This window comes from Cellulosimicrobium cellulans (genome assembly GCF_007679345.1).
In the GTDB taxonomy this organism is placed as follows: Bacteria; Actinomycetota; Actinomycetes; order Actinomycetales; family Cellulomonadaceae; genus Cellulomonas; species Cellulomonas cellulans_A.
Genome location: NZ_VEGH01000010.1, coordinates 1 through 56,481, shown reverse-complemented (window position 1 = coordinate 56,481; position 56,481 = coordinate 1). Strand labels below are relative to the sequence as shown.

54 protein-coding genes and 2 tRNA genes (1 of these 56 only partly in view) are annotated in these 56,481 nt (G+C 75.8%); 30 read left to right on the top strand and 26 right to left on the bottom strand.

Going from position 1 to position 56,481, the window contains the following annotated elements; translation table 11 throughout:
- The 4 genes from FS882_RS14140 to FS882_RS21400 all read right to left on the bottom strand — a co-directional run.
- On the bottom strand, positions 1-663 hold the 5' portion of the coding sequence (locus tag FS882_RS14140) for an SCO1664 family protein (protein WP_158373782.1). Its footprint begins 111 nt before the window's first position; 663 of the gene's 774 nt are visible here — the first part of the coding sequence; the start codon lies at positions 661-663; the stop codon falls past the left edge of the window.
- 66 nt (positions 664-729) lie between these two features.
- On the bottom strand, positions 730-1,128 hold the full coding sequence (locus FS882_RS14135; protein ID WP_147796193.1) for a hypothetical protein: 399 nt from the start codon (positions 1,126-1,128) through the stop codon (positions 730-732).
- Between the two features lie 125 nt (positions 1,129-1,253).
- A complete protein-coding gene (locus FS882_RS14130) occupies positions 1,254-1,814 on the bottom strand; it encodes a DUF3090 domain-containing protein (protein WP_158373780.1) in 561 nt (186 codons plus the stop codon).
- A 9-nt stretch (positions 1,815-1,823) separates the two neighbouring features.
- Positions 1,824-2,543: an MSMEG_4193 family putative phosphomutase gene (locus FS882_RS21400; protein WP_158373778.1), complete on the bottom strand. Its 720-nt coding sequence runs from the start codon at positions 2,541-2,543 to the stop codon at positions 1,824-1,826.
- 84 nt (positions 2,544-2,627) lie between these two features.
- Between FS882_RS21400 and FS882_RS21395 the strand changes: the two genes are divergently transcribed.
- On the top strand, positions 2,628-3,860 hold the full coding sequence (locus FS882_RS21395; RefSeq protein WP_262348303.1) for an NAD(P)/FAD-dependent oxidoreductase: 1,233 nt from the start codon (positions 2,628-2,630) through the stop codon (positions 3,858-3,860).
- Between the two features lie 105 nt (positions 3,861-3,965).
- On the top strand, positions 3,966-4,967 hold the full coding sequence (locus tag FS882_RS14115; RefSeq protein ID WP_158373776.1) for a LysR family transcriptional regulator: 1,002 nt from the start codon (positions 3,966-3,968) through the stop codon (positions 4,965-4,967).
- On the opposite strand, the gene FS882_RS14110 is transcribed toward FS882_RS14115, so the two are convergent.
- Genes FS882_RS14110 through FS882_RS14100 form a run of 3 tightly spaced genes read right to left on the bottom strand, consistent with a single transcriptional unit; the run spans position 4,933 to position 7,642 of the window.
- On the bottom strand, positions 4,933-5,778 hold the full coding sequence (locus FS882_RS14110) for an SMP-30/gluconolactonase/LRE family protein (protein ID WP_187365305.1): 846 nt from the start codon (positions 5,776-5,778) through the stop codon (positions 4,933-4,935). The two genes, FS882_RS14115 and FS882_RS14110, sit on opposite strands and share 35 nt — an antisense overlap.
- Positions 5,779-5,801: 23 nt before the next feature.
- Positions 5,802-6,854: a Gfo/Idh/MocA family oxidoreductase gene (locus FS882_RS14105; protein WP_158373773.1), complete on the bottom strand. Its 1,053-nt coding sequence runs from the start codon at positions 6,852-6,854 to the stop codon at positions 5,802-5,804.
- Positions 6,851-7,642 (bottom strand): SDR family oxidoreductase, encoded by a 792-nt coding sequence (locus tag FS882_RS14100; protein ID WP_187365304.1) that lies wholly within the window; start codon positions 7,640-7,642, stop codon positions 6,851-6,853. Before FS882_RS14100 ends, FS882_RS14105 begins: the two co-directional genes overlap by 4 nt.
- A gap of 204 nt (positions 7,643-7,846) precedes the next feature.
- Here FS882_RS14100 and FS882_RS14095 point away from each other — a divergent pair, with 204 nt between their 5' ends.
- The 8 genes from FS882_RS14095 to FS882_RS14060 are packed head-to-tail and all read left to right on the top strand — an operon-like array spanning position 7,847 to position 14,922.
- Positions 7,847-9,136, top strand: coding sequence for an extracellular solute-binding protein (locus FS882_RS14095; RefSeq protein WP_158373769.1), 1,290 nt, complete (start codon positions 7,847-7,849; stop codon positions 9,134-9,136).
- A gap of 11 nt (positions 9,137-9,147) precedes the next feature.
- Positions 9,148-10,104: a carbohydrate ABC transporter permease gene (locus tag FS882_RS14090; RefSeq protein WP_158373767.1), complete on the top strand. Its 957-nt coding sequence runs from the start codon at positions 9,148-9,150 to the stop codon at positions 10,102-10,104.
- Positions 10,104-10,925, top strand: coding sequence for a carbohydrate ABC transporter permease (locus FS882_RS14085; RefSeq protein WP_158373765.1), 822 nt, complete (start codon positions 10,104-10,106; stop codon positions 10,923-10,925). Before FS882_RS14090 ends, FS882_RS14085 begins: the two co-directional genes overlap by 1 nt.
- A gap of 6 nt (positions 10,926-10,931) precedes the next feature.
- On the top strand, positions 10,932-11,723 hold the full coding sequence (locus FS882_RS14080) for an SDR family NAD(P)-dependent oxidoreductase (RefSeq protein ID WP_158373763.1): 792 nt from the start codon (positions 10,932-10,934) through the stop codon (positions 11,721-11,723).
- A gap of 59 nt (positions 11,724-11,782) precedes the next feature.
- The gene (locus tag FS882_RS14075) at positions 11,783-12,589 is read left to right on the top strand and encodes an HpcH/HpaI aldolase family protein (RefSeq protein ID WP_158373761.1); all 807 of its coding nucleotides are present in this window, start codon (positions 11,783-11,785) and stop codon (positions 12,587-12,589) included.
- Entirely contained in the window at positions 12,586-13,287 is a 702-nt protein-coding gene (locus tag FS882_RS14070; protein ID WP_158373759.1) for an RraA family protein, read from the top strand. Before FS882_RS14075 ends, FS882_RS14070 begins: the two co-directional genes overlap by 4 nt.
- A complete protein-coding gene (locus FS882_RS14065) occupies positions 13,274-14,269 on the top strand; it encodes a sugar kinase (RefSeq protein WP_158373758.1) in 996 nt (331 codons plus the stop codon). The genes FS882_RS14070 and FS882_RS14065 overlap by 14 nt, the downstream gene beginning before the upstream one ends.
- Positions 14,266-14,922: a bifunctional 4-hydroxy-2-oxoglutarate aldolase/2-dehydro-3-deoxy-phosphogluconate aldolase gene (locus FS882_RS14060; protein ID WP_158373756.1), complete on the top strand. Its 657-nt coding sequence runs from the start codon at positions 14,266-14,268 to the stop codon at positions 14,920-14,922. The genes FS882_RS14065 and FS882_RS14060 overlap by 4 nt, the downstream gene beginning before the upstream one ends.
- Here FS882_RS14060 and FS882_RS14055 read toward each other — a convergent pair.
- Positions 14,911-14,984: transfer RNA gene (locus FS882_RS14055), tRNA-Gly, on the bottom strand. The genes FS882_RS14060 and FS882_RS14055 overlap by 12 nt on opposite strands.
- A gap of 128 nt (positions 14,985-15,112) precedes the next feature.
- Between FS882_RS14055 and FS882_RS14050 the strand changes: the two genes are divergently transcribed.
- Together FS882_RS14050 and FS882_RS14045 are read left to right on the top strand one after the other, a co-directional pair.
- Positions 15,113-15,189 (top strand) — tRNA-Pro (locus FS882_RS14050).
- Between the two features lie 14 nt (positions 15,190-15,203).
- Positions 15,204-16,133, top strand: coding sequence for a phosphotransferase family protein (locus tag FS882_RS14045; protein ID WP_187365303.1), 930 nt, complete (start codon positions 15,204-15,206; stop codon positions 16,131-16,133).
- A gap of 43 nt (positions 16,134-16,176) precedes the next feature.
- Here FS882_RS14045 and FS882_RS14040 read toward each other — a convergent pair whose 3' ends face one another.
- Positions 16,177-16,929 carry an ABC transporter permease gene (locus FS882_RS14040; protein ID WP_187365302.1) on the bottom strand — a complete coding sequence of 251 codons (753 nt, stop codon included), beginning with the start codon at positions 16,927-16,929 and terminating at the stop codon, positions 16,177-16,179.
- 167 nt (positions 16,930-17,096) lie between these two features.
- Between FS882_RS14040 and FS882_RS14035 the strand changes: the two genes are divergently transcribed.
- From FS882_RS14035 to FS882_RS14000, 8 genes are all read left to right on the top strand, one after another.
- Positions 17,097-19,589 (top strand): Ig-like domain-containing protein, encoded by a 2,493-nt coding sequence (locus FS882_RS14035; RefSeq protein WP_158373750.1) that lies wholly within the window; start codon positions 17,097-17,099, stop codon positions 19,587-19,589.
- Between the two features lie 129 nt (positions 19,590-19,718).
- Positions 19,719-20,156 (top strand): hypothetical protein, encoded by a 438-nt coding sequence (locus tag FS882_RS14030; protein WP_158373748.1) that lies wholly within the window; start codon positions 19,719-19,721, stop codon positions 20,154-20,156.
- A 185-nt stretch (positions 20,157-20,341) separates the two neighbouring features.
- Positions 20,342-21,736 (top strand): trigger factor, encoded by a 1,395-nt coding sequence (gene tig, locus FS882_RS14025; RefSeq protein ID WP_158373746.1) that lies wholly within the window; start codon positions 20,342-20,344, stop codon positions 21,734-21,736.
- A 199-nt stretch (positions 21,737-21,935) separates the two neighbouring features.
- A complete protein-coding gene (locus tag FS882_RS14020; RefSeq protein WP_147796218.1) occupies positions 21,936-22,556 on the top strand; it encodes an ATP-dependent Clp protease proteolytic subunit in 621 nt (206 codons plus the stop codon).
- A 38-nt stretch (positions 22,557-22,594) separates the two neighbouring features.
- Positions 22,595-23,305: an ATP-dependent Clp protease proteolytic subunit gene (locus tag FS882_RS14015; protein WP_147796219.1), complete on the top strand. Its 711-nt coding sequence runs from the start codon at positions 22,595-22,597 to the stop codon at positions 23,303-23,305.
- 186 nt (positions 23,306-23,491) lie between these two features.
- Positions 23,492-24,778, top strand: a complete 1,287-nt coding sequence (clpX, locus tag FS882_RS14010; protein ID WP_158373744.1) for an ATP-dependent Clp protease ATP-binding subunit ClpX — start codon at positions 23,492-23,494, stop codon at positions 24,776-24,778.
- A gap of 31 nt (positions 24,779-24,809) precedes the next feature.
- Entirely contained in the window at positions 24,810-25,160 is a 351-nt protein-coding gene (locus FS882_RS14005; protein ID WP_158373742.1) for a chorismate mutase, read from the top strand.
- A gap of 187 nt (positions 25,161-25,347) precedes the next feature.
- Positions 25,348-26,550 (top strand): hypothetical protein, encoded by a 1,203-nt coding sequence (locus FS882_RS14000; RefSeq protein WP_158373740.1) that lies wholly within the window; start codon positions 25,348-25,350, stop codon positions 26,548-26,550.
- 84 nt (positions 26,551-26,634) lie between these two features.
- Here FS882_RS14000 and FS882_RS13995 read toward each other — a convergent pair whose 3' ends face one another.
- The 5 genes from FS882_RS13995 to valS form a co-directional block, all read right to left on the bottom strand.
- Complete coding sequence (locus FS882_RS13995) at positions 26,635-28,449, bottom strand: AMP-dependent synthetase/ligase (protein WP_158373738.1); 1,815 nt, start codon at positions 28,447-28,449, stop codon at positions 26,635-26,637.
- Positions 28,450-28,628: 179 nt separating this feature from the next.
- Complete coding sequence (locus tag FS882_RS13990; RefSeq protein ID WP_158373736.1) at positions 28,629-29,405, bottom strand: amino acid ABC transporter ATP-binding protein; 777 nt, start codon at positions 29,403-29,405, stop codon at positions 28,629-28,631.
- The gene (locus FS882_RS13985; RefSeq protein WP_158373962.1) at positions 29,402-30,211 is read right to left on the bottom strand and encodes an amino acid ABC transporter permease; all 810 of its coding nucleotides are present in this window, start codon (positions 30,209-30,211) and stop codon (positions 29,402-29,404) included. Before FS882_RS13985 ends, FS882_RS13990 begins: the two co-directional genes overlap by 4 nt.
- Before the next feature lie 34 nt (positions 30,212-30,245).
- Positions 30,246-31,070, bottom strand: coding sequence for a transporter substrate-binding domain-containing protein (locus FS882_RS13980; RefSeq protein WP_158373734.1), 825 nt, complete (start codon positions 31,068-31,070; stop codon positions 30,246-30,248).
- Positions 31,071-31,231: 161 nt separating this feature from the next.
- Positions 31,232-33,940, bottom strand: coding sequence for a valine--tRNA ligase (gene valS, locus FS882_RS13975; protein WP_158373732.1), 2,709 nt, complete (start codon positions 33,938-33,940; stop codon positions 31,232-31,234).
- Positions 33,941-33,958: 18 nt separating this feature from the next.
- Here valS and FS882_RS13970 point away from each other — a divergent pair, with 18 nt between their 5' ends.
- Both FS882_RS13970 and FS882_RS13965 read left to right on the top strand, forming a co-directional pair.
- On the top strand, positions 33,959-38,023 hold the full coding sequence (locus FS882_RS13970; RefSeq protein WP_158373730.1) for a Pls/PosA family non-ribosomal peptide synthetase: 4,065 nt from the start codon (positions 33,959-33,961) through the stop codon (positions 38,021-38,023).
- On the top strand, positions 38,020-39,372 hold the full coding sequence (locus tag FS882_RS13965) for a M1 family metallopeptidase (protein ID WP_158373728.1): 1,353 nt from the start codon (positions 38,020-38,022) through the stop codon (positions 39,370-39,372). The genes FS882_RS13970 and FS882_RS13965 overlap by 4 nt, the downstream gene beginning before the upstream one ends.
- A gap of 97 nt (positions 39,373-39,469) precedes the next feature.
- Here FS882_RS13965 and FS882_RS13960 read toward each other — a convergent pair whose 3' ends face one another.
- Entirely contained in the window at positions 39,470-40,252 is a 783-nt protein-coding gene (locus FS882_RS13960; RefSeq protein ID WP_158373726.1) for a 4'-phosphopantetheinyl transferase family protein, read from the bottom strand.
- A gap of 48 nt (positions 40,253-40,300) precedes the next feature.
- Positions 40,301-41,764 carry an MFS transporter gene (locus FS882_RS13955; protein ID WP_262348301.1) on the bottom strand — a complete coding sequence of 488 codons (1,464 nt, stop codon included), beginning with the start codon at positions 41,762-41,764 and terminating at the stop codon, positions 40,301-40,303.
- Positions 41,765-41,953: 189 nt separating this feature from the next.
- Here FS882_RS13955 and FS882_RS13950 point away from each other — a divergent pair, with 189 nt between their 5' ends.
- Both FS882_RS13950 and FS882_RS13945 read left to right on the top strand, forming a co-directional pair.
- Complete coding sequence (locus FS882_RS13950; protein WP_158373724.1) at positions 41,954-42,802, top strand: LysR family transcriptional regulator; 849 nt, start codon at positions 41,954-41,956, stop codon at positions 42,800-42,802.
- Positions 42,803-42,890: 88 nt separating this feature from the next.
- A complete protein-coding gene (locus FS882_RS13945) occupies positions 42,891-43,268 on the top strand; it encodes a hypothetical protein (protein WP_158373722.1) in 378 nt (125 codons plus the stop codon).
- A 10-nt stretch (positions 43,269-43,278) separates the two neighbouring features.
- Here FS882_RS13945 and FS882_RS13940 read toward each other — a convergent pair whose 3' ends face one another.
- Positions 43,279-44,223, bottom strand: a complete 945-nt coding sequence (locus FS882_RS13940) for a nucleoside hydrolase (protein ID WP_158373720.1) — start codon at positions 44,221-44,223, stop codon at positions 43,279-43,281.
- A 205-nt stretch (positions 44,224-44,428) separates the two neighbouring features.
- Here FS882_RS13940 and FS882_RS13935 point away from each other — a divergent pair, with 205 nt between their 5' ends.
- Both FS882_RS13935 and FS882_RS13930 read left to right on the top strand, forming a co-directional pair.
- Entirely contained in the window at positions 44,429-45,400 is a 972-nt protein-coding gene (locus FS882_RS13935; protein ID WP_158373954.1) for a TIGR03557 family F420-dependent LLM class oxidoreductase, read from the top strand.
- 44 nt (positions 45,401-45,444) lie between these two features.
- Positions 45,445-46,233, top strand: coding sequence for a coenzyme F420-0:L-glutamate ligase (locus tag FS882_RS13930; protein WP_262348314.1), 789 nt, complete (start codon positions 45,445-45,447; stop codon positions 46,231-46,233).
- Between the two features lie 125 nt (positions 46,234-46,358).
- Here FS882_RS13930 and FS882_RS13925 read toward each other — a convergent pair whose 3' ends face one another.
- Positions 46,359-46,739, bottom strand: a complete 381-nt coding sequence (locus FS882_RS13925; RefSeq protein WP_154730134.1) for a YbjQ family protein — start codon at positions 46,737-46,739, stop codon at positions 46,359-46,361.
- Positions 46,740-46,900: 161 nt separating this feature from the next.
- On the opposite strand from FS882_RS13925, the gene FS882_RS13920 reads away from it, so the two are divergent.
- Positions 46,901-47,293 (top strand): hypothetical protein, encoded by a 393-nt coding sequence (locus FS882_RS13920; protein ID WP_158373718.1) that lies wholly within the window; start codon positions 46,901-46,903, stop codon positions 47,291-47,293.
- 67 nt (positions 47,294-47,360) lie between these two features.
- On the opposite strand, the gene FS882_RS13915 is transcribed toward FS882_RS13920, so the two are convergent.
- Complete coding sequence (locus FS882_RS13915) at positions 47,361-47,933, bottom strand: HhH-GPD-type base excision DNA repair protein (protein WP_158373716.1); 573 nt, start codon at positions 47,931-47,933, stop codon at positions 47,361-47,363.
- A gap of 116 nt (positions 47,934-48,049) precedes the next feature.
- Between FS882_RS13915 and FS882_RS13910 the strand changes: the two genes are divergently transcribed.
- Positions 48,050-48,613, top strand: coding sequence for a hypothetical protein (locus FS882_RS13910; RefSeq protein WP_158373714.1), 564 nt, complete (start codon positions 48,050-48,052; stop codon positions 48,611-48,613).
- A 15-nt stretch (positions 48,614-48,628) separates the two neighbouring features.
- Here FS882_RS13910 and FS882_RS13905 read toward each other — a convergent pair whose 3' ends face one another.
- Entirely contained in the window at positions 48,629-48,808 is a 180-nt protein-coding gene (locus FS882_RS13905) for a hypothetical protein (RefSeq protein ID WP_158373712.1), read from the bottom strand.
- Positions 48,809-48,971: 163 nt separating this feature from the next.
- Between FS882_RS13905 and FS882_RS13900 the strand changes: the two genes are divergently transcribed.
- Both FS882_RS13900 and cofC read left to right on the top strand, forming a co-directional pair.
- Positions 48,972-49,337, top strand: coding sequence for an iron chaperone (locus tag FS882_RS13900; protein ID WP_158373710.1), 366 nt, complete (start codon positions 48,972-48,974; stop codon positions 49,335-49,337).
- 53 nt (positions 49,338-49,390) lie between these two features.
- Positions 49,391-50,074 (top strand): 2-phospho-L-lactate guanylyltransferase, encoded by a 684-nt coding sequence (gene cofC, locus FS882_RS13895; protein WP_158373708.1) that lies wholly within the window; start codon positions 49,391-49,393, stop codon positions 50,072-50,074.
- Positions 50,075-50,086: 12 nt separating this feature from the next.
- Here the strand turns inward: cofC and FS882_RS13890 are convergent, their stop codons facing one another.
- The 6 genes from FS882_RS13890 to FS882_RS13865 all read right to left on the bottom strand — a co-directional run.
- A complete protein-coding gene (locus FS882_RS13890) occupies positions 50,087-50,422 on the bottom strand; it encodes a hypothetical protein (RefSeq protein ID WP_158373706.1) in 336 nt (111 codons plus the stop codon).
- 95 nt (positions 50,423-50,517) lie between these two features.
- Positions 50,518-51,546 (bottom strand): 2-phospho-L-lactate transferase, encoded by a 1,029-nt coding sequence (gene cofD / locus FS882_RS13885; RefSeq protein ID WP_158373704.1) that lies wholly within the window; start codon positions 51,544-51,546, stop codon positions 50,518-50,520.
- Positions 51,543-52,376 (bottom strand): putative F420-0 ABC transporter ATP-binding protein, encoded by an 834-nt coding sequence (locus tag FS882_RS13880; protein WP_158373702.1) that lies wholly within the window; start codon positions 52,374-52,376, stop codon positions 51,543-51,545. Before FS882_RS13880 ends, cofD begins: the two co-directional genes overlap by 4 nt.
- A complete protein-coding gene (locus FS882_RS13875) occupies positions 52,367-53,380 on the bottom strand; it encodes a putative F420-0 ABC transporter permease subunit (RefSeq protein WP_316043644.1) in 1,014 nt (337 codons plus the stop codon). The genes FS882_RS13880 and FS882_RS13875 overlap by 10 nt, the downstream gene beginning before the upstream one ends.
- 131 nt (positions 53,381-53,511) lie before the next feature.
- On the bottom strand, positions 53,512-54,504 hold the full coding sequence (locus FS882_RS13870; protein ID WP_158373949.1) for a putative F420-0 ABC transporter substrate-binding protein: 993 nt from the start codon (positions 54,502-54,504) through the stop codon (positions 53,512-53,514).
- A gap of 715 nt (positions 54,505-55,219) precedes the next feature.
- Positions 55,220-56,481, bottom strand: a 1,262-nt coding sequence (locus FS882_RS13865) for a PLP-dependent aminotransferase family protein (RefSeq protein ID WP_158373698.1), incomplete at its 5' end; no start/stop codon positions are given.

The window sequence follows — 56,481 nt, the reverse complement described above, 5'->3', positions numbered from 1 at the left end:
GAGCAGCGGGCCGAGCAGCCGTCCCAGGTCGGCGTCGAGCGCGGCACGCACCCGCCCGACCCCCGCGACCTCCTCGGGCGACAGGTCGTCGCCGAGCCAGCCCCACAGCACCGTGCGGAGCCGGGGCTCGACGTGGAACGTCACCCCGTGGTCGACGCCGAGCCGCCGGCCGTCGGGCTGCGGGAGCACGTGCCCGCCCTTGCGGTCGGCGTTGTTCACCAGCACGTCGAGCACCGCCATCCGGCGCAGGGCGGGGGAGTCCTCGTGGACGAGCGTGACGGGCCGCCCCTCCTCGTCGCCGCCCTCCAGCACGGTGCGCACGCCCGCGGGCACCGTGTCCGAGGGCACGACGTCGACTGGGTCCTGCTCGTGGTCCGGCTCCTGCCAGAGCTGCACCATCCCCGGCCCGAGTGGGCCGTCCCGGAGCCAGGTGCGCGGGACCACGCCCCAGCCGGTCGCCTCCGACACGAGGTACGCCGCGACCTCGCGGTGCGCGAGCGTGCCGTCGGGGAAGTCCCAGAGCGGCTTCTCGCCCGCGACCGGCTTGTAGACGACGCGGGTGCCGTCGATCGCGGCGAGGAACGTCGCGTTGGACGCCACCGTGATCCGGCCGAGCACCTCGAGCGGGCCGCCGTCGAGGTCGGGCGGGGTCACGGCTGACATGCGGCCCATGCTAGGAGCGGGCGCGAGCCCGGGCCCGCTCGTCGGGCCCGAACCCGCGCGAGCGCGTCACATCGGCTCGGCGATCTCCCGCCCGTGCGCGGTGAGCGCCCAGATGACGAACACGTCCAGCGCGATCACGACCAGCGCCCACACCGGGTAGTACGGCAGCCAGGCGAAGGACGCGAGGCCGCTGACGACGGCCATGATCACGCCGATCGTCCGGGCCCAGACCGCGCCGCTGAACACGAAGAACCCGGCGAGCGCGACCACCGCCCCGAGGATCAGGTGCACCCAGCCCCACGAGGTGACGTCGAGCTGGAGGACCCACTCCTCGCCGGCGACGTAGAAGGTGTCGTTGACCAGGGCGACGATGCCCTGGAAGACGTGCATGACGCCGATCATGATCATGATCGTGCCGGCGAAGACGGTCATGCCGACCGCCAGACCGCTGCGACGCTCGCTCATCGCGGTTCCCCTCCCGCTCCGGGCCGACCGGGCCCGGTGGGCCCGCTGCCGGGACCGACGCTAGGTGGGGTCGGGGAGCGGCGGCATCACCCGCGCCGAGTGGCTGCGCGGGGGGGACCGGGCGGTCAGCGGGGGTCGGCCGTGCCGCAGACGTGCCCGTCGGGGTCCATCGGCTCGCCGCACCGCGGGCACGCGGGGCGACCCTGCGCGACGACCCGGCGGGCGCGCTCCGCGAACGCGCGCGCGGAGCCGACGGGCATGCGCAGCACCATCGCCTCCTCGGGCTCCGGGTCCTCCGCCGCCAGGCGCTCGGCCTCCTCCTCGGAGTCGACGAGCACGAGCGGGAACGCCTCGACGACGATCTGGGCGGTGGCCCGGTCGAAGTGCAGGCGCATCTGGCCGAGGCGGAAGTCCTCCTCGACGGGCTGCTCGACCGGGTCCGCGTCCACGAGCTCGGCGAACGCCTCCGCGGGGACGCTGTACGGGTTGCCGTCGGTGGTCATGAGCTCGTCGAGGATCTCGTCGATCTTCTCGGCGAGGGTCGACGCCCACTCCTTCTCCATGGCGACCGAGGTCAGCCGGCGCCCGGTGCGCGCCTGGAGGTAGAAGGTGCGGGCCCCGGGCCGGCCGACGGTGCCGATGACCGCGCGGTCGGGCCAGTCGTGCAGGTGGAGGAGGGTGGCCATGACCCCATGCTAGGAGCGCGGACCGACACCGTCGCGTGCGGCCTCCGCCACGCCCGCGCCGCCGCCGACCGCCGCGTCCCCTGCGGGCGCCGCCGCCCGCAGCCAGGACAGGTCGCCGGCGTCGGTGTTCGTGGCGACGACCTCGGGCCGCGTGGGGCCGTACCGCACGACCGACACCGACGCCGGGCCGGCGTGCAGGCGCTGGAACAGGTCGAGGTGCATCCCGAGCGCGTCCGCGAGCAGCGCCTTCACCAGGTCGCCGTGCGTGACCGCCGCCCACACCGCGCCCGGCCCGTGCTCGGCCTCGACCGCGGCGTCCCGCTCCCGCACCGCCGCGACCACCCGGGCCTGCATCGCCGCGAGCGACTCCCCACCCGGGAACACGGCTGCGGACGGCTGGCCCTGGACGGTGCGCCACAGCGGCTCGTCGGCGAGCTCGCGCAACGGCCGGCCCTGCCAGGCGCCGTAGTCGCACTCGGTGAGCCGGTCGTCGACGCGGAGCGCCGGGGCGGGGTCCTGCCGGGCCAGCACGGCGTCGGCCGTCTCGCGGCACCGCTCGAGCGGGCTGGTCACGACGGCGACCAGCGGGACGGCGGACAGGCGCTCGGCGGTGCGGGCGGCCTGCTCGTGCCCCACGGCGTCGAGCAGCACCCCGGGGGTGCGGCCGGCGAGCACTCCGGTGGCGTTCGCGGTGGTGCGACCGTGGCGGACGAGGAGGACGGTGGCCATGCGGTGCAGCCTAGGCAGGTGCGGCGGCGCGGCGCCGGGCGGGCCGCGCTCGGGCGCGGCGGCGCGGTGGGCTACGGTCGGCCGGTGCGAACGGCGGGAGTGGTCGGCGGCGGCCCGGCGGGGCTGATCGCCGCGGAGGTGCTGGCCGGGGCCGGCGTGGCGGTGACCGTCTACGACCGGATGCCGTCCCCGACGCGCAAGTTCCTGCTCGCCGGGCACGGCGGGCTGAACATCACGCACTCCGAGGGTCGGGACCGGATGCTCCCGCGGTACGGCGACGCCGCCGGGCGCCTCGCCCCGTTCGTGGACGCCTTCACGGCCGACGACCTGCGCGCCTGGTGCGCCGGGCTGGGTCAGGAGACCTTCGTCGGCACGAGCGGCCGGGTGTTCCCGCGCTCGTTCCGGGCGACACCGCTGGTGCGGGCGTGGCTCGCGCGGCTCGACGCGCTCGGCGTGCGGATCGAGCGGCGGCAGCGCTGGGACGGCTGGGCCGAGGACGGCGCGGGGCTGCGGCTCGTGGGGGTCGGCGGGGGCGTGGACGGCGAGCACCGGACCGCGCGGCACGACGTGGTGCTGTTCGCGCTCGGCGGGGCGTCCTGGCCGCGGCTCGGCTCCGACGGGTCGTGGGTGCCGGCGTTCGAGGCGCGCGGCGTGGCGACGGCGCCGCTGCGCGCGGCCAACGTCGGCGTCCGGGTCGGCTGGACGCCCGGGTTCGCGGACCGCTTCCAGGGCGTGCCGCTGAAGCACGTGGCGCTGACGGTCCGCGGTCAGGACCGGGCGCCCGTGCGCGGCGACGCGATGGTCACCCGCACCGGCCTGGAGGGCGGGCCGCTGTACGCGGTCGGGGCGGCGGTGCGCGCGGCGCTGGACGCCGGCGGCTGCGTGCTGGAGGTCGATCTGCGCCCGGACACCCCGGCGGAGCGCCTGGCCGAGCGCCTCGCGCGGCGCCGGCCCAAGGACTCCCGGTCGACGTGGCTGCAGCGGTCCGTGGGCCTCGACCCGGTCGCGGTCGGGCTGCTCCGCGAGGCGACCGGCAACGCCGTGCCCGACGACCCGGCGGAGGTGGCGGCGCTGCTCAAGGCGGTGCCCGTCCCCGTGCCCGCGACCATGCCGATCGACCGGGCGATCTCCAGCGCCGGCGGGATCCGCTGGTCCGAGGTCGACGAGCACCTGATGCTGCGGGCGCTGCCGGGGACGTTCGTGGCGGGGGAGATGCTCGACTGGGAGGCGCCGACCGGCGGGTACCTGCTGCAGGCGTCGTTCAGCACCGGGGTCGCCGCGGCGCGCGGCATGCTCGGGTGGCTCGCGGGGCGGTGAGCTGCACCGCGCCGCCCGGCTCCCGCGTCCCCTGACGCCTGCCACCGCTCGACTCCCCGCGAGGCGGTGACCTACTGTCGCGGGGTGGGCGGTCCGGTTGCGGGCATGCGGGGTCAGGGGGCGTTCCGGTTCCCGGCCGACTGGGTCGCGACCTTCGTGGCCGTGGCGCGGCACGGGGGGTTCTCGGCGGCGGCCCGGTCGCTGAACCGGGCCCAGCCGAACGTCAGCGCCCACGTCGCGGCGCTCGAGAGGGCCTGGGGGGTCCAGCTCTTCGACCGGTCGTACCAGCCCGTGCAGCTGACCCCCGAGGGCCGGGCCATGCTGCTGCACGCCGAGGCGTTCCTGCACCAGCTGGACTTCCTGTCGCAGATGACGGAGAGCCTCGGCGAGGTCCGCGGCACCGTCCGCGTCGGCCTGTACCCGAGCGTGTCCTGCTGGCTCTTCCCGCGGTTGCTCCCGGTGATCGGGCGCTTGCACCCCCAGGTGCGCCTCACGCTGTGGGAGGGCCAGACCGCCGACCTGTCCGACGCCCTGCTCACCGGCGCGGTCGACCTCGCGGTGCGCCCGCTGATCCCGCTGGCCACCTCGGACCGGCTGCAGTACGAGCCGCTGTGGCGCGAGCCGCTGGTGGCCGTCGTCGCGCCTGGTCACCCGCTCGCGCGGCTGGAGCGGGTGACGCCGGCAGACGCCGCCCGCTACGACCTCGTGACCGTGGGCGGCTCCGTCACGCCCGGCACCGCGTACCAGTTCGAGGTCGGGCTGGCGTTCGCGCAGGCCGGCCTGCGTCCCACGATCGCGTACCAGACCAACCAGCCGCAGACGCTGGTCAACCTGGCGCGGCTGAGCGGGTTCGTCGGGCTGACCAACGTGCTCGCCGCGCAGACCGCCGACCACGCGGGCGTGGTGATGCGGCCGATCGACGGGGAGCCGTTCACGCGCACGGTCGGGCTGTGGCGCCGGGTCGACGCCGCGCTGTCGCCGGCGGTCGAGGCGGTGCACGAGGCGGTGCTGCGGCTGGGTGCCCCCGAGGGCGCCCCGGACGTGGCCGCGAGCGGGCCGCCCGACGGGGAGATCACACCGCGCCGCGGAACATCCGCCCGGGACTGAGGTCGGTGCGCACCCGCAGCAGCCGGCCTGCGTCGGGGGGTTCGCGCACGGGGTCGGGGTCGCAGGCGACCACGAGCGACCCGCCCGCGAACGCGCAGTTGAGCGGGCGCCAGCCGGTCCGGACGAACCCGAGGTGGCGGCCGTCCGCGGCGACCAGGTCGAGGCCGCCCGATCCCATCGTGCTGACCACGAAGCCGCCGTCGGCGGTCGCCGCGAAGCCGTCCGGGACGTGACCGGCCGGCAACGTGGCGACCCGCGTCGTGGTCCCGTCCGGCATCCGGTGCACGATCCGGCGCGTCGCGCTCTCGACCCAGGCGACGGCGCCGTCCGCCAGCGCGACGATCCCGTTCGGGAACGTCGGCCCGACGTCGATCGCGACCGCGGGCAGGCCGCCGCCGACGGCGAAGACGTAGCCGCGCTCCGGGTCGTCGAACCGGCGCCCCGGGTCGGTGAAGTACAGCCGGCCGTCCGAGCCGAAGCACAGGTCGTTCGGCGCCCGCAGCGCGTGGCCGGCGACCTCGGTGACCACGGTGTGCACCACCCCGTCGGGGGCGACGCGCTGGATGGCGGGCGTCGCGGGCCGCTCGGGCTCCCAGCCGCCGAAGCCGCCGCCCGCCTGGGTGAGGTAGACGCCGTCGTGGCCGACGGCGCAGGCGTTGGGGCTGCCCCCGGTGTCGGCGAGCACCGCGGCGCCCGTCCCCTCGCGCCAGACCGTGAGCCGCGAGCGACGGGTCTCGACCAGCACCACCGAACCGTCGTCGAGCTCCGCGGGCCCCTCGGGGTGGTCGAGGCCCTCCAGGAGGACGTCCACAGCGCCGCGTCCGCCGGGCGCGCTCACGCCGTCCCCCGGCGGGCCCCGGCGTGCAGGCGCTCGATGAGGTCGAGGGTCTCGACGGCGTCGGCGGGGTCGACGGGCATCGGGCCGTCCCCGCGCAGCGCGGCGGCGACGTCGGCGTAGAAGGTCGGGTACGCGCCGCGTTCGGTCGGCACCGGCACGGTCGACCCGTCGGTGCCGAGGTCGCCCCAGCGGGAGGGTGAGCTCGCGCCGTAGTGCGGGTCCCCGGGGTGCATCCCGCCGCCCAGCTGGGCCTCCTGGGGGTCGACGCCGTGCTGCACGTAGCCGGCCCGCGACCCGAGCACCCAGTAGCGCGGGCCGGGCAGCGGGGTCGCGCTGCTCATCCACAGCCGCGACCGGACGCCGCCGGCGTGGACGAGCCGGACGAACGCGTGGTCCTCGGCGACGGCGTCGGGGCGGAGGCGGTCGAGATCGGCCCGTGCGTCGACCACGGGCCCGAACAGGCGCACCGCCTGGTCGATCAGGTGCGGGCCGAGGTCGTACAGCACGCCCCCGCCCTCGGCGACGGTCGTCCGGCCCCGCCACCCCGGGCCCACCTCGGGCTCCCACCAGGAGAACCGGGACTCGAACTGGAGCACCCGGCCGAACGCGCCCCGGGCGCACAGGGCCTGCAGGGTGCGGAAGTCCCCGTCGAGGCGCCGGTTCAGGAAGGTCGTCAGCGGGACGCCGCGCGCCCGGGCGGCCTCGAGGAGGTCGCGACCGTCGGCCGCGGTGACGGCGAGCGGCTTGTCCAGCACCACCGGCAGCCCGGCGTCGACCGCGGCGCGCGCCAGGGGGACGTGCGACGCGTTCGGCGTCGCGATCACGACGAGGTCGACCTGCGCCGCGCGCCGCCAGAGCTCCTCCGGCGTGGTCAGGACCTCGGTGCCGGGGTGCAGCGCGGCGACCTGCACCGCCTCCACGGCCGAGGGCGTCACGACGACGGCGAGGTCGAGCTCCGGCCGGGAGGCGATCAGGGGCGCGTGGAACACGCGCCCGGCGACGCCGAAGCCGAGCAGGGCGACGCGGGTGCGGGGTGGGGCGGTACTCACGAGGGCTCCTCGACGGTCGGTCCGGGGGTGGACGGGTCGTGCCGCGGCTGGATGCGCAGGTCGGGGACGTGCACGTGGTCGGGGCGTTCCGCGAGCCAGACGACGGCGGCCGCGACGTCCTCGGCCCGCAGCATCCGCGCGCGGGTCGCCGGGTGCGGCGGCGCGGACCGGGCGTCCCAGATGCTCGTGTCCGTCTGCGCGGGGCTGACGGAGCTGACCCGGACGAGCGGCTCCTCGAGCGCGAGGCCCTCGGTCAGCGCCCGCGCCGCGTGCTTGCTCGCCCCGTACGCCACCGCGCCGGGCCGCACCCGGTGCGCGCCGGTCGACAGCACGGTCACGACCTGGCCGTGGGTGCGGCGCAGCTCGGGCAGGGCGGCGCGTGCGACCAGGTGCAGGCCGAGCACGTTGGTCCGCAGCAGCCGCTCCCACTCGGCGGCGGGCGTGTCGGCCACCGCGGCGTCCCCGGCGGAGGCGACGCCCGCGCTCAGCACGAGCAGGTCGATCCGGCCCAGGTCGTGCCGGACGTCCGTGATCGTGCCGCGGACCTGGTCCTCGTCGCCCACGTCGCACGGGTAGCAGCGCCGAAGGCCCGCCGGGCCGCCGGGGCACACGTCGCGGCCGAGGGCCGCGACGGACATCCCCCGCCCCACGAGGGCGGCCACCACGGCCGCGCCGATGCCGCGGGTGCCGCCGGTGACGAGCGCCACGCCCCCCGCCAGCTCGCGGCGGGTGGGGCGCGGGGCGCGTGCCGACGGGCCGGCGGCGGTGCTGCTTCCAGTGGATATCACGGCTTTCACCGTAGGAGCGGGGCCGTCTGGTCCCGAGTGCCAGACGGATCCCGGATGGGGGTCATCCGCATTCGGCGACGGCGTTGACCCTGTCCGGCCGGCTGGGTCGAATCGGGGCACGACAGCGGTCCGCCCCCCGAGGACACGGCGCGGACCGAGGAGATCGGGAGCGTGTCCTCAGCTCGGCGAGAAGAGAGGTTGGCCATGACAGCGCAACGACCCGCGTCGCACGGAGCCGGAACGAGGCGGCGGCGTGGCCCCCTCCTGGCGGCCGCGGCGGCGCTGACCTCCGTCGCGGTGGCGGCGTGCTCCGGTTCGCCCGGCTCCTCGTCGACCGGGGCCGACGGCGGCACGATCACGGTGTGGGGCTCCTCGGACTCGGGGCTCGAACCGCTCATCGAGAAGTTCGAGAGCGAGCACCCGCAGTACACGGTGAAGTACACCAAGTACTCGTGGGACGCGCTGGACGGCAAGCTGGTCGCGGCGATGGCCGGGGGCGCGGCCCCCGACGTCTCGCAGGCCGCCGACATGGAGGTGGGCCAGTTCGCGGCGCTCGGCGGCCTGGCGCCGCTCGACGACTTCATGGCGGAGCAGGGCTACGCGGACGAGGACTTCCTGCCGGCGTCGTGGGACTACTTCGCGAGCGACGGCCGGACGTGGGCGGCGCCCGCGTACACGGACGTGCGCGGTCTGTTCTACCGCGAGGACCTGTTCGAGGCTGCGGGGCTCACCGAGCCGCCGGCGACGCTCGACGACCTGGTGGCGGACGGCATCGCGCTCGGCGACGGCGCCGACGTCTTCGGTTTCGCCGACCAGACCGGCCAGCTCGACGTGCACCTGGTGTCGTGGCTCGTCTACGCGTTCGGCGGGGACTTCTACAGCGCGGACCACACGACGGCGACCGTGACCTCGGCGCCCGTGATCGAGGCGCTCGAGTACTACCAGGACCTCTACACCCACGACGTGGCGCCGGGCGACCCCGCCAAGCGCGTCGACCCGTGGCAGGGCTTCAAGGAGGGGTACTACGCCATGGCCCACTCCGGCCCGTGGTGGATGGGGCTGCAGCGGAACGAGGCGCCCGAGCTCGCCGGGACGTGGGCCCTCGCGCCGCTCCCCGAGGGCCCCACGTCCTCGACCGTGTACGGCCACCCCAACCCCTGGATCGTGCCGGCGAACGCCGCGAACAAGGACGGCGCCCACGCCTGGCTCGCCTTCATGCTCGACCCCGAGAACCAGGCGCAGTGGTACACCCTCACGGGCCTGCTGCCGTCGAGGGTCGCCGCCTACTCCGACCCGCAGGTCGCCGACGACGCGATGCTCCAGCAGTGGCTCGAGCTCGGGCAGCGCCCGGCGAACTCGATCCACGGCGTGCCCAACGGGCAGGCGATCGCCGAGGCCGTCTACGCCCTGTCCGGCGACCTGAAGAGCGGCGCCGACGTGCAGGAGGCCGCGCGGGTGGCCAACGACAAGATCCAGCAGCTGCTCAACGGATAGGTCCGACCACCATGTCCACCGAGACCGAGGTGCCCGGACGAGACCGGGCCGTCCGGCCGGAGCGCGGCTCCGGCCGGGGGCCGGGCCGGCTGCGGAGGTGGCGCTTCCTGGACAGCAGAGCGCTGTTCCTGACCGCGACGCTCGTGCCGGCGCTGACCATCCTGACGACCTTCGTCTTCTGGCCGATCCTGTACTCGATCTACCTGAGCTTCTTCCGGACGAGGCTGTTCAGCCCGGTCGAGTTCGTCGGGCTCGAGCAGTACCGGACCGTGCTCGGCGACCCCGTCTTCTGGCAGGCGACGCGGAACACGCTCCTGTACACGGTCGGCTCGCTGGTGGTCAGCGTCGCCGTCGGCCTCGGCCTCGCGCTCCTCCTGCAGAAGGTGGTCCGCGGGACCGCGCTGTACCGCACCGCCTTCTTCCTGCCGTACGTCGTCCCGTACGCCGCCTACGCGCTGCTGTGGTTCTGGTTGCTGGACCCCCGCTACGGGTTCGTCAACTACATCCTCGGGCACGTCGGGGTCGGGCCGGTGCCCTGGCTCCAGTCGGGCGACTGGGTGATCCCGGCGTTCGTGCTGATGAGCGTCTGGAAGCGGATCGGCTTCGTCGCCGTGGTGCTGCTCGCCGGCCTGCAGACGGTGCCGTCCGAGCTGTACGACGCGGTGTCGGTCGACGGCGGCGGCGCGTGGACCAAGTTCCGGTACGTCACCTGGCCGATGCTGCTGCCGATCACCCTGTTCGTCTCGGTGATCCAGCTGATCTACAGCCTGCAGATCTTCATCGAGCCGTACGTCCTGACGCAGGGCGGACCGGGCACGTCGTCGGTGTCGATGGCACAGCTCCTCTACAACCAGGCCTTCGGGACGCTCAACGTCGGCCAGTCGTCGGTCACGGCGGTCGCGATGCTCGTCCTGATCGGCGGCTGCTCGGCGGTGCTCTACCGCCTGCTGAACCGGAAGGAGGACTGATGACGCGCCGCACGATCGCCTCGGTGGCCCGGCACGCGGTCCTAATCCTCGTGCTGCTGTTCTGCCTGGTGCCGCTCTACTGGCTGGTGTCGACCTCCCTCAAGGAGACCCAGTTCATCAAGAGCTGGCCGCCGGGCTGGATCCCGCAGCCGCTGACCTTCGCGCACTACGGCGAGATGTTCCAGCAGCTCCCCGTGGGCCGCTGGATGCTCAACTCGGTCGTGATCGCGGCCCTCACGGTCGTGTGCAACGTGGTGTTCTGCTCGATGGCGGCCTACGTGCTCGTCCGCAAGCGGTTCTGGGGCCGCGGGGTGATCTTCGCGATCGTGGTCGGCTCGATGATGGTGCCGCCGGCGGTGCGGCTCATCCCGAGCTACCTGCTCACGCAGAAGCTCGGTCTGCTCGACACGTACGCCGGGATCGTGCTGCCCACGGCGGTCACGGGCTTCGGGATCTTCCTGATGGCGCAGTTCCTGCGCACCCTGCCGGCCGAGGTCGAGGACGCGGCGCGGGTGGACGGGTGCACCGACTGGGGCGTGCTGTTCCGCGTCATCCTGCCGATGTCCCGTCCCGCCCTGACGAGCCTGGCCGTCTTCGCGCTGGTCTGGTCGCTCGACGACTACCTGTGGCCGCTGCTCGTCACGTCCGACACCCAGATGAGGCCGCTGCCCGTCGGCATCACGATGTTCGTCGACACCACGATCGACTGGGGCCCGCTCACCGCCGTCACGGTCGCCACGATCCTGCCGGTCGCGATCCTCTACGTCCTGTTCAACCGGTACTTCATCACCGGCCTGACGGCCGGTGCCGTCAAGGGATAGGTGCACATGGCAACCGAGCAGCAGAACCTCCTGCCCGCCGACCTCACCGGCACGTGCGCCCTGGTCACGGGCGCGGCCAAGGGGATCGGCCGGGCCACGGCGACGGCGTTCGCCCGGGCGGGCGCGGTCGTGCTCCTCCTCGACGTCGACGAGGCGGGCGGCGGTGCCGCGGCCGAGGAGATCGTGCGGGCCGGCGGGACCGCGATGTTCCAGCGCGCCGACGTCGCCGACGCCGAGCAGGTCGACGGGGCCGTCAGCGCGTTCGAGGCGGTGCACGGCGGGGTCGACGTGCTGGTCAACAACGCGGCGCTGGTCAACCCCGGGACCGTCGACACCATGAGCGAGGCCTCCTGGGCAGCCGTGATCGGGGTGAACCTCACCGGGACCTTCCTGGTCTCCCGCCGGGTGCTCCCGTCGATGCAGGCCCGCGGCCGGGGGGTCATCCTCAACCTGGCCTCCATCACCGGCCTCGTCGGGCGCGCCGGGCGACCGGCCTACTGCGCGTCGAAGGGCGGGATCATCGCGCTCTCCCGCGCGATGGCGGTCGACCACGGGCCGGCGGGCGTCCGCGTGAACGCGGTGTGCCCGAGCGGCGTCGAGACCGACCAGATGGCGGAGCTCTACCAGGAGAGCCCCGACCCCGAGGCGGCGCGCGCCGAGGCCGTCGCGCTGCACCCCGTCGGGCGGCTGGCCGCCCCCGAGGAGCTCGCGGCGTTCCTGACCTTCCTGGCCTCGGACCGCGCGTCGTTCATCACCGGCTCGGTCCTCACGTTCGACGGCGGGTACACCGCCGTCTGAGCCGAGCGCGCCGCCGGCGCGCGACCGAGCAGCCGACACACCAGAGAGAGAGGGAACCCATGTACGCCCGCACGAACCTCGTGAAGCAGAAGATCGCCGACGGACAGCCGGTCATCGGCATGGAGTCGTGGCTGCGCGACCCCCGGATGGCCGAGCTCCTCGGCCACGCCGGGTTCGACTTCCTGCACATCGAGTACGAGCACGTCGCCCGGGACTGGGAGGGCGTGGAGAACCTGGTGCGGGCGGCCGAGCTGGCCGGGATCACCCCGCTGTTCCGCACCGAGCAGTGCGTCGCGGGTCAGCCGCCCGTGAACCAGATCATCAAGGCGCTCAAGGTGGGCGCGCAGATCATCATGGTGCCGGAGGTCGACTCGGCCGAGACCGCGCGCAAGGTGGTGCAGGCCGCCAAGTTCCCCCCGCTGGGCCAGCGCGGGATCGCGACCTGCGACCGCTCCGCGCGGGAGATCCCGCGCCCCGCGGAGCTCGACGTCCAGCGGTTCGGGCGCGAGCTCGACGACGAGGTCATGCTGTGGGCGATCATCGAGTCGCCGGAGGCCGTCGAGAACATCGACGAGATCCTGGCCGTGGAGGGCATCGACGCCGTCGGCTTCGGGCACCAGGACTACTCGCTCACCGCGGGTATCGGCGACGAGGACTCCGCCGAGACGAACGCGGCCCGGGAGAAGGTGTTCGAGGCCGCGATGCGGCACGGCAAGCACATGTGGTGGAACGCCGCCGAGCCGCAGGCCATGCTCGAGCAGTTCGCCCGCGGCATCCGGATCGGCCTGCTGAGCGTCGACCTCATCCAGGTCGACACGCTGCTGCGCCGGCTCGCCGCGGAGGTCCGGGCGGGTCTGCCGCGATGACCCGGGACACCACGCGGGTGCGGGACACCCCGGTGCGGGACGACGCCGGCGAGACCCGGCGGCTGGTCGAGGCCTTCCGCGCGATGACCGACGTCGTGTCCGTCTCCTGCGTCGTGGCGGACGCGCAGCAGCGCGCCCAGGTGATGCACAGCTCGTTGCGCCTGCGCAGCGTGACGCACGCGTTCATCGGCACGGCGGTCACCGTGGGCCTGTCCCCGGGGAACCTGGTCGACCCGCTCGCCGTGCTCGATGTCGTGTCTCCGGGCGACGTGGTGGTGGTCGACGCGTTCGGCGAGAGCGAGACGTCGGTGTGGGGCGGGCTGATGTGCGGCCTGGCGCGCTCGCGCGGCGTCGCGGGGGTGGTGGTCGACGGCTCCGCGCGGGACATCGACGAGGCGCGGCTGCTCGAGTTCCCGATCGTGTCGCGGTCCGTGTCGCCGCGCTCCACGCACAGCCCGGTGACCGGGCGCTACGAGCCGGTCGCGCTGAACACCCCGGTCCACTGCGGGGGTGTGATCGTGCGGCCCGGCGACCTGGTGGTCGCGGACGAGATCGGGGTCACGGTGGTGCGGCAGGAGGACCTGGCCGAGGTCCACGAGCGCGCGGTGACGCAGGCCGAGCTGGAGTCCAGCACCCGGCGGGACATCCTCGCGGGCCTGTCGTACGCGGATCTGCTGGCGAAGTATGGCCGGATCTGACCGGGGGACCGCGCCGGCCGGAGGGCGCGCGGCGGACCCGCCCGCAGGCCCGGACCTCGTCACGCTCGGGGAGGCGCTGGTCGCCCTGGTGGCCACCGACGGCGTGCCGCTGCTGCACGCCGCCCGCTACGACCGCTGGGTGGTGGGCGCCGAGAGCAACGTGGCGGTGGGCGTCGCGCGGCTCGGCCACCGGGTCGCGTTCTGCGGCCGGGTCGGCGACGACACGTCCGGTGAGGTGGTCCGGCGGTTCCTGCGCGGCGAGGGGGTCGACGACGCCGCGGTGCGGACGACGCCGGGCCGGGCCACCGGGTTGATCGTGCGCGACGCCCCCTCCGGTCGGCCGGTGGACCTGGTGTACCACCGCACGGCGGCCGCCGGGTCCGCGCTGTCACCCGGCGACGTGCCGCTCGCCGTGGTGCGGTCCGCGCGCGCGACGCACCTCACCGGCATCAGCGCCATGCTCGGCGACGGGCCGTGCGCCGCGGTGCAGTCCGCGGCGCACGCGGCCCGGGGCGCGGGCCGCTACGTGACGCTGGACCCGAACGTCCGCCGCCGGCTCGGACCACCGGCGGCCTGGCGGTCCGCCCTGGAGCCCCTCGTCGGCCTCGCCGACGCCGTCCTGGTCGGCGACGAGGAGCTCGCCGTCCTGGGCGGCGGGTGCGGCATCGGCTGGTTCCTGGACCGCGGCGCACCGCTGGTCGTGGTCAAGCGCGGCGCGGCGGGCGCCACGGCCACGGACGGCACCACGACCTGGACGGTGCCCGCGCGCCCGGTGCCGCTGGTGGACCCGGTGGGCGCCGGCGACGCGTTCGCCGCCGGGTGGATCTCCGCGTGGCTGCGCGGCAAGGACGTCGAGGACGGGCTGCGCGAGGGCGCCGCGGTCGCGGCCTGCGTCGTGGCCACCCGCGGCGACGTCGACGGCCTGCCGACCGCCGCCGAGCGGGACCACGTGCTGGCCGACGGAACGGATGTGCGGCGATGAGCGTGGACGAGCAGGTGCTGGCGGCGGTGCGCGCCGAGCGGCTGATCGGGATCGTCCGGGCGCCGGACGCCGCGGCGGGACGCGCGGCGCTGTCCGCCATGCGCGCCGCGGGGGTCCGGGTGGCGGAGGTCTCGCTCGGCACGCCGGGCGCGCTGGACCTCGTCGCCGAGGCCGCGGACGCGACCGGCGGCGACGTCATCGGGGTGGGGACCGTGCTCCGCGCCGCGGACGTCCGCTCGGCCGTGGCGGCCGGGGCGCGACTCGTCGTGACGCCGGCGCTCTGCGCGGACGTGGTGCGCACCGCCCGCGACCTGGGCGCGATCGTGGTCCCGGGCTGCGCGACCCCGACGGAGATGCTCGAGGCGCTCCGCCTCGGCGCCCACGCGGTCAAGCTCTTCCCCGCCGACCTGTGGTCGCCGGGCGCCCTGCGGACCATGCTCCGGGCGCTGCCGCAGGTGCCCGTGGTCCCCACCGGCGGAGTGACGCTCGGCAACGCCGGGCAGTGGCTCGACGCGGGGGCGATCGCGGTCGGCATGGGTGCTGACCTCGCGCGGGCCGGGCACGTGGCGGACGTCCGCCGGTCGGTGGCGGCCCTGCGCCGGTCGGCGCGCCCGGTGACGACGGGCGGCGCCGCGATACCGTGGAGCGGATGACGGGAATCGAACCCGCGTAGCCAGTTTGGAAGACTGGGGCTCTACCATTGAGCTACATCCGCGCAGGCCCGCCGGGGCGGGCCGCCGGACCAGGGTACCGGCTCGGGCGACCACCACTCGCACCTGCGCGCCCGCACGGCACCCACGCCGCCACCGGGGGTGCGCGTCGCGCCACTAGACTCCGGCCCGACGGGATGTGGCGCAGGTTGGTAGCGCGTCCGCTTTGGGAGCGGAAGGTCGTGGGTTCGAATCCCGCCATCCCGACCACGCGAGGAGGCCCGGTGCCGGCCGACGCGGACCTGCTGCCCGCCGTCCTGGCCGACCTCGCCGTCCGGGTGCCGGGGCTCCGCGCGGACGGCTGGTCGCCGTCGGTCCAGGGCGCGGTCGGCCACGTGCGGGGACTGACGGGCGACGACGGCACGCGGTACGTCCTCAAGGTGCTCGGCCCCCGGGTGCGCGACCGGCTGCCCGCCGAGGTCACGGCGCTCGGCCTGCTGCGGGACGTGCCGGGAGTGCCGGTCCCCGTCGTGCGCGCCCACGGGGTCACGGCGGGCGGCGCCGCCTACGTCCTGATGTCCCGGCTGGGCGGCGCGCGCTGGGCCGACCGGCGGGCGACGCTCGGGGCGGCGGCCACCACGGGGCTCACGGCGGCGGTTGGTGCCGTGCTCCGCCGGGTGCACACCGTCACCGGGCTGTTCTTCGGCGACCTCGCGGCGGCCGGACCGCGCCGGGCCGGTGCGGGGGACCGGGTGACGGCCCGCGCCGACGAGCTGCTGACGGCCTACCGGCGGGTCGGCGGGCCGACCGTGGTGGGCGAGGGCGTCCGCGCGCTGCTGGCGGAGCGGCGCGACGCCCTCGACGCCGACGTCGTCCCGGTGCTCTGCCACCGGGACCTGGTCGACGGGAACGTGCTGGTGGACGACCGCGACCCGACTCGGGTGAGCGGGATCGTCGACCTGGAGCGGGCCGCGTGGGACGACCCGGTGGCCGACCTGGCCCTGACGCTGGTGCACGTGCGGCAGCACGCGCCGGGGGACGTCGGGGCGCTGCTCGACGGGTACGGCGGCCTCACCGCGGACCAGACGGCGCGCCTCGGGGTGCACGAGGTGCTGCACCTGCTCGCCGAGCGGGTGTGGGTCGCGGTCGACCGACCCTCCCGGTGGCGGGAGTCGGCGGATCGGCTCGACGGGCTGCTGCGCGCCCGGGTCTGACGCCGGCGCGGCTCGACCGGCCCGGGCCGCGTCTCTCGGGGGCTCAGACCACCACCGCCGGGCGCGCCGCCCCCAGCCGTCCCGCGAGCAGCGTCGAGGTCAGGACCCCCGACACCGCCTGCGCCGCCAGGAGCCCGACGAGCACCAGCACCTGCACCTGCGCCGCCACCGCCGGGCTCGCCCCGCCGAGCAGCAGCCCGACGAACGCCCCCGGCAGCGTCACCAGCCCGGCGCTGCGGGTCTGGTCGATCCCGGGCACCAGCGCCCGCGCCACCGCGCGCCGCGCGTGGCCCGCGACCGCCTGCCGACCCGTCGCGCCGAGCGCGAGCCAGCCCTCGACGACGTCCCACTCGGTGTGCAGGTCGTCCCGGAGCCGCAGGCCGGTCACGGAGGCGGCTGCCATCGCGCCGCCGATCGTCTGCGCGCCGAACGGCACGAGCGTGGGCGCGCCGAGCGCGAGGGCACCGCTCGCGACGACCGGGACGACGGCGGTGGTCGCCCCCGCCAGCACCGCGAGCCCGACCGCGCCGAGCGTGCGCGGGCCGAGGCCGACGCGCCGGGTCGCCGTCCAGGCCGCCACCGCCACCATGACCGCCAGGTAGAGGCCCGCGGCGGCGGGGTGCCGGAACACCCACGCGATGACGACCGCGACGGCGACGAGCTGCACGGCACCCCGCAGCACCGCCACGACGGTCTCCCGGCGGACCGGCACCCGGGCGGCCGTCGTGACCGCGAGGAACACGGCGAGCAGGGCGACCAGCGCGAGCGCCGTCCGCAGGGCGGAGCCGCCGGTCACGCAGCGCGGCGAGCGGGGGCGGCGGGCACCGTCGGACCGTACCGGCTCCGCCGGCGGAACCGTGTGGGCCACCGGGGGGAACCGTCTTCCGTGCCCTCGCGCCCGTCGAGTACCGTCCGCGACGTCCACCCGTGCCCTGCGGGACCCCCGACCCGAAGGACGCGTGCATGACGCCCGCCCGCACCGTGCCGCCCGCCGCCGCGCCCGGACGGGTCGGGCGCCGCCCCGCGCGGCCCGGGCTCGCGCGGCGCCTGGTGGCGGTGGCCGCGGTGGCGCTCGCGGTCGGGGTGCCGGTGTCGGCGGCCGCGGCGCCGCCGAGCCCGGACGCGGGGTCGACCGCCGGGGGCGCGGTGGTCGAGCTCGAGGTCCCCGGGTCGACGTACGCGGACGTCTGGGCCGGCGCCTCGTCATCGTTCGCCGTCACGTCGGACGGGCGGCTGTGGGCGGCGGGCAGCGGGACCGCCGGGCAGCTCGGCGACGGCGCTTCGGCCGACCGGGCGACCCGCGTCCCCGTCGGTGGTCTGCCGGGCGGGGTCACGCAGGTCGCCGGCGGCCAGCGGCACACCCTGGCGGTGGCCGGTGACGGGAGCCTGTGGTCGTGGGGCGACGGGTCCTCCGGCCAGCTGGGCCACGGCTCCAGCGCCGGGCGCGACGTGCCGGGACAGGTGTATCTCGTCGACGTCCCCGTGGTCTCCGTCGCCGCCGGTGCGGAGTTCAGTCTCGCCGTCACCGAGGACGGGCGGACGTGGGCCTGGGGAGAGAACGACGAGGCGCAGCTGGGCTGGCCGGCCCAGGTCGGGGTCTCGCTGCCCGTGCGTGTCGGCGGGCTCGCCGACACGCCCCGGTCCGTGGCCGTCGCCGCGGGGACCGCGCACGGTCTCGCGCTCCGGGAGGACGGCACGGTCTGGGCCTGGGGCCGGGGTGAGCTCGGCCAGCTCGGCGACGGTGCGAGGACGTCCTCGTCGACCCCGGTCCAGGTGACCGGCTGGGGCGCGCGGCGGATCGTCGCGGTGAGCGCCGGCGCCGACCACTCGGCCGCCGTCGCCGAGGACGGGACGCTGTGGATCTGGGGCTCCGGCGGGTGGGGTCAGCTGGGGGACGGGGCCCTGGGCGGGGTGGCGGCGGTGCCGCAGCAGGTGCCGGGCCTGGCGGACGTGCGCGTCGCGGAGGCCGCGCTGTCGGCGACCGCGACCGTGGTTCGGAGCACCGACGGCGAGGTGTGGAGCTGGGGGAGCGGCGCGGCCCTGGGCGACCCGGCTCGTCCGCTCGCGTCCGCACCCGCGCGCGTGCCGCTGCCGGGGCCGGCCCGTGCCCTGGCGTCGGAGGGCGAGCACGCCGAGGTGGTGCTCGACGACGGCACGCTGTGGACCTGGGGGTCGGGCACCGCCGGAGCGACGTCCGACGGTGCCGGCGCGGACAGCGCGGTGCCGACGCGCGTGCGCGCACCGCTCGCCGTCATCGCCGTCTCGTTCGGTGCCGTGGCGGCCACGGACGTGACCGTGGTCGACGACCGGCGCGTCCGCGCGACCGCCCCCGCGCAGGCCGCGGGGGCCGTCGCGGTCCGGCTGGCGACGGTCCTGCGCGACGGGGTGACCGCCGGCCCGGACCTGGCGCTCGACGCCGCGTTCACCTACGTCGAGCCGCCCGCCGCACCCCGGGACGTCGTCGCGTCCGCCGTCCGCGTGACCGCCCGGGCGACGCCCGGCAGCACGGTGGCCGTGCGGGACGCCGGCGGCGCGAGCCTGGGGTCCGCGGTGGCGGGCGCCGACGGGGGCGTGGTCGTCGGGCTCGACCCGGCACCGCTCGACGGCCAGGTCCTCACGGTGGCGGCTGCAGTGCGCGGGGTCGCCGGGCCGGGCACCCCGGTGACGGTCGACGCGGTCGCCCCCGCGCCGCCGGTGCTGCGCCCGACGGACGGCCGCGCGCTCACCGGGACGGCGGAACCGGGTGCCCTCCTCCGCGTCCGGCGCGACGACGGCGCGCTCGCCGGCACGACGACGGTCGCCGCTGACGGCACCTGGTCGGTCGGCCTGGCGCCGGCGGCGGTCGCGGGGGACCGCCTCGACGTCGACGCGCAGGACGGCGCCGGCAACACGTCGACCGCGGTGCGGTGGCGCGTCGGGCTGCCCGGGGTCACCGCCGCGGCCCTCGTCGCGGGCCGCGGCGGGTCCCTGGGGGCCGGCGGGTTCCAGCCCGGGGAGCTCGTCCGCGTGACCCTCGGGGGCGCCGACCTCGGGACGGTGCCGGCCGATGCCGAGGGGTCCGTCGCGGTGCCCGCCACGGTGGCCGAGGTCCCGCCCGGCGGGTCGCTCGCGCTGGTGCTCCGGGGTGAGCTGTCCGGCGTCCTGACGGGCGACGTCGCGGTGACGGCGCCGGGGTCCGTCCCCGGCGCCGGCCCGGGGACCGGTCTGGCGCCCGGACCCGGCTCCGCGCCGGGCTCCGCGCCCAGCTCGGGGGCCGGCCCGGGGACCGCGGCCACGACGGCGGGCGACTCCGGCGCCCGCGCCGCGCGGCCGTCCGCCGGCCTCGCCGCGACGGGCACGGCGGTGCTGGCCGCGGTCGCTCTCGCCGGTGCGGCCGGGGCGGTGGGCGTGGCGCTGGTCGTCTGGTCCGGGCGAGGGCGGGCCTCCGCCCGTCGGCGCGTCCACCCCGCGGGCTGATCGCGCCGGTCGCGCCCGGGCCGACGGCCAGGCGAGGCACGCGCGCCGCTGCCCGCGCGGCAGCAGGTGCAGGCGCCCCCGCACCTGTGCTTCGATAGGTAGACGAACTCGTCTACCCAGGGAGCGGACATGGCGGAGCAGCAGGCGCGGCCGGGCGGCGGCCTCGCGCGGACGGTGGGCCGGATCGGCCTCGGGGCGGTGCTCGCGTTCGCCGGCACCAGCCACCTCACGTTCGCGCGCGAGGAGTTCCGGGCGCAGGTCCCGCCGTGGGTGCCGCTGGACGAGGACCTGGTCGTCCTCGGCTCGGGCGTGGTCGAGATCGCGCTCGGCACGGCGCTCGCCGTCGCGCCCGCGCGGCACCGCACGACGGTCGGGTGGGCCGCGGCCGCGTTCTTCGTCGCGATCTTCCCGGGCAACGTGTCGCAGTACCTGACCCACACCGACGCCTTCGGGCTCGACACCGACGCCAAGCGGCTCGCCCGGCTCCCCGGCCAGGCCGCGCTGGTCGCGTGGTCGCTGTGGTCGACCGGCGCGTGGCGCGCGTGGCGGGGCCGCCGCCGGGCCTGAGCGCGCTTTGGCGGCGGCGCGGCGCGGTGGCGTAGGCTTCGTGGGCCGGTGCGGCGAGCCATGCCCGCGCGCGCCGTAGCGTGCCGCCCCTCGGGGTAGAGCGGGGAACCGCCCGACCGGCCCGCCCCAGCGCCCACGCCGGGCACCCCGGCGCAGACGAATCCGAGCAGTTGGAGAGCACTGAAGTGAAGAGCGCCGTCGAGACCCTGGAGCCCACCAAGGTCAGGCTGACCGTCGAGGTTCCGTACGACGAGCTCAAGCCGAGCATCGATCACGCCTACTCGCACATCGCGGAGCAGGTGAACATCCCCGGCTTCCGCAAGGGCAAGGTCCCGCCGCGGATCATCGACCAGCGCGTGGGCCGCCCGGCGGTCATGGAGCACGCCGTCAACGAGGGCCTGTCCGGCTTCTACGCCGAGGCCGTCCGCGAGAACAAGCTGCGCCCGCTCGGCCAGCCCGAGGTCGACGTCACGAAGGTCCCCGGCCTCGTGCCCGGCGAGACCGACGGCGACCTGGTGTTCACCGCCGAGGTCGAGGTCCGCCCGGAGATCGAGATCCCGTCGCTCGACGGCCTGTCCGTCACCGTGGACGCCTCCGAGATCACCGACGAGGACGTGCAGGGCCGCCTGGACGCGCTGCGCGAGCGCTTCGGCACCCTGGTCGGCGTCGACCGCCCGGCCGCCGACAAGGACTTCGCGGTCATCGACCTGGTCGCCAAGATCGACGGCGAGGAGGTCGACACGGTCTCCGGCGTCTCCTACCAGATCGGCTCGGGCAACATGCTCGAGGGCCTGGACGAGGCGCTGACCGGCCTGTCGGCCGGCGAGACCACGACGTTCTCGACCACGCTGGTCGGCGGCGACCACGCCGGCGAGCAGGCCGAGGTCACCGTCACCGCGTCCTCCGTCAAGGAGCGCGAGCTGCCCGAGGCCGACGACGACTTCGCGCAGATGGCGTCGGAGTTCGACACGGTGGAGGAGCTGCTGGCGGACCTGCGCGAGCAGGCCACCAAGATCAAGGCGCAGAACCAGGCCGTCCAGGCCCGCGACCTGCTCCTGGAGCAGCTGCTCGAGCAGCTCGAGATCCCGGTCCCGGCCGGCGCCGTCGAGGCCGAGGTGCACCGCCACCTCGAGTCCGAGGGTCGCCTGGAGGACGACGTGCACCGCGCCGAGGTGACGGAGCAGGCGCAGACCGCGCTGCGCAACCAGATCCTCCTGGACACCCTGGCCGAGAACCTCGAGGTCAAGGTCAACCAGGGCGAGCTCGTCGACTACCTGGTGAGCGCGTCCCGCCAGTACGGCATGGACCCGAACACCTTCATCCAGACGATCGACCAGCAGGGCCAGATCCCCGCCATGGTCGCCGAGGTCGCGCGCTCCAAGGCGCTCGCGGTGGCCCTGCGCCACGTCGCGGTCGTCGACCCGGCCGGCGAGGCCGTCGACCTGTCCGAGTACATCGGCACGGACGAGGAGGACGCCGCGCAGACGGCGCTCGAGGACGCCGCCACCGCGGCCGCCGAGGGCGACGAGGACGCGGCCGAGGGCACCACCGAGGCGCCCGCCGAGGACGCGAAGGCCTGAGCCCCGCGCCACCCGCACGTCACGAGGGCCCCGCACCGATCCGGTGCGGGGCCCTCGGGCGTCCCGGCCCGCGGTTCGCCCCGGGGCCGGCGCGCCGCACGTGCGCCGACAGCGAAACGGGGCCCGACCGGGACTGATGCCGGGCGGGCCGGGCGTTAGGGTCGCTGACAAGCAACCAGTCCTGATCGAGGGAGCGTTCGTGAACGACCAGACGCCGGCCATCGCCCGGGCAGAGTCCGGGGGACTCGGCCTCAACGACTCCATCTACAACCGGCTCCTCAAGGAGCGGATCATCTGGCTGGGGTCGGAGGTCCGGGACGAGAACGCGAACGCCATCTGCGCGCAGATGATGCTGCTCGCCGCGGAGGACCCGGACAAGGACATCTTCCTGTACATCAACTCGCCCGGTGGCTCGATCACCGCGGGCATGGCGATCTACGACACCATGCAGTACATCCAGCCCGACGTCGCCACGGTGGCGATGGGCATGGCGGCCTCGATGGGGCAGTTCCTGCTCTCCTCGGGCGCCAAGGGCAAGCGCTACGCCACCCCGCACGCCCGCGTGATGATGCACCAGCCGTCCGGCGGCATCGGCGGCACGGCCACCGACGTGCGCATCAACGCCCAGCTGATCCTGCACATGAAGACGGTGCTCGCCGAGCTGATCGCCGAGCAGACCGGCAAGTCGGTCGAGCAGATCACGGCGGACTCGGACCGCGACCGCTGGTTCACCGCCCCCGAGGCCCTCGAGTACGGGTTCGTCGACAAGGTCGTCACCCACGCCGGCGCCGTCACCGGTGGCGGCGGCACCGCGGCCTGACCGACCCCGAACCACCACAGACCTCGTTAGGAGAACTCGTGAGCACCGAGTCGCAGTTCATCGCCCGCGCCGGGCGCCTCGCCGGCGGCTGGGGCGGCACCGCCGGGTCCGTCGCGACCTCGCCGTCGTCCCGCTACGTGCTGCCCCAGTTCGAGGAGCGCACGGCCTACGGCTTCAAGCGGCAGGACCCGTACACCAAGCTGTTCGAGGACCGGATCATCTTCCTCGGCGTGCAGGTGGACGACGCCTCCGCGGACGACATCATGGCCCAGCTGCTGGTCCTGGAGTCGACCGACCCCGACGGCGTCATCACGCTCTACATCAACTCGCCCGGCGGCTCGTTCACCGCGCTGACCGCGATCTACGACACGATGCAGTACATCAAGCCGCAGATCCAGACGGTGTGCCTGGGCCAGGCGGCCTCGGCCGCCGCGGTCCTGCTGGCCGCCGGCACCCCGGGCAAGCGCCTGGCGCTGCCGAACGCCCGCGTGCTGATCCACCAGCCCGCGATGGAGGGCGGCGGCTACGCCCAGGCGTCGGACATCGAGATCCACGCCAACGAGCTGATCCGGATGCGCGAGTGGCTCGAGGAGACCATCGCGCACCACACCGGCCAGCCGCTGGACAAGGTCCGCCAGGACATCGAGCGCGACAAGATCCTCACCGCCAAGCAGGCGCACGAGTACGGGATCGTCGACCAGGTGCTCGAGAGCCGCAAGGGCGCGATCGCGACCCGCGTCGAGCCGTGATGCGCACGGGGGCCGGGCGTGGCGGACGGGCGAACCCGGCCGACACGCCCGGCCCCCGGTGCGTGGCGGGCTGACACCGGGCCCGCCGTGGTGTGCAATGGACCGATGGGCGGTCGGCGGTGGCCGGTCCGCCCGAGAGCGCAGTGACTCGCGACCGACCGGTCGCACCGAGGGAAGGGGACGCACGTGGCTCGCATCGGGGACGGCGCCGACCTTCTCAAGTGCTCGTTCTGCGGGAAGTCGCAGAAGCAGGTCAAGAAGCTGATCGCGGGACCGGGCGTCTACATCTGCGACGAGTGCATCGAGCTGTGCAACGAGATCATGGAGGAGGAGCGGGCGGAGGCCACCGAGATCGGCATGGTGGAGCTGCCCAAGCCGAAGGAGATCTTCGCGTTCCTCGAGCAGTACATCGTCGGCCAGGAGCCCGCCAAGCGGTCGCTCGCGGTCGCCGTCTACAACCACTACAAGCGCATCCAGGCGGGCGAGGCGACCCCGTCGGTCGGCACCGCGCAGGCCGAGGACTCGGTCGAGATCGCGAAGTCGAACATCCTGCTGATCGGCCCCACCGGCTGCGGCAAGACGTACCTCGCCCAGACCCTCGCGCGGATGCTCAACGTCCCGTTCGCGATCGCGGACGCCACGGCCCTCACCGAGGCGGGCTACGTCGGCGAGGACGTCGAGAACATCCTGCTCAAGCTCATCCAGGCCGCCGACTTCGACGTGAAGAAGGCCGAGACCGGGATCATCTACATCGACGAGATCGACAAGATCGCCCGCAAGAGCGAGAACCCGTCGATCACGCGGGACGTGTCCGGCGAGGGCGTGCAGCAGGCGCTGCTCAAGATCATCGAGGGCACCACGGCCTCGGTGCCCCCGCAGGGCGGCCGCAAGCACCCGCACCAGGAGTTCATCCAGATCGACACGACGAACGTGCTGTTCATCGTGGCGGGCGCGTTCGCCGGGCTGGACGAGATCATCACCAGCCGCTCGGGACGCAAGGGCATCGGCTTCGGCGCCCCGCTGCACAGCGCGGACGACAAGGACGTCTACGGCGACGTCATGCCGGAGGACCTGCTGAAGTTCGGGCTCATCCCCGAGTTCATCGGCCGCGTCCCGGTCATCACCACCGTGTCGCCGCTCGACCAGTCCGCGCTGGTGCGGATCCTCACCGAGCCGCGCAACGCCCTCGTGAAGCAGTACCAGCGGATGTTCGAGATCGACGGCGTCGAGCTCGAGTTCACGCAGGACGCCGTCGAGGCGATCGCCGACCAGGCGCTGCTGCGCGGCACCGGGGCGCGCGGCCTGCGGGCGATCATGGAGGAGGTCCTCCAGCAGGTGATGTTCGAGGTGCCGAGCCGCGACGACGTCGAGCGCGTCGTCGTGAACCGCGGCGTGGTGCTGGAGAACGTCAACCCGACGCTCGTCCCGCGGCAGGCGCCCGCCAAGCGCACGCCCCGCGAGAAGAGCGCCTGAGCGGACCCTCCCGCCCCCTACGATCGGGGGCGTGACGACTCCTCCCGCCGGACCCCCGCCCGAGCTCGCGCGCCTGCGCGGCAGCATCGACAACATCGACGCGGCCCTGATCCACCTGCTCGCGGAGCGGTTCAAGGCGACCCAGCAGGTCGGCGTGCTCAAGGCGCGCCTGGGGCTGCCGGCGTCCGACCCGGGCCGCGAGGCCCAGCAGGTCGCGCGGCTGCGGGACCTCGCGCACGCCGCGGACCTGGACCCGGTGTTCGCCGAGAAGTTCCTCGCGTTCATCGTGGAGGAGGTCATCCGGCACCACGAGGAGATCGCCGCCGGCCCCGACGGGCAGCGCGCGCCCGCGACCGCCTCGGACGACCCGGTCACGGACTGACCGCCCCGGCCCGCGCGCGCCCGGCATCCGGGACGGCGGCGACCGCCGGGCGAACTCGGACCCGCGCCGGGGTGGCGCGCTGCGACGGGCTGTCAGAGGGTGGGAGGGGTCAGGACCGGTCGGTCGGTGCGGCCCGGACGGCGCTGCGCCGGCACGACCCACGCAACCGGACCCTCGGAGGTCGCTCGTGGAACTGCACTGGCTCAAGCCCCTGCTCGGACGTCCCGCCCCGTTCGTGACGATCCATCTCGACGCCACCCGCGCTGACGCGTCGGGCGACGAGGAGGTCGCGGGGCGGTGGCGGGCCCTGCGCAGGGAGCTCGAGCGCTCCGGGGCGTCGGCGACGGTGCTCGACGAGATCGAGGAGCGGGTCACCCGGCCCACCGGCGTGGCCGGCCCGCACGGGCGCGTGGTGATCGCGGACGCCGAGGGCGTCGTGGTGGACCGCGTGCTCAAGGAGGCCCCGGCGCAGTCGACCGCGCACCTGGACGACGTGCCGGTGCTGCTGCCGGCCGTGCGCGCCGCGGACCAGGCGACCCGGTTCCTGCTGGTCGAGGTCGACCGCCAGGGCGCCGACCTCACCTGGTCGGACGGCTCCGGCCTGCGCACCGCGCAGAAGGAGAGCGTGGAGGGCAGCCACGACGAGCTGCGCAAGGTGAAGGAGACCGGCGACGGCTGGAAGGCCCGGCGGGTGCAGATGCGCGCCGAGGACTCCTGGGAGCGCAACGCCGAGACGGTCGCGGCGGAGCTCGACCGCCAGGTGGTCGAGAAGAAGCCCGAGGTGGTGCTCGTCACCGGGGACGTGCGCGCGGTGTCGCTGCTGTGCCACGCGGTCGCCCCGCGCACGAAGGACCTGGTGGTCGAGGTCCCCGGCGGCTCCCGCGCCGACGGCGTCAAGCAGGACGTCTTCCACCAGCGGGTGGCGGAGGCGCTGGAGGCGTTCCGGCAGCGCCGGCGGGAGGAGACGCTCGCGCGGTACCGCGAGGAGCTGGGCCGCGGGGGAGCGGCCGTCACGTCGGTCGACGACGTGGTGACGGTCCTCCAGCGGGGGCAGGTGCGCGCGCTCGTGCTGCACGAGGACGTCACGCTGCCCGGCTCGGCGCTCGCCGACCGGCAGCTGTGGGTCGGCCCGGACCCGCTGCAGATCGCCACGAGCGAGGACGACCTCGCCGGCATCGGCGTCACGGAGGGCGCGCGGACGATGCCCGCCGCCGTGGCGCTGCTGCGCGCCGCGCTCGGGCAGGACGCCGGGCTCGCGATCGCGCTCGACGGGCAGGTCGAGGCGGTCGACGGGGTGGGCGCGGTGCTGCGCTACACGGACGGCTCCACGCCGAGCGAGGCGGTGCCGTCGCAGTCGGCCGACCAGCGCCGCCTGCACGACGTGGTCTGATCGCCGCGCCACGGCGCGTGAGACACCGCGAGGGCGCACGAGATCTCGTGCGCCCTCGCGGTGTCGCGTGCGCCCTCGGCGGTGTCAGTGCTCCCGGGTGTCGACGTAGAGCTCCTCGACGTCGGACGCGAAGTCCTTCAGGACGAGGGCGCGCTTCACCTTCAGGCTCGGGGTCAGGTAGCCGTTGGCCTCGGTGAAGTCGCCGTCGAGCACGCGCACCTTGCGGATCGACTCGGCGCGGGACACGGCCTCGTTGGCGCGCGCGGCGGCGCGGTCCAGGGCCGCCAGCACCTCGGGGTGCTTCCCGGCGGCGCGGACGTCCATCGGCGGCAGGCCGTGCATCGACAGCCAGCCCGGGAGCATGTCGGCGTCGAGGGTGACCAGGGCGCCGATGAACGGGCGGCCGTCGCCGACGACGACGACCTGGCTGACCAGCGGGTGGCCGCGGAACCGGTCCTCCAGCACGGCGGGCGCGACGTTCTTGCCGCCCGCGGTGACGATGAGCTCCTTGGCGCGGCCGGTCAGGCGCAGGTAGCCGTCGTCGTCCAGCTGGCCGATGTCGCCGGTCGCGAACCAGCCGTCGGCGTCCAGCACCTCGGCGGTGGCCTCGGCGTTGTCGTGGTAGCCGCGGAACACGTGCGGGCCCTTGGCGAACACGTTGCCGTCGTCGTCGACCCGCAGCGAGGTGCCCGGGTACGCGGGGCCGACGGTGCCGATCTTGATCAGGCCGGGGCGGTTCACGGCGGACGGGGCGGTGGTCTCGGTCAGGCCGTAGCCCTCCAGGACCACCAGGCCGAGGCCACGGTAGTAGTGCCCCAGCCGCTCGCCGAGCGGGGCGCCGCCGGAGATCGCGTACCGGAGCGAGCCGCCCATCGCGTCCCGGAGCTTGCGCAGCACCAGCGACGACGCGAGGGCGTGCGCCGCCTTGAGCTGCGCGGACGGCCCGGGGGCGGTGTCGAGGGCGCGGGAGTAGGTGATCGACACCTTCGCCGCCCAGCGGAACAGCTTGAGCTTCGCGCCGTGCCCGGCCTTCTGCTCCGCGGAGTTGTAGACCTTCTCGAACACCCGCGGCACGGCGAGGATGTACGTCGGCCGGAACGAGGCGAAGTCGGCGAGCAGGTTCCGGGTGTCCGGGGTGTGGCCGAGCGGGGAGCCCGCCTCGATCGCGACCATCTGGATGAACCGCGCGAACACGTGCGCGAGCGGCATGAACAGCAGGGTGCGCGAGCCCGGGGTGGCGCAGACCTCGGCGAGCGCGGCGACGCCGTTGCGGGCGTTGTCCACGAAGTTGCCGTGGCTCAGCTCGACGCCCTTGGGCCGGCCCGTGGTGCCGGAGGTGTAGATGATCGTCGCGAGGTCCGCGGCGGTGGCCAGGGACCGGCGGCGCTCGATCTCGGCGTCGGCGACCTCGGCGCCCGCGGCGACCAGGTCGGCGAGGCCGCCCTCGTCGATCACCACGACCTCGCGCACGGCGGGCACGGCGTCGCGCACGTGGCCGACGACCGCGGCGTGCGCGGCGGTCTCGACGACCACCAGCGAGGCGCCGGAGTTCGACAGGATCCACTCGACCTGCTCGGCCGAGGACGTCTCGTAGACCGGCACGCCCACGCCGCCGGCGAACCACACGGCGAAGTCGGTGAGCGTCCACTCGTACCGGGTGCGGGACATGATCGCGACGCGGTCACCCGGCTCGAGCCCTCGCGCGACCAGGCCCTTGGCGAGTGCGGTCACCTCGTGGACGAACTCGGCGACCGTCACCGGCGCCCAGGAGCCACCGAGCCCGGTCGAGCGCTCGAAGATCACGCTCGACGCGCCGCGGGCCAGGCGCCGCAGCAGCAGGCCGGGCACGTTGAGCGCGGGGTCGTGCGGGGCGGGCGTGTCGGCGCTGAACTCGCGCATCGGTGCTCCTGGTGCGGGGGTCGGGGGACCGGGGCCGCACCGCGCTGACGAGCGGCGACGACCGTTCGCGCCATGGTATCGGCCGCCTGTGCGCCGACCCGGGACCCCCGGCGACAAGACCGGGCCGCCGGGATCGTGGGATCCCGACGACCCGGTGCGGTCGTGCGCGGCGCGGGCCGTCAGGCCACGTCGGTGTGCGTCGGGTCGAGCACCCGCTGCAGGAACGTGCGGGTGCGCGCCTCGCGGGGCGCCCCGATCACCTGGTCCGCGGGGCCGTCCTCGACGATGACGCCGCCGTCCATGAACACGACGCGGTCGCCGACGTCCCGGGCGAACGCCATCTCGTGCGTCACCACGATCATCGTCATGCCGGCGTCGGCCAGGTCGCGCATGACGCCGAGCACGTCGCCGACCAGCTCCGGGTCGAGGGCCGAGGTCGGCTCGTCGAACAGCATGAGCTGCGGGTCCATCGACAGCGCCCGGGCGATCGCGACCCGCTGCTGCTGGCCGCCGGACAGCTGCGCCGGGTGGGCGTCCGCGCGGTCCGCGAGGCCGACGCGCTCGAGGTTGGCGCGGGCGATCCGGTCCGCCTCTGCCGCGGAGCGCTTGAGGACGCCCCGCTGCGCCATCGTGCAGTTCTCCAGCACGGTCTTGTGCGCGAACAGGTTGAACTGCTGGAACACCATGCCGACGTGCGTGCGGACCTGGTCGATGTCGACGTCCGGGTCGGTCACGTCGACGCCCAGCACCTCGACGTCGCCGCCGGTCGGCTGCTCGAGCAGGTTGACGCAGCGCAGCAGCGTGGACTTGCCGGAGCCCGACGGGCCGATGACGCAGACGACCTCGCCGGCGTGCACGTCCAGGTCGATGCCGGTGAGCACCTCGCGCTCGCCGAACGCCTTGCGGAGGCCGGCGATCCGGACCACGGGGGCGCCGGTCGGTGCGGCGGCGGTCATGTGCGGCTCCTCGCGCCGGTGCGCTTCTCCAGGTACCGCGCGAGCTGGCCCAGGGGGAGCGTGATGAGCAGGTAGCAGGCGCCGATGAGGAACAGCGGCGTCAGGCCGCCCTGCGCGTTGTTGAGCGCGTCGCGGCCGATCTTGGTGAGGTCGAACTCGTTGGCGGTCAGGCCGAGCAGGAACACCAGGGAGGTGTCCTTGGTCAGCAGGATGAACTCGTTCGTCATCGGCGGGAGCACGATCCGGAACGCCTGCGGGACGACCACCTGGCGCAGCGTGCGTCCGTGGGACATGCCCAGCGACCGGGCGGCCTCGACCTGCCCCTTCGGGACGGCCTGCAGGCCGGCGCGGAGCGTCTCGGCGATGTACGCGGCGGACACCAGGCCCAGCGCGAGCGCGGCCTTCAGGGTGACCGACGGGATGTTCACGCCGAAGGCGATCGGAACGGCGTAGCCGAAGGAGATCACCACGAGCAGCGCCGGGATGCCGCGGAAGAACTCGATGTAGACGATCGCGAGCCAGCGGTAGAGGCCCACCGAGGACAGCCGCATGAGTGCGAGCACGGTGCCCAGCGACAGGCCCACGGCGAACCCGGCGAACGTGTACTCGAGCGTCTTGAGGAACGCGGCGGGGATGCGCTCGGCGATCGTGGCAGCGGCGTCGGCGTTGAAGAAGTTGGTGCCGACGTCCTCCCAGTCGATCGCCAGCGCGACGACCACGAGGACGACCGCGAGCAGCGCGTACTGCGCGAGCCGGAACGCCCGAGCGCGCCGGCGCGGGCTCCACCGGCGCCGGGACGCGGGCAGCGTCCCGGGCGCCGGGGTGGAGGTGGTCGTCACGTCAGCCGTCCGACGGGCTCGGCGACGCCGACGCGGTCTCCGAGGTCATCGGGGCGGTGCCGATGTACTGGGTGTACAGCTCGTCGTAGGTGCCGTCCTCGCGGATCCGCTCGAGGGTGGCGTTGATCTGGTCGAGCAGCGCGGTGTTGCCCTGCTTCACGCCGAGGCCGTACTGCTCGCCGGTGGAGAAGTTCGCGCTGACCTCGAAGCCCTCGGAGACGTACGGGCCGAGCACGGCGATGTCGTTGACGACCGCGTCGACCTGGCCGGTCTTGAGCGCCTGGATCTGCAGGCCGAGGTCCTCGAACTGGACGGTCTGCAGGCCGTTGTCGGTGGCCCAGGTCTCGCCGGTGGTCGCCTGCTGCACGCCGATCGTCTTGCCCTCGAGCGCCTCGACGCTGTCGAGGTCCGAGCCCTCCGGGACCAGCAGGCCCTGGTCGGCGTCGAAGTACGGGTCGGAGAAGTCGATCTTCTGCTGGCGCTCCGGGGTGATGGTGATGCCGGAGGCGACGACGTCGCAGTTGTCCGTGTTGAGGTCCGCGCCCGACTGGATGCCCTCGAAGGGGGTCACCTTGGTGGTGAGCGTGACGCCCAGGTCGGTGGCGACCTCGTTCACGATCGCGATGTCGAGGCCGACGACCTCGCCGTCCTCCTCGTACTCGAACGGCTCGTACGGCGGGTTGGTGCAGACGGTCAGCGTGCCGTCGCTGACGAGCTGGACCCCGCCGTCGGACGCGGCGGTGTCGTCGCCGCTCCCGCCGCAGGAGGCGAGCAGCAGCGCCGCCGCGACGGCGGCGGGCAGAGCGGCGAGGGTGCGGGTGCGCATGGAGTGACTCCTCGTGGGGGACGGACGGCCGCACAACTATACATCGGCGAGGATACGTATGCAGAACCCACCGGGGTGGGACGAGAGTCCCAGGGTGCCACGACGCCGCGAGGGCGCACCCCGGTGTGGGTGCGCCCTCGCGAGCGGGTGCCGGGCGGCGGTCAGGCCGTCGGCTTCTGCTTCGGCTCCGGGGGGAGCAGCTCGGCGTCGCGGGCGACGACCGTCGCGTCCGGGGCGTCCGGCACCTCGACGACGTCGAGGTCCCCGGTGGCCCGGCCCGCGGCGCGGACGTCGCCCAGCGCCACCTGCACGCCCGGCAGCAGCGCCGCCGGCACCTCGAGGCGGGCCCGCAGGATCTCGGTCCGCATCGAGACCTTCGCCTCGGACTTCACCTTGCGCAGCGCGGCGAGCGCGGCGCCGGCGGCGGCGACCACGGCCGGGTCCCCGTCGCCCGCGGCGGCGCGCAGCGGCTCCGCGACCGGCCACGGCGCGCGGTGCACCGAGCCCTCGCGCCACCAGGACCAGACCTCCTCGGTGGCGAACGGCAGCACCGGGGCGAACAGCCGGAGCAGCACGTCGAGCGCCACGTTCAGCGCGGCGCGCGCCGAGGCGGTCTCCGGCGTCACGTCGGAGGCCTCGGCACCGGCGCCGTACGCGCGGTCCTTCACCAGCTCCAGGTAGTCGTCGCAGAACGTCCAGAAGAACGTCTCGGTGAGCTCCAGGGCGCGGGTGTGGTCGTACGCCTCCAGGGCGGCGGTCGCGCGGTCGACCACGTCGGCCAGGCCCGCGAGCATCGCCCGGTCCAGCGGCACGGTGACCAGCGAGGCGTCGAGCGCGGACGCGCCCTGCGCGGCGGGGCCGAACGACAGCGCGAACTTCGACGCGTTGAGCACCTTGATCGCCAGGCGGCGGCCGATCTTCATCTGGCCGACCTCGAACGCCGCGTCGGTGCCCAGGCGGGCCGAGGCCGCCCAGTACCGGACCGCGTCCGAGCCGTGCTCCTCGAGCAGGCCCATCGGCGTGACGACGTTGCCCTTGGACTTCGACATCTTCTTGCGGTCGGGGTCCAGGATCCAGCCGGAGATCGCCGCGTCCTTCCACGGCAGCGAGCCGTGCTCCAGGTGCGAGCGCACGACCGTCGAGAACAGCCAGGTGCGGATGATGTCCTGCCCCTGCGGGCGCAGGTCCATCGGGAACACCCGCTCGAACAGGTCGGGGTCGGACCGCCAGCCGCCCGCGATCTGCGGGGACAGCGACGACGTCGCCCAGGTGTCCATGATGTCGGGGTCGCCGACGAAGCCGCCCGGGACGCCGCGCTGCTCGGCGGTGTAGCCGGCGGGCACGTCGGACGACGGGTCGACCGGCAGCTGGTCCTCGGCCGGCAGGATCGGGTGGTCGTGGTCGACCTCGCCCTCGGCCGACACGGGGTACCAGACCGGGAACGGCACGCCGAAGAACCGCTGGCGGGAGACGAGCCAGTCGCCGTTCAGGCCGCCGACCCAGTTCTCGTACCGCACCCGCATGAAGTCGGGGTGGAAGCCGAGCTCGGTGCCGCGGGCGAGCAGCTGCTCGCGGAGGTCGGCGTCCCGGCCGCCGTTGCGGATGTACCACTGGCGCGAGGTGACGATCTCGAGCGGCTTGTCGCCCTTCTCGAAGAAGTTCGCCTTGCGCTGGGTCGCCTGCGGCTCGCCGTCCAGGTCGCCCGACTCGCGCAGGCCGGCCACGACCGCCTCGCGCGCCGAGAACGTCGTCTTGCCGGCCAGCTCGCCGTACAGCGCGCGGCCGGCCTCGTCCGTGATCCAGTCCGGGGTGTCCCGCACCAGGCGGCCGTCGCGGCCGATCACCGAGCGGGTCGGCAGCTGCAGCTCGCGCCACCACTGCACGTCGGTCAGGTCGCCGAAGGTGCAGCACATCGCGATGCCCGCGCCCTTGTCCGGCTCGGCGGCCGGGTGGGCCAGCACGGGGACCTCGACGCCGAACAGCGGGCTGGTCACCGTCGTGCCGAACAGGTGCTGGTAGCGCTCGTCGTCGGGGTGCGCGATGAGCGCGACCACGGCGGGCAGCAGCTCGGGGCGGGTGGTCTCGATGAACACCGGGTCGGCGCCGTCGCGGTGGAACGCGACCTTGTGGAACGCGCCCGGGTAGTCCCGGGCCTCGAGCTCGGCCTGCGCCACGGCGGTCTGGAACGTCACGTCCCACAGGCCCGGCGCCTCGGCCTGGTACGCCTCGCCGCGGGCGAGGTTGCGCAGGAACGCCTGCTGGGCGACGGCGCGGGCCTCGCCGGAGATCGTCTGGTAGGTGCGCGACCAGTCGACCGACAGGCCGAGCCGGCGCCACAGCGCCTCGAACTGCTGCTCGTCCTCGACGGTCAGCCGCTCGCACAGCTCGACGAAGTTCCGGCGGCTGATCGGCACCTGGTCGGCGGCCTTGACGCTCTTGCCCTCGCCGCCGACGTGCGGGGGCTCGAAGGTCTCGTCGTAGGGGAGCGACGGGTCGCAGCGCACGCCGAAGTAGTTCTGCACGCGGCGCTCGGTGGGCAGGCCGTTGTCGTCCCAGCCCATCGGGTAGAACACCTCGGCGCCGCGCATCCGGCGGTACCGGGCGACGACGTCGGTGTGCGTGTACGAGAACACGTGGCCCACGTGCAGCGAGCCGGAGACGGTGGGCGGCGGGGTGTCGATGGAGTACACCTGCTCGCGGGTCTTCGACCGGTCGAACGCGTACGTGCCCTGCTCGGTCCACGCGCCGTCCCAGCGGTCCTCGACGCCGTCGAGCGACACCCGGTCCGGTACCTCGCGCACCGCGCGTACGGCCGCGGCGGCGGTCGTCGGGGGTGCGGCGGGCGTGGCGGCGGGGGACAGGTCGGTCATGGGCACACATCTTCCCAGATGTCGGGGGTTCTCCCGACGCGGCGGCCGGTGACCGGGACGCGAACGCCGGGCGACGCCCCGGTGAACGGTCGCGGGCCGGCGCGGCGGCGGCGCGGACCGTGTGTCACAGTGCCCGTCGGCCGCCCGGGACGTGGCGCGGCCGACGGGCGGGAGGAACACGTGGGCGAACCGGACGGGCTGCTGCGGTCGGGGCTGGCGCCTGCGCCGCGGACCCTGGCGGACGTGCTGGCGGCGACGGTCGCGGCGCACGGCGACGCCCCGGCGATCGACGACGGCACGACCGTGCTGACGTACGCCGAGCTCGACGCGGTGGTGCGGGCCGCCGCGGCGGCGCTGGCGGCCGAGGGCATCGGGCCGGGCTCGCGGGTCGGCGTGCGGGTGCCGTCCGGCATCGCCGAGCTGTACACGGCGATCCTGGCGGTGCTCGCCGCGGGCGCCGCCTACGTGCCGGTGGACGTCGACGACCCGGACGAGCGCGCGCGGACCGTGTTCGCCGAGGCGGCGGTCGACCGGGTGCTGGCCGAGGGCGACCTGCCGGCGCTGGTCGCGGCCGGGCGGCGGCGCGGGGCGGCCGCTGCTGCGGCGGTGCGCGGCCCGGGGCTCGGCGACGACGCCTGGATCATCTTCACCTCCGGGTCCACGGGCGCGCCCAAGGGCGTGGCCGTGACGCACCGGTCCGCGGCGGCGTTCGTCGACGCCGAGGCCCGGCTGTTCCTCGCCGGCGCGCCGCTCGGCCCCGGCGACCGGGTGCTCGCGGGACTGTCGGTGGCGTTCGACGCGAGCTGCGAGGAGATGTGGCTCGCGTGGGCGCACGGCGCCTGCCTGGTGCCCGCGCCCCGCGCGCTGGTCCGCACCGGGATGGACCTCGGGCCGTGGCTGGTCGCGCAGCAGATCACCGTCATCTCGACGGTGCCGACCCTCGCCGGGCTGTGGCGCTCCGAGGAGCTGGCCGGCGTGCGGCTGCTGATCTTCGGCGGCGAGGCGTGCCCGCCCGAGCTCGCGGCGCGGCTGGTCACCCCGGACCGGGAGGTGTGGAACACCTACGGGCCGACCGAGGCGACCGTCGTGGCGTGCGCGGCCAGGATGACCGGCGAGGGTCCGGTCCGGATCGGGCTGGCGCTCGACGGCTGGGACCTCGCGGTCGTCGGCGAGGACGGCACGCCGGTCGCGGAGGGCGAGACCGGCGAGCTGATCATCGGCGGCGTCGGCCTGGCGCGGTACCTGGACCCGGCCAAGGACGCCCAGAAGTACGCCCCCGCGCCCGGGCTCGGCTGGGACCGCGCCTACCGCAGCGGCGACGTGGTCCGGCTGGACCGCGCGGGGCTGCTGTTCGTCGGGCGCGCGGACGACCAGGTCAAGATCGGCGGCCGGCGGATCGAGCTGGGCGAGGTCGAGGCGGCGCTGGGCGGGCTGCCGGGCGTCGCCGGCGCGGCCGTCGCGGTGCGTCGCACGCCCGCGGGGACGGCGGTGCTGGCCGGGTACCTGGTGCCGGCCGAGGGGACGACGCTCGACCTCGCGGACGCCCGGACCCGGCTGCGCGCGGTGCTCCCGGCGGCGCTGGTGCCGCTGCTCGGGGTCGTCGACGCGCTGCCGACCCGCGGGTCGGGCAAGGTCGACCGCGACGCGCTCCCGTGGCCGCTGCCCGGGGCCGCGCCCGCGGGTGCCGCGGGCGGCGGGGACGCGGGCGCCGGACCAGCCGCGGGGCTCACGCCCACCGCGGCCTGGGTCGCCGAGCGCTGGACCGCCGCGCTGGGCGCGCCCGTGGCCGGCCCGGACGACGACTTCTTCGACGCCGGCGGCGGCAGCCTGGTCGCGGCGCAGCTCGTGTCCGCGCTGCGCGAGCGGTTCGGCACCGTGACCGTCGCCGACGTGTACGAGTACCCGCGGCTGGCCGACCTGGCCCGGCGGCTGGACGAGCTCGAGCCCGCGGCGCCGGTCGCCGAGCGGGTCGTCGTGCCCACGCCGCGGCGCGCGCAGGCGGTCCAGACGCTCCTCGGCGTACCGCTCGCGGCGCTGGTCGGGCTCCGCTGGCTGACCTGGCTGCTCGCGGCCGAGCAGCTGCTCGCGGTCACCGGCCTGGTGCCGTGGCTGACGCCGGTGCCGGCCTCGTGGTGGTGGCTCGCGCTGGGCTGGGTGCTGCTGATCAGCCCGCTCGGCCGGATGGGGTCCACGGTCCTGGTCGCGCGCACCCTGCTCCGCGGGCTGCGGCCGGGCCGGTACCCGCGCGGCGGGTCCGTGCACCTGCGGCTGTGGTTCGCCGAGAGCTGGGCCGCGGCGGCGGGCGCGGAGAACCTGTCCTGCGCGCCGTGGACCGCGGTGTACGCCCGCGCGCTCGGCGCGAAGGTCGGCGCCGACGTGGACCTGCACACCGCGCCACCGGTCACCGGCCTGCTGACCCTCGGCGACCGGTGCGCCGTCGAGCCCGAGGTCGACCTGCGCGGCCACTGGCTGGACGGCGACGTGCTGCACGTCGGGCGGGTGCGGATCGACAAGCGCGCCACCGTCGGCACCCGGAGCACCCTCGCCCCGGGCGTCCGGATCGGGCAGGGCGCGCAGGTCGCCGCCGGCTCCGCGGTGCTGTCCGGCGTCGCGCCGGGCGAGCTGTGGGCGGGCTCCCCGGCGGCGTTCGTCGGTCCGGCCGCCGAGTCGTGGCCCGCCGGCCGGGCGCCGCGGGGACGCCGGTGGGTGGCCGTGTACGGGGCCACCGCCGCGGCGCTGGCCGCGCTGCCGGTCGTCGCGGCCGTCGTCGGGCTCCTCGTGGTGGCCGCGGACCTGCGGGACGCCGGGACGTGGGGCGGGGCGTGGGACGACGCGCTGCGGGCCGTCCCGCTCGCGGCGCTGGCGTCGTTCGCGGTGCTCGCGGCGGTGACGCTCGCGGGCGTCCGGGTGCTCGGGATCGGCGTCGCGGAGGGGTACCACCCGGTGCGCAGCCGGGTCGGCTGGCAGGTGTGGGCCACCCAGCGGCTCATGGACGACGCGCGCAGCACGCTCTACCCGCTGTACGCCAGCACGCTGACGCCGCTGTGGCTGCGCGCGCTCGGGGCGCGGGTCGGCCGGGACGTCGAGGCGTCGACCGTGCTGATGCTCCCGTCGCTCACCTCGGTCGGCGCCGGGTCGTTCCTCGCGGACGACACGCTGATCGGCTCCTACGAGCTCGGCCGCGGCTGGCTGCGCGTCGAGCGGGCGAAGGTCGGGAAGTACGCCTTCCTCGGCAACTCCGGGATGATCGCGCCCGGGCGCGCGGTGCCGAAGCGGGGGCTGGTCGCGGTGCTGTCCGGCGCGCCCGAGCGGGCCAAGCCGGGCACGTCCTGGCTCGGCTCCCCGCCCGAGCCGCTGCGCCGCACCCCGGGCGACGCGGACACCTCCCGCACGTTCGACCCGCCGACGCGGCTGCGCGTCGCCCGGGCGCTGGTCGAGGCCTGCCGGCTGCTCGCGGTCGTGGTGGCGTTCGGGGTCGGCGTCGCGGTGCTGCTGGTCCTCGGCGAGGTCGCGCACGCGCGCGGCCTGGGCGCGGCGGCGCTGCTGTCCCCGGTGGTGGTCGTGGGCGCCGCGGCGCTCGCCTGCGCCGTGGCCGTCGTCGCCAAGTGGGCGCTGGTCGGCCGGATCCGCGCGGGGGAGCACCCGCTGTGGAGCGGGTTCATCTGGCGCAACGAGCTCGCCGACGCCTTCCTCGAGGTGGTCGCCGTCCCGTGGCTCGGGCCGGCGACGGTCGGCTCGCCGGCCATGACCCTGTGGCTCCGGGCGCTCGGCTCCCGCATCGGGCGCGGGGCGTGGTGCGAGACGTACTGGCTGCCCGAGGCCGACCTCGTGACCCTCGGCGACGGGGCGACGGTGAACCGCGGGTGCGTGCTCCAGACGCATCTGTTCCATGATCGGGTGATGAGCATCGACACCGTCCGCCTGGACGACGGCGCCAGCGTGGGCCCGCACGGCGTGGTCCTGCCCGCCGCGGCCCTCGGCGCGGGGGCCTCCGTGGGCCCCGCCTCGCTCGTGCTGCGCGGCGAGACCATCCCGGCGGGCAGCCGCTGGACCGGCAACCCCGTCGCGCCGGTGACGGCGTGACGGGCGGCCCGGGCGCACCGGCGTCGACGGGGCCCGCAGAGGTCGCGGCCGGCGTCGACCCGTACCTGCCGGACCGCGGCCCGGGTGGGCTGCGCGTCGCGCGGTACGACCTCGACCTGGACTACCGGGTCGCGACCAACCGGCTCGACGCGCGCGCCGTCGTGCACGCGACCGCCGCGGCCGACCTGGACCGGCTGTCGCTCGACCTGGTCGGCCTGCAGGTGTCGAGGGTGCTGGTGGACGGCCGGCGGCCCGCCCGGTTCGCGGTGCGCGACGGGCGGCTCGAGGTGCGGCTGGCCCGGCCGGTCGCGGCGGGTGCACCGATCACCGTCGAGGTGCACTACGGCGGCAGCCCCGGCCCGCGCCGCGGACCGTGGGGCGAGGTGGGCTGGGAGGAGCTGACCGACGGCGTCATCGTGGCCGGGCAGCCCGACGGTGCCCCGTCCTGGTTCCCGTGCGACGACCGGCCCTGCGCCAAGGCCGCGTTCCGGATCGCCGTCACCACCGAGGTCGGCTACGAGGTGGTGTGCAACGGCGCGCTCGTCTCCCGCCGCCAGCGGTCCAGCCGGGTGCGCTGGGAGTTCGAGCAGCGCGAGCCCACCGCGCCCTACCTGGCGACCGTGCAGGTCGGCCGGTACGAGCGGGCGGCCCTGGCGACCGGGCCGGTGCCGCAGGACGTCGTCGCCCCGGCGCGGCTGCGGGCCGCGCGCTCCCACGACTTCGCGCGCCAGCCCGCGATGATGGAGCTGTTCGTCGACCGGTTCGGGCCCTACCCGTTCGACCGGTACGACGTGGTGGTCACCGACGACCCGCTGGAGATCCCGCTCGAGGCGCACGGCCTCTCCGTGTTCGGCGCCAACCATGTCGACGGCCACCGCGGCACCGAGCGCCTGGTCGCCCACGAGCTCGCGCACCAGTGGTTCGGCAACAGCCTCACCGCGGCGACCTGGCGGGACATCTGGTTGCACGAGGGGTTCGCCGCCTACGCGGAGTGGCTCTGGGAGGAGCACGCCGGCGGGCGGTCCGCGGACGCGCAGGCCCGGACCGTGCACCAGCGGCTCGCGGGCCTGCCGCAGGACCTGGTCATCGGCGACCCCGGCCCCGACCTCATGTTCGACGACCGGCTCTACAAGCGCGGTGCCCTCACCCTGCACGCGCTGCGGACCGACCTGGGCGACGCGGCGTTCTTCGACGTGCTCCGCGCGTGGACGGCGCGCCACCGGCACGGCACGGTGACGACCGCGGCGCTCGCGGCGTGCATCGCGGACGTGGCGGGGACGGACGCGGGCCCGGTGCTGGCGGCGTGGGTCGCCGCGGCACCGCTCCCGCCGCTCCCGCGCCGGCGCTGACGCGCCCCCGGCCGCCGAGGTCGAGCGTTCGCCCGCGGCGCGCCCGCTGAACCGCTCGACCTCGGCGGAGACGCTCGACCTCGGCGGCGGGCGCCCGTCAGGGGAGGGGGAGGGTGCGGTCGTCGACCGCCGGGGGCGCGCTCGGCGGCAGCAGCGCGGCGAGCGCGGCGACGTGGTCGGCACCGACGTCGAGGTCCGTGAGCCACCAGCGGGTGCCGGGCGCGGGCGCGAGGCCCGCGACGGCGGCCGGGTCCACGACCCGCACCTCCGGCCGCCCGGCCGCGTCGGACACCCGCAGCGACCGCGGGTCGACCGCGAGCCCCGTCCCCGCGGCCTTGAGCACCGCCTCGGTGCGCGCCCACGTGCGCAGCAGCCCGTGCGGCCCGGCCGCGGGCGGCTCCCCGGGCGCGAGCACGACGCGCGCGAGATCCTCACCGGTGCGAGCCCACCCGGCGCCCGGCGTGGCGGGTTCGACGTGGGGTCGCGGGTGCTCCGGGCCCGGGCGCGCGCGTGCGACGCCCGCGCTCGTCGGTTCGAGGTCGACCCCGACGGGCCCGACGTCGGTCAGCGCCACGACCACCACGTCGCGCCCGCGGCTCAGCGACAGGTGCGGCACCGGCCCCCCGTCCACGCGATCCGCGATCGGGACGCCGTGCGCCGCCGACCCGCAGCGGGGGCAGCGCCGCCGCACCCGCACGGCGTCCGGCTCCACCCCGCACGCCTCCGCGACGGCGAGGCGCGCGAGCAGCAGCACCGACGCGACGGCGTCGCGATCACCGGGCGTGGCGCGGTCGAGCCGCTCGCGCTCGCGCAGGGCGAGCAGCGGGAGCAGCGCCGAAGCGGTGACGACGCCGGCGCGGCGCACGCGGATGGAGGACACGCCCCCATCCTTCCGCGGCGGGGGCGCGAGTTCGCCGGCTGCGAGGCGTCAGGCGGCGACGGGCTCCGCGGCCGCGTCCGCGGGGGAGCGGTGGGTGAAGCGGTGGAACGTCGCCCGGGTGCCGCCGTCGCTGCGGCGGGCGAGCGCCAGGCCGACCACGACGGCGCCGAGCAGCGGGCCGACGCCGCACGCGACCATGCCGGCCCGCGCGCCGAGGTGCTCGCACACCCAGCCGATCAGCGTCCCGGACACCGCCTGCGCGCCGAGCAGCACCAGCACGTAGAGCGCCATCACCCGGCCGCGGACGTGCGGGGCGACGGTCGTCTGCACGAGCGTGTTCGACCCGGTGAGGTAGAGCAGCGTGACGACGCCCATCGCGATCAGCACCGTGATGAACACCGGGCGGGACGGCGCGGCGGCGGCGAGCAGCTGGAGCAGGCCGATCGCCCCGGCGAGCAGCACCAGGTGCGTGATCCGGCTGCCGCGGCGGCGGGTGGACAGCAGCGCGCCGGTGAGCGCGCCGACCGCGAGCATCGAGGTGAGCAGCGCGTAGCCGCCGGCGTCGGTGCGGAACACCTGGTCGGTGTAGGCGGCGAGGACGGTCGCCATGTTGACGCCGGTGACGGCGACGAACCCGACGAGCACCACGGACCACAGGATCCGGGGGCTGCGCCGCACGTACGCCAGGCCCTCGCGGAGCTGCCCCTTGGCGCGGGCCACCACCGGCGTCGCGGTGAGCTCGGCGGCCCGCATGACCGCCAGCAGCGCGACCGCCGCGAGGCAGGCCACCGCGTTCAGCAGGAACGTCCAGCCCTCGCCGACCGCGCTGATCAGGCCGCCGGCGACCGCGGGGCCGACCAGGCCGCCGAGCTGGAACACCGCGGAGTTCACGCTGATCGCCTGGCGGAGGTGCTCCGGCCCGGCGACCTCGTGCACGAACGCCTGCCTCGCGGGGTTGTCGAACACGGTCGCGAGACCGCTGACGAACGCCGCGACCAGCACGTGCCAGGCCTGGACGTGCCCGCTGATGGCGAGCACGCCGATCGTCAGGGTCGAGAGCCCGAAGATCGACTGGGTGACCATGAGGACGCGCCGGCGCGGGAACCGGTCGGCGACGACGCCGCCGACCAGGCCGAGCAGCAGCATCGGGACGAACTGCAGCGTGACCGTGAGGCCCACGAGGGCGGCGGAGCCGGTGAGGCTGAGCACGAGCCAGTCCTGGGCGACGCGGGCGGCCCAGCCGCTCGTGTTCGTCAGCACCTGGGAGAAGACGTAGAGCCGGAAGTTCCGCACGCCGAGCGCGGCGAGCGTCGCGTTCCGCGGCTTCGGCGCGGCGGGCGCCGGGGCGGCCTGCGACGCGGCAGCGGCGTCGGCGGGGGTGTCGGTCACCGGCGCCGGGCGCCGGTGCAGCGCGAGGCGGGGGCCGTGCAGCGTGCGGCGCAGGCGGCTCGTGGCGGTGGCGGGGCGGTTCGTGCGGGTCGGGGACGGGGCGTGGCGGCGAGCCGAGGGCACAGGTGTTCCTTGCTGAGCGATGCGTGTGGTGTGGGTGCGGAACGGGTCCGGACGAGTCGTGTCCCTCTAGGCTACGGCGCCCGACGCGATTTCTTGAGGTGATGGCGGCAATCACTGTGATGATGTTCTGTAATGATCGTGTGGTGGTGCCGCAGGTCAGCGGCCCGCCGTCCGAGCCGGAGGATCGCCGTGTTTGACCCCGACCAGCTGCGCACTTTCCTCGCCGTTTCCGAGACGTTGAACTTCACGCGCGCGGCGGCCCGGCTCTCCCTCTCGCAGCCCACGGTCAGCCAGCACGTGCGCAAGCTCGAGGACGCGGCCGGGCGCCGGCTGCTCGATCGCGACACCCGCGGCGTGGCGCTCACCGACGACGGGCAGGCGATGGCGACGTTCGCCCGGACGATCCTCGCCGCGCACGACGAGGCGACCCGGTACTTCACCGGCTCGGCGATGCACGGGCGCCTGCGGTTCGGCGCGGCCGACGACCTGGCGCTCGCGCAGCTGCCGCGGGTGCTGCGCGACTTCCGCCGGCTGCACCCGCGGATCAACCTGGAGCTGACGGTCGCGCAGAGCGGCGCGCTGCACCGGCGCCTGCGGGCGGGGCAGCTCGACCTGGTCTACATCAAGGAGGCGACCGGCCAGGCGGAGGGGCAGCTGGTCCGCCGCGACCGGCTCGTCTGGGTGGCGGTCCCCGGCACCGCGGTGGACGCCGAGGCGCCGGTCCCGCTCATCACCTACCAGGGCGCGTCGCTCACCCGGCAGGCCGCGGTGCGGGCGCTCACGGAGGCGGGGCGGCCGTGGCGCACCACCTGCAAGGTGATCGAGGTGAACGGCGTGCTCGCGGCGCTGCGGGCGGGCCTGGGGATCGCGGTGCTGCCGCAGAGCCTGCTGCCCGAGGACCTGGTGCAGCTGCCGGCCGCCGCGCTCGGGCTGCCGGACCTGGGGGACGTCGACATCACGCTCGTCGCCAACCCGCAGTCGCCGCGCGAGCCGATCGAGGCGCTGACCTCGGCGATCCTGGGCCAGGCGCCGCGCTGAGCCGCCGGGGCGCCGACGGCGGGGCTGCGCTACGGTCACGCCCGGCCCGGCGGCACCGCACGGGCCGGATGACGACGAGAGGACCCCCGTGGCCAGCGCCGACTACTTCCTGTCCGGCCACCCGGACGCCGCCCGCGCCGCGCTCGCCGAGGCGCTCGTCGAGCACGGCTTCACGGTGACGCCGCGGCCGGACGGCTCGTGGGAGGTCGCCCGGGGCAGCGTGGCCGCCACCGCGATGCTCGGCGTGCTCGCGGGCCGGAAGAACCAGCGGCTCGTCTACGACGTCCGGTTCTTCGACCACCAGGGCACCCCCGTGGCGCGGTTCGGCCGGGACTCGGGCGCCGGCGCCATGGGCGGCGTGTGGGGTGTCCAGCGGTCGGAGAACGTGTTCGCGGAGGTGAGCGAGGCCGTCGCCGCGCGGCTGCACGCACGGGGCCACCTGGCGCACCTGTTCCGCGGCGCGTGAGCCCGGCGGACTAGCCCGGCTCGCCGATGCGCTCCAGCGCGTCGACCACCAGGTCCCAGAACCGCTCGCGGTCCAGCTCCAGCGCGATCGCCGTCGGGCAGCCCTCGGGCGCGGGACCGCGCAGGTCGACCACCGTCATCCCCGTCGTGAGCTCGCCGGCGAGCTCCACGTCGACCGGCGCCCGCCGCACCGTCATGACCGACGGGTCGATGACGTAGGCGACCGCGCACGGGTCGTGCACCGGCGGGGCGTCGAACCCCATCGTGTCCCGGTACGACGCGGTGAAGAACGCGAGCAGCTCCTCGACGAACCGGGCGGGCGCGGTGCCGACGTCGGCGATCCGGCGCACGACGTCCGGGGTGGCGAGCGCCTGGTGCGTCAGGTCGAGCCCGACGACGACGACGTCCCACCCGGCGCGCAGCACGACCCGCGCGGCCTCGGGGTCCTCCCGGATGTTGAACTCGGCCACCGGCGACCAGTTCCCCGTCCGGTAGGCGCCACCCATGAGCACGACCTGCCGCACCCGGTCGACGATGCGGGGCTCCCGCAGCACGGCCAGCGCGATGTTGGTGAGCGGCCCGGTCGGCACGAGCGTCACCGTGCCCGGCTCCCGGCTCATCACCGTCTCGACGATCAGGTCCACCGCGTGCCGCGGGTCGAGCGCCTGCGCGGGCTCGGGCAGCACCGGACCGTCGAGGCCCGACTCGCCGTGGATGCTCGGGGCGTGGTCCCGGGCCCGGACGATCGGGCGGTCGGCGCCCGCGGCGACCGGGACGCCCGCGAGCCCGGCGACCCGGGCGACGGCGAGCGCGTTGCGGGTGACCTTGTCGAGGTCCTGGTTGCCGGCGACGGTGGTGACGGCCAGCAGCTCGACGTCCGGGCTGCCGTGCGCCAGCAGCAGGGCCACCGCGTCGTCGTGGCCGGGGTCGCAGTCGAGGATGATCGGGCGGGGCATCGGTGCTCCTCACGTCGGCCGGGGGAGCGTCGCAGCGCTCGGCGGCGCGGGTCAAGGGGCCGCGCGTCGCCCGGACGGAATGTCCCGGTAACACCCGCTCGTTAGGCTCGACGGTGGGGCGCGCGTCCGCGCGGCCCGGGCACGAGGGAGAGCGTTCGTGGCACAGGGTGTGGTGGCCGAGGGCCTGCAGGTCGGGTACGCGGCGATGCTGGAGCAGTTCCATCCGACCGAGGCGGTCGAGCTGTCCGCCTACGCGGAGTCCCAGGGGTTCCTCGGCACGATGGCGGCCGACCACTACCAGCCGTGGGTCCCGCAGCAGGGGCAGTCGGCGTTCGTGTGGAACGTGCTGGCCGCCCTCGGCGAGCGGACCACCGGCGACATGGGCCCGGGCGTGACCGCGCCGACCTTCCGCTGGCACCCGGCGATGGTCGCGCAGGCGTCGGCGACGCTCGCCGCGATGTACCCCGGGCGGCACTGGCTGGGGCTCGGCTCCGGCGAGGCGCTGAACGAGCACATCACCGCGCAGTACTGGCCCGAGGCGCCCGAGCGGATCAACCGCATGTTCGAGGCGATCGACATCATCAAGAAGCTGTTCTCGGCGTCGCTCGCGGGCAAGGACGTCAAGCACGCCGGCCAGTTCTACAAGCTCGAGTCGACCCGGCTGTGGACCATGCCGGAGGTCGCCCCGGAGATCCTGGTCGCCACGGCCGGCCCCGTCACCGCGAAGCGGGCCGGGAAGCACGCCGACGGACTCATCACCGTCGGCGCCCCCCTGGAGAAGATCAGCGGCCTGTTCGGCAAGTTCGACGAGGGCGTGCGCGAGTCCGGCCGCAACCCGGACGACCTGCCGAAGGTGCTCCAGCTGCACCTGTCCTGGGCGGACACCGACGAGCAGGCGCTCGAGAACGCCATGGTCGAGTGGCCCAACGGCGGAATGAAGTTCCCCAAGGGTGACATCCGGTCGCCGTTCGACTTCGCGCAGATGGCCAAGCTCGTGCGCCCCGAGGACTTCGAGGGCCGCATGGTCATCTCGGCCGACCCCGACGTGCACCGCGCCGAGATCCAGAAGTACGTCGACCTCGGCTTCGACCGGGTCTACCTGCACAACGTCGGCCGGAACCAGCGCGAGTGGATCGACGTGTTCGGCCGGGACGTGCTGCCGAAGCTGGTGCGCTGACGGTGACCGACGCCGAGGCCGGCCCGGTCTCCGCCGCCGCCGACCTGCTGACCGCCTGGGGCGTCCCCGGCATCGGCGAGGTGCGCCCCGGCGACGACCTGGCCGCCCTGCTCGGCGACGCCCTCGCGGCGGACGCGTCGGCCCGGCCGGCGACGGCGCTCGCGGACGGCGACGTGCTCGTCGTGACGAGCAAGATCGTGTCCAAGGCCGAGGGCCGCGTCGTCCAGGCGGAGGACCGCGAGGCGGCGATCACCGCCGAGACGGTCCGCGTCGTCGCGACCCGGGAGCACCCGGGCGGGGTCACGCGGATCGTCGAGAACCGCCTCGGCCTGGTCATGGCCGCCGCCGGGGTCGACGCGTCCAACACCGACGAGGGCACGGTCCTGCTGCTGCCCGTCGACCCCGACGCCACGGCCCGGGCGCTGCGCGCGGCGCTGGACGAGCGGTTCGGGGTGACGATCGGGGTCCTGATCAGCGACACCGCCGGGCGTCCCTGGCGTCAGGGGCAGACCGACATCGCGATCGGCGCGGCCGGGGTGCAGGTGCTGGACGACCTGCGTGGCTCGACCGACACCCACGGCCGCCCGCTGCAGGTCAGCATGGCGGCCGTCGCCGACGAGATCGCCGCCGCCGCCGAGCTGGTCAAGGGCAAGGCGACCGGGCGGCCCGTCGCGGTGGTGCGCGGCCTGGCGCACGTGGTGACGCCCGACGACGGCCCGGGCGCGCGGGTGCTCGTGCGCACGGGGCCGGACGACATGTTCGCCGAGGGCACCGCGGAGGCGTACGCGCGCGGGTGGAAGGACGCGGCGGGGGCCGGCGGCGCGACGCGCTGACGCGCGACGCGCGCAGCGGCGCCGGGTACCCCGCGCGCTGTGCCGAGCGCGGTGGTCCCAGCCGAGCGCGGCGGCTCGAGCCACCGCGCTCGGCGCCTGCCACCGCGCTCGGCGGCGCCGTCCCGTCAGCGCCCCGGCTGCTGCGCCGCGATCTGCGCGGACTGACCCGTCGCGCCCGGCTCGCCGCCGGGGATCGGCTCCGCGATCACGGCGGTGCCGTAGGCGCACACCTCGCTGAACTGCCCGATCGAGTCGGTGTCGAACCGCATCGCGACGATCGCGTTGGCCCCGCGCTGGGCGGCCTCCTCGGTCATCCGGCGCATCACCTCGTGCCGGGACTCGTACATGATCTTGGTGTACTCGGGGATCTCGCCGCCGCCGATCGAGCGGAAGCCCGCCGTGAAGTTGGCCCCGATGTTCGTCGAGCGCACCGTCAGGCCCATGACCTCGCCGAGCACCGCCTGGATGCGGTAGCCGGGGATCTCGTTGCTGGTCACCACGATCATGCGGCGATCGTGCCAGCCCGGCGCCCCCGGCGACGACCCGGACGCGCCGGGTCACCCGTGCGCCGGGTCCGCCGCCACCCGCACGAGCGCGGCTACCATCGCGGGGCCGGGCCCGCGGGCGCGGTACCGACGGCGGGGGCGCGACGAGAGGGAGGCCCGGGTTGGGCACGTCCGAGAAGTTCCAGTACGGCGGCGGCGCGTGGGGCGGCGACCTCGCCGCCACCCCCAGCCTGGCGGTCGAGGTCCTCGACAGCGACATCGCGGTGATCGACTACCGGCCGGCGCCCGAGGGTCTGGGCCGGTTCTACCTCGGGTTCCAGCCGCGCGACCTGTACGACGACCCGGCGGAGAGCGAGCCCGTCGACATCGAGGGGGAGGCAGAGGCCTTCGCCACGTGGGCCGAGTCGGTGGGCGCGCTCGACGTGCAGCCGAACGAGGTCCGGCGGCTCATGGCGGTCGAGGGCGTGGAGCCCGAGGACACCTTCGTCGAGGAGACGGTGGTCCGGCTGCTGCGGCTCGTCGGGCTGTCGGTGCCGAAGGGACTCGCGGGCTGAGCGGTCGTCCGGGGACGATGCGTCTCGCCGCGGCCTGGCGGCGCCTGGTCGGCCGGCGGCGGGGGAGTCAGGCCTTCGCGGCCCGCGCCGCAGCCTTCGCGGCCTGCTTGGTCTCCCGGACCCGCTTGAGCGACTCCGGGTCGCGCACGTCGGCGATCGACCGCGGCACGTCGTCGGCGTACGCCCCGGCCGCCTCCTGCCACCCCGCCGGGGTCACCCCGCGCTGCTTCGCCAGCAGCGCCAGGAAGATGCGCGCCTTCTGGTCGCCGAACCCGGGCAGCGCCTTCAGCCGCTTCAGCACGGTGGCGCCGTCGGGGTCGCCCTCGGTCCAGATCCGGGTGACGTCGCCGTCGTGCTCGTCGGCGACCGCGCGGGCGACGGCCTGGATGCGCCCCGCCATCGAGCCCGGGAACCGGTGCACCGCCGGCGGTGTCGCGCACAGCGCCGCGAACTCCCCGGGGTCGGCCTCGGCGATCCGGCGGACGTCGAACCCGCCCATGCGCGTGGCGATCTTGGCCGGTCCCGCGAACGCCGACTCCATCGTGACCTGCTGGTCCAGGAGCATCCCGACCAGGAGCGCGAACGGGTCGGAGTCGAGCAGTCGGTCCGCGTCGGCGTCGCCGGTCAGCCAGAGGGTCATCGCGCCATTGTGCCCGAGCGCCGCGCGCCGCGGATCTCACCCGCTGCGGGTGCCACGCGGCCGTTGACGGGGCCCCGGGGCGGGCGGACCGTGGAGGGGCACGAGGGGGTACCGCCATGCGTCGCCGGCTGCTCGTCTGGTTGTCCGTCCTGTCCCTGCTGCTCGGGGGGAGCGTGCTCGTGGCCCCCGCGGCCGCGGCGCACCCGTACTGCGGGCAGGTCTGGGGGTCGCTCGCGAAGGGCGTCCCGGGGATGTCCGCGGGGCAGCTCACGGACGTCCGCGCGGGGCGGCACGCCTGCTACGACCGGCTCGTGCTGGACGTCGACCGACCGCTGACGGCCTGGTCGGTGCAGTACGTCTCCCAGGTCACCGCGGACGGCTCCGGGGCCGTGGTCCCGGTCCGGGGCGGTGCGCGGCTCGAGGTCGTCGCGCGCGTGAACGTCCTGCCGACCGACGCGTTCTTCGTCGGGGTGGGCAGCGACCTGGTCAGCACCGCGGGCTACCAGACGTTCCGGCAGGTGGCCTGGGCCGGCAGCTTCGAGGGCGTGTCGACCGTCGGCCTGGGTGTGCGGGCGCGGCTGCCGTTCCGGGCGTTCGTGCTGGCCGGGCCGGGAGCCGGGTCGCGGCTGGTCGTGGACGTCGGGCACCAGTGGTGCGCCCCGGGGCACGTGGACTGCTGACGCGCGGCGTGCGGGTCAGGGCGCCGGGTCGCCGGTCAGGTCGGCCGCCGCGGGCCACCGCAGGTCCGGGCAGTCGGCCGCGGTGGCGCAGAACCGCGCGGGCTCGTGCGCGCCCCAGCCGAGCGGGACGGCGACGATGCCGGTGAGGCAGCCCACCAGGGTGAGCACGGACATGACGCGCTGACGCACGCTCACCACCCCGCTTCCTGCCCGGCCCCGCGACATCCTGTCCCCCCACCCATCGGCGGCGGACGGCACGGGTGGAGCGCGCATCCGGGTGATCGCGAGGGGCTGACCGGGTGGACGCCGCCTGCCAGGATCGGGTGCGCAGGGCCCGCGCGGAAGAGGGGGAGCACCCATGGCCGAGGTCACGGAGTACGTCGCGTCGCTGGCCGACCCGGAGCGGACGGTGGTCGGCGGGCTGCTGGCCCGCGCGCGGGCGCTGGTCCCGGGTGCCGAGGAGGGCACGAGCTACGGCATGGCGGCGTACCGCTACCGGGGCCGGCCCCTCGTGGCCGTCTCGGTCGGGCCGCGCGGGTGCACGGCGTACCCGTTCAGCGCGGACGTGGTCGCGGCGGTCCTGGCGACGCTCGACGGCGTCGACGCGACGAAGGGCGGCATCCGGTTCACCGCCGACCGGCCGCTTCCGCCCGAGGCGTTCGACGCGCTCGTCCTCGGGCGGCGCGCCGAGATCGACGCCGCCCTGGACCGGACGCGGGGCTGACCGGCCCCGGACGCGGGCGGCGCGCTCCGGGGCGCCCCGCGTAGGGTGCGTCCGTGCTGCTCGGTCGGTGGGTCCTGGTCGTCCCGGTGAAGGACGCGCGGCGCGGCAAGACCCGCCTGGCCGACGTGCTGGAGCCGCGGGCGCGCGCTGCCCTCGTGCGGGCGATGGCCCTCGACACGGTCGAGGCGGTGCTGGCGAGCCCGCGGGTGGCCCGGGTGGTCGTCGTGACCGCCGACGCCGAGGTCACCGCGGCCGCGGCGGCGCTGCCGCGGGTGCGGGTGCTTCCCGAGCCGGCGCCCGGGCCCGAGGACGCGGCGGGCGGGTGGGCGTCGCTCGACCGGGCGGTGTCCGCAGGGGTCGCCGCGGCACGCGGGGAGGCGCCGACCGCGCACGTCGGCGTGCTGCTCGGGGACCTGCCGGGGCTCGACCCCCACGAGCTCGACGCGGCGCTCGCGGCCGCCGAGGAGCACCCGCTCGCGGTCCTGCCCGACGCCGACGGCACCGGCACGACGCTGCTCACCGCGCGGGCGGGTGCGGCGCTCCGGCCGGCGTTCGGCGGCGGGTCGGCGGCGGCGCACCGCGCTCTCGGGCACGCCGAGATCGCGCTGCCGGCGGACGCGACGCTGCGGCACGACGTGGACGTGCCGGCGGACCTGGCGGCGCTCGTCGCTCGGAAGGTCGGCGGGCGGACGGGGACGCTGCTGCGGCGGCTGGGGCCGCTGGAGTCGCCGGGCTGAGAAACGCGGGCGTCAGTCGTCCGGCCCGAGCACCGTGACCGGCGAGTACCCCGCCCGGTCGGCCAGGCACGCGACGACCCGCTGCGCGTCGTCGCGGGTCGCGCCCTCCACCAGCTGCACGGTCACGGCCGCCGGCGGCCAGACGGCGGGGGTGATCGCCGAGAGCACCGCCGGGTCGTCCCAGCACGCCCCCGCGTCGCCGGTGACGTCCGGGCCCGCGACGACGGTCCACGGCCCCGGCTCCCCGACGACCGGGATCCGGGGGAGGCCGTCGGCGAACAGCAGCGCCAGCGCCGCGAGCCCGGTCGCCGTCACCGCGGCGCGCACTGCCGCCCGTCGCCGTCGCATGCCGCCTCCCCGGGACGTGGGTGCTGTCGCGTCGACGGTAGCGGGGCGCGTGCTCGCGCGGGGCGGATCGGCGCGCACCGCGCGCGCCGGGCGCGTCACAGACCGACGAGCGCCAGCGCCTCCGCCGCGATCCGCGCCGTCGCCGGCACGTCCGTCATCAGCGTCGGCGCGGCCGCGGCCCGCCAGCCGTCGGCCGTCAGCTTCTCCGCCGCATCGGCGTCGACGGTGTCGACCAGCCACGCGTCGAGCACCCCCGCGTCCGCGCCTGCCCGCGTGGCGTCGTCCCGGCGGCCGTAGAACCGGGCGACCGCCTCGGCCGTCGCCTCGACCCCGATCGTCGCCAGGCACTCGGCGGCCATGCCGCGGACGGGTGCGCCGCCGACGATCGGGGAGACGCCCACCACCGGCGCCGCGGTCGAGGCGAGCGCCGCGCGGACGCCCGGCACGGCCAGGATCGTCGACACCGACACGACCGGGTTCGACGGCGGGACGACCACCACGTCGGCCGACGCCAGCGCGTCCAGCACGCCGGGCGCGGCCTGCGCGGAGTCGAGCCCGACCTGGACGAACCGGAGCGCCGGGAGCGCGGCGCGGTGCCGGACCCACCACTCCTCGAAGTGGATCGTCCGCTCCGCGCCGGAGCCCTCCTGGTCGGCCACGACGACGTGCGTCTCGACGGGCTCGTCAGCCATCGGCAGCAGCCGCACGCCCTGCTCGGCGAGCCCCCACCGGCGGCTCAGCAGGTGGGTCGCCTCGGACAGCGTGCGGCCCTCGCGGAGCCACTGGGTCCGCGCGAGGTGGGTCGCGAGGTCGAGGTCGCCGAGGGTGAACCAGTCCCAGCCGACGCCGTAGGCCGCGAGGTCGGCGCTGACCCGGCTGGTCTCCTCGCGGCGGCCCCAGCCCTGCTCCTCGTGCACGGCGCCGCCGAGCGTGTACATCAACGTGTCGAGGTCCGGGCACACCCGGACGCCGTGCAGCCACATGTCGTCGCCGGTGTTGGCGATCACGGTGACCTCCGCGGTCGTGCCGCCCCGGCCGTCGGGCAGCCGGTCGCGCAGCAGGGCGAGCAGGCCGCGGGTGAACCGGGCGCCGCCGACGCCGCCGGACAGGACGGTGATCCTCATCGTGCTCCTTCGGGGACCGGCTCGGGCCGGGGGGTGCGGGGGTCGGCGTCGGCCGGGGTCGCGGTCCCGGGCACCGGGTCGCCGAACGCGATCACCGGCCGCCCCGTCCGCGGGTGGGTCAGCACGGCGCACTCGACGCCGTACACCTCGCGCACGAGGTCGGCGGTCAGCACGTCGCGCGGGTCGCCGGCCGCCACCAGCCGCCCGTCCGCCAGCACGAGCACGTGCGCGCAGTAGGCGGCGGCGAGGTTGAGGTCGTGCAGCGCGGCGACGGTCGTGCGGCCCAGGTCCCGGACGAACGCGAGCAGCGACAGCTGGGCGCTGACGTCGAGGTGGTTCGTGGGCTCGTCGAGCAGCAGCAGGTCGGGCTCCTGGGCGAGCGCCCGGGCGATGTGCACCCGCTGCCGCTCGCCCCCGGACAGCGCGGACCACGCCCGGTCGGCCAGGTGCGCGGCGTCGGCGGCGGCCAGCGCGCGGTCGACGGCGGCCTCGTCGGCGTCGGTGCCCCACAGCGTCCGGTACGGGATCCGGCCGAGCGCGACGACCTCGCGGACGGTCAGCGGGACGGTCGAGGACGACTCCTGCTCCAGCAGGGCGACCCGGCGGGCGCGCTCGCGGCGCGGCACGGTGTGCACGGGGACGTCGTCGAGCAGCACGGCGCCGGCCTCGGGGTCGAGCAGCCCCGCGATGAGCCGCAGCAGGGTGGTCTTGCCGGCGCCGTTCGGTCCCAGCAGGCCGGTCAGCGCGCCGGGTGGCGGGGTGGCGTCCACGCCGTCGACGACCCACCGGCCGCCGAGCCGGGTGCCGACGCCCGCGATGCTCAGGTCCACGCCGACCCCCTCCCGCGGCGCAGGAGCACCGCGAACACCGGCACGCCGATCAGCGCCGTGACGATGCCGACCGGCAGCTCCCGCGGGTCGAACAGCGTCCGGGCCCCCGTGTCGGCCCAGACCAGGAAGATCGCGCCGACGACGGCGGCGACCGGCAGCAGCCGCCGGTGCGCGGGCCCGGTGAGCGCGGACACCGCGTGGGGGAGCACCAGGCCGACGAACCCGATCGACCCGCTCACCGCCACCATCGCCCCGGTCAGCAGCGCGACCAGCGTCATCAGCACCCAGCGGGTCCGGTCGACGTGGATGCCGAGCGCGGCGGCGGCGGTGTCGCCGAACGCGAACGCGTCCAGCCGCACCGCGGAGGCGACGAGCACCGTGCCCACGAGGACGAGCGCCCCGGCCGCGATCGCCACGCTCTGCCAGGTCGACCCCGCCAGCGAGCCGAGCAGCCAGTTGAGGATCTCCCGGTAGGAGTCGCCGGTGGCCGACCAGAAGATGACGAACGACGTCCCCGCGGCGGCCAGCTGCGACACGGCGAGGCCGGCCAGCACCGCCCGGCCGGGGGTGAGCACGCCGCCGACCCGGGCCAGGCTCAGCGTCGCGACCAGCGCGGCGAGCGCCCCGGCGAACGCCGCGACCGGCAGCAGCAGGCCCACCCCGACGACGAGCACCGCCACCGCCCCGAGGGACGCGCCCGACGACAGCCCCAGCAGGTACGGGTCGGCGAGCGGGTTGCGGGTCAGGCTCTGCATCACCGCGCCCGCGAGGGCCAGCCCCGCGCCGACCGCCGCGCCCGTGAGCACCCGCGGCAGCCGCAGCTCCCAGACGATCGCGTCGGTCAGCACCGGCACCCCGCCGTCCGCGCCCGCCGCGGGGCCGAGCCCGAGGTGGCCGGCGATGCTCCGCGCCACGTCGGCGACCGCGATGTCCGCCGGCCCGATCGTCACGCACACCAGCACGGTGGCGACCAGCAGCACGAGCCCCAGGAGCAGGGTCGGCACCAGCGGAGGTCGCCACGGGGGCCGGGCGCCGGGCGTCGCACGCGCGTCGAGTGGACGATCCTGACCGACACGCCGTCGGCGTGTCGGGCGGAACCGTCCGCCAGGGGGCGCGGTCGTCGTCATGGGCGCGGTCAGCCCTCCAGGTCCGCGAGCTGCTCGGACAGGCTCACCACGGCGTCCGCGTTCCGGACGCCCGCCTCGGCCGCGGGGAACGGCACGGTCAGGTACCGGTGCTCCTGGACGGCGGTGAGCCGGCTCGTGGCCGGGTTGCCCTCGAGCATCGCGATCTTGCTCTCGGCGGTGTTCCAGGTGGCGTCGACCAGCACGATGACGTCCGGGTCGGCCGCGACGACCTGCTCCCAGCCGGCCGACGTCCAGGTGTCGTGCACGTCCGCGAAGATGTTGGTCAGCCCGGCGGCGTCCATCATCATCTGCGGCGCCCCGATGCCCGCGCCGACGTACGGGGTGTCCGTGCCCGACGAGTACCAGAGCGCGGTGGTCTCCTCGGCCGGGGGCTCGACGGCGTCGAGCGCGGCCTGCTGGCCCGCGATCAGGTCCTCCGCGCGGTCCTCGACGCCGAACACCGAGGCGATCTCGCGGATCTCGTCGAACAGGCCGTCGAAGGTCAGCGGGTCCGGCATGTACCCGTCCTCCTTGCACGCGGCGGGGGAGACGTAGGTGCCGATGCCGAGGCCCTGCAGCGCGGAGCGCTCGCCGGCGCCGTCGTCGGAGAAGTTCGACTCCCAGCCGGCGTAGACGAAGTCGGGCTGGACCTCGAGCAGCGCCTCCTGGCCGGGGACCTTGTCCGACAGCACGGGGACCGCGTCGTAGGCGGCGGCGTACTCCTCGGGGACGGGGCCGTCGGCGAACGCCGTGCCGACCAGGCGGTCCTCCAGGCCGAGCGCGAGCAGCATCTCGATCGAGGTCGACTTGATCGCCACGACCCGCTCCGGCGGGCTGTCGACGGTGACCTCGGTGCCGCAGTTGTCGAGGGTGACCGGCGCGAACGCGCCCGTCGACGCGCTGCTCGCGGAGGCGGTGCCGTCGGCCGCGGGGGCGCCCGCGGAGCCGCCGGCGCACGCCGCGAGCGCGGCCAGGGCGAGGGCGGCGGGCGCGGCGAGCAGCGCGCGGGAGGTGCGGGAGCGCGCACCGGTGCCGGGGCGGTCCCCGGTCCGGCGGTCGGGGGTGCTGCGGGTGCGGCGGGTGCTGTGCAAGGGCGGGCTCCTGACGGGTGCGGCGACGGCGCGGGCGACCGGGGCCGCGGCGACGTCGTCGAGCGGGCCGGGCGCCACGACGGACGCACGGTCCGACGGTGGACGCTGGGGGAGACGGACCCGTGGGGGACGCGCGGGGCGTCCGCCGCTGCGGGCCGGGGAGGGTGCACGTCGCGCCCGGTGGCCGCGCCGCCCATGCGCGGGCGGCGACACCCAGGCCACATCCGGCCTGGTCCGCGACCACCCTACGCCCGCCGCCACCCCCGCCGCGCGCCGCCCCCGCCGCGCGCCGCCCCCGCCGCGCGCCGCCCGCCCGCGCTCCGCCCTCGCCGCTCCGCTCGCCGAGTCTCCACTTCCGGCCTTCGCGGCGGCACCGCCCCAGAGTCCGCATCTGGAGAGTCGGCGACAGCACCCCGCTGAGATGGCGACGTTCGGCTGTGCGGCGGCGCCGCGGCCCAGGCGAGAGTTGCCATCTCGGCGAGGGAGCGCGGCGAGGGGGCGCGGCGCGGAGCGTGGCGAGGGGGCGGAGCGGGGGGGGTGGCGCGCGCGGCGCGGAGCGCGGCGAGGGGGCGGAGCGGGGGAGCGGCGCGCGCGAGGCGCGGCGGCGCCGGGGTGGGACGGGGCGCTACGCGCCTGCCGCGAGGGCCAGGGCCGTCGCCACGCGGGTGACCTCGTCCGGGCCGCCCGCCAGGGCGCCGACGGTGACGCGGACGTGACCCGACCCGCCCTGCTCGACGTCGGCCGCCGCGCCGGGCCCGGTCGTGGCGCGGAAGGGGGCGCCCGGCGCCACCCGGATGCCCGCCGCGGCCAGCCGGACCAGCGCCGTCGCCTCGTCGGCCACCGGCACCCACAGGTTGATCCCGTCGCCGGGCCGGACCTCGACCCCGTGCGCCGCGAGCGCCGTGGTCAGCGCCCGCTGCCGGGCGTAGTACGTCCGGCGGGCCTGGGCGACGGCCGCCAGCGCGTCGCCGTCGTCGAGCAGGTCGGCCAGCACGTGCTGCAGCAGGCGACTGGTCCAACCCGGCCCGAGCATCCGGCGCGCGACGACCCGGTCCAGCACGGCCGCCGGGCCGCCGACGGCGGCGATCCGCAGGTCCGGACCGTGCGACTTCGAGTACGAGCGCACGTGCACGACGCGGTCGGGCAGGTGGCTGCCGAGCGACACGTCGGCGGACGACGCGATCTCGCCGGAGTGATCGTCTTCGACGATCGTCAGCCCCGCGCCGGGCGTCGCCGCCAGGTGCTTCCGGACGACCGCCGCCAGCTCCCGCGCCCGGGTCGAGGTCATCGACACACCCGTCGGGTTGTGCGCGCGCGGTTGCAGGACCACCACCTCCGCGCCGGTGCGCAGCGCCGCCGCCAGCGCGTCCGGGCGCAGGCCCTGCCGGTCCAGCGGGACCGGCACGCGCTCCAGGCCGAGCTGGTCGCACAGGTCGAAGATCGGCGGGAACGACGGGTCCTCGACGACGACCCGGTCGCCGAACCCCGCGAGCTGCTCCAGCGTCCGGCTCATGGCGTCGACCGCCCCGTCGACGACCGTGACCCGCTGCGGCGTGAACGGCCAGGACGCGCGGAGCAGGCGCTCCAGCGGCTCGACGACGGGTGCGCCCAGGTAGGACCCGGTGCCCGCGGCGGGGGTGGCCGCGGCGACCCGGGCCAGGGCGCGCCCGAGCGGGGGGAGCAGCGCGGGGTCGGGGGTGCCGGCGGACAGGTCGAGCGGCGGGCCGGCGCGGTGGGTCGGCGCGAGGGGCGCGGCCGGCCGTGCCCACGACGCGCCGGGAGCGTCCGGGGCGGGCCGCTGCGTCCCGGCGGGTGCCGGCGCGGGCGTGCCGACGCCGCCGCCCCCGACCCCGACCCCGCCGCCCCCCACCCCGCCCCCCCCGCCCC

Excerpts from the sequence above, each read along its gene's own strand:
- FS882_RS14135 (WP_147796193.1), bottom strand. The coding sequence starts at position 1,128 with ATGAGCGAGCGTCGCAGCGGTCTGGCGGTCGGCATGACCGTCTTCGCC.
- FS882_RS14130 (WP_158373780.1), bottom strand. The coding sequence starts at position 1,814 with ATGGCCACCCTCCTCCACCTGCACGACTGGCCCGACCGCGCGGTCATC.
- FS882_RS21400 (WP_158373778.1), bottom strand. The coding sequence starts at position 2,543 with ATGGCCACCGTCCTCCTCGTCCGCCACGGTCGCACCACCGCGAACGCC.
- FS882_RS14115 (WP_158373776.1), top strand. The coding sequence starts at position 3,966 with ATGCGGGGTCAGGGGGCGTTCCGGTTCCCGGCCGACTGGGTCGCGACC.
- FS882_RS14095 (WP_158373769.1), top strand. The coding sequence starts at position 7,847 with ATGACAGCGCAACGACCCGCGTCGCACGGAGCCGGAACGAGGCGGCGG.
- FS882_RS14090 (WP_158373767.1), top strand. The coding sequence starts at position 9,148 with ATGTCCACCGAGACCGAGGTGCCCGGACGAGACCGGGCCGTCCGGCCG.
- FS882_RS14085 (WP_158373765.1), top strand. The coding sequence starts at position 10,104 with ATGACGCGCCGCACGATCGCCTCGGTGGCCCGGCACGCGGTCCTAATC.
- FS882_RS14080 (WP_158373763.1), top strand. The coding sequence starts at position 10,932 with ATGGCAACCGAGCAGCAGAACCTCCTGCCCGCCGACCTCACCGGCACG.
- FS882_RS14075 (WP_158373761.1), top strand. The coding sequence starts at position 11,783 with ATGTACGCCCGCACGAACCTCGTGAAGCAGAAGATCGCCGACGGACAG.
- FS882_RS14070 (WP_158373759.1), top strand. The coding sequence starts at position 12,586 with ATGACCCGGGACACCACGCGGGTGCGGGACACCCCGGTGCGGGACGAC.
- FS882_RS14065 (WP_158373758.1), top strand. The coding sequence starts at position 13,274 with ATGGCCGGATCTGACCGGGGGACCGCGCCGGCCGGAGGGCGCGCGGCG.
- FS882_RS14060 (WP_158373756.1), top strand. The coding sequence starts at position 14,266 with ATGAGCGTGGACGAGCAGGTGCTGGCGGCGGTGCGCGCCGAGCGGCTG.
- FS882_RS14035 (WP_158373750.1), top strand. The coding sequence starts at position 17,097 with ATGACGCCCGCCCGCACCGTGCCGCCCGCCGCCGCGCCCGGACGGGTC.
- FS882_RS14030 (WP_158373748.1), top strand. The coding sequence starts at position 19,719 with ATGGCGGAGCAGCAGGCGCGGCCGGGCGGCGGCCTCGCGCGGACGGTG.
- FS882_RS13995 (WP_158373738.1), bottom strand. The coding sequence starts at position 28,449 with ATGCGCGAGTTCAGCGCCGACACGCCCGCCCCGCACGACCCCGCGCTC.
- FS882_RS13990 (WP_158373736.1), bottom strand. The coding sequence starts at position 29,405 with ATGACCGCCGCCGCACCGACCGGCGCCCCCGTGGTCCGGATCGCCGGC.
- FS882_RS13980 (WP_158373734.1), bottom strand. The coding sequence starts at position 31,070 with ATGCGCACCCGCACCCTCGCCGCTCTGCCCGCCGCCGTCGCGGCGGCG.
- valS (WP_158373732.1), bottom strand. The coding sequence starts at position 33,940 with ATGACCGACCTGTCCCCCGCCGCCACGCCCGCCGCACCCCCGACGACC.
- FS882_RS13970 (WP_158373730.1), top strand. The coding sequence starts at position 33,959 with ATGTCGGGGGTTCTCCCGACGCGGCGGCCGGTGACCGGGACGCGAACG.
- FS882_RS13940 (WP_158373720.1), bottom strand. The coding sequence starts at position 44,223 with ATGCCCCGCCCGATCATCCTCGACTGCGACCCCGGCCACGACGACGCG.
- FS882_RS13935 (WP_158373954.1), top strand. The coding sequence starts at position 44,429 with ATGCTGGAGCAGTTCCATCCGACCGAGGCGGTCGAGCTGTCCGCCTAC.
- FS882_RS13925 (WP_154730134.1), bottom strand. The coding sequence starts at position 46,739 with ATGATCGTGGTGACCAGCAACGAGATCCCCGGCTACCGCATCCAGGCG.
- FS882_RS13915 (WP_158373716.1), bottom strand. The coding sequence starts at position 47,933 with ATGACCCTCTGGCTGACCGGCGACGCCGACGCGGACCGACTGCTCGAC.
- FS882_RS13910 (WP_158373714.1), top strand. The coding sequence starts at position 48,050 with ATGCGTCGCCGGCTGCTCGTCTGGTTGTCCGTCCTGTCCCTGCTGCTC.
- FS882_RS13900 (WP_158373710.1), top strand. The coding sequence starts at position 48,972 with ATGGCCGAGGTCACGGAGTACGTCGCGTCGCTGGCCGACCCGGAGCGG.
- FS882_RS13890 (WP_158373706.1), bottom strand. The coding sequence starts at position 50,422 with ATGCGACGGCGACGGGCGGCAGTGCGCGCCGCGGTGACGGCGACCGGG.
- cofD (WP_158373704.1), bottom strand. The coding sequence starts at position 51,546 with ATGAGGATCACCGTCCTGTCCGGCGGCGTCGGCGGCGCCCGGTTCACC.